The organism is Duganella sp. AC237 (assembly GCF_979254035.1).
Genome location: NZ_CEEDEW010000003.1, coordinates 284,768 through 342,438 on the forward strand (window position 1 = coordinate 284,768; position 57,671 = coordinate 342,438).

Genomic DNA, 57,671 nt, shown 5'->3' on the forward strand with positions numbered 1-57,671 from the left:
TTGGACAAGCCATGCCCCACAACGCCATGTCGCCTGCGAACGCAAACATTCTCACGGCAAGAGCTGCGCAGCAAAAAATGTTCGACTACAAAGGCAGGCTGCCCGAGTCGGAGCGCATTGTCCTCGCGCGAAATCTTAGTGGCCTGTTGCAAGAGGCAAAGGCGTTAGGGGTACATAAAGGATCTATCGTCTTGGACGCAGGCATAGCGTGCAGCTCGCCGGAGGCCGCATCTAACTCGTTGAGTAAATACTGCTTAAGGGCCGGACACCAGCGCACTAGCCCACTCAAGTTAAGTGCTGACCCCAAAAAATATTTGGCGTTGGCACTGTCCGCAGCAAAGTTGACAAAGAAGCCGTCTCATGATGCTATCTTAAGATTAGCCGAAGGGTCGAATGCGTTTGGCCGTCATGAAAAAATCGATGAAGACAAATTTTTACCGGCGGACACGGTATGGCAGTTGTTACGGCTTAAACTTGTGGAGATTATTCGGCGCCACAACTTGAAAGATTATTTTCGAGAAGTACATGAAGTGCGCGCTAGATACAAAGAAGATCTTTTCAGTGATGATGATTGGGAGCAAGATTCCTTTCACGGATACTCAGTCTCTGGTTGGCCTTTCGCTTTCCTCGGAATTATTGTTCGGAGCAGTGCGCCAGCGCGGCTTGAAGTTGAAGGGATCAACAGCGAAGTCGGTGGTATCGTTCAAGTGGTCGAAGGAGTAAGGCTTCTATTGGGCTGGGAGGACGGCCGTGTATTTGCCTACTTGGAATTCCATCCAGGGGTCGCGGTTCAGTCATTTGAATACGGTGACCACACTCCAGTGTTTGAATTTCCGTGGTTCGACTTCCACAGCGAGTTAGATGTTTATACCAAAGGCTGCTTAAAAAATATCAAGTTCCAACTAGAAGACGGTGCAAGTTTTCGCAGGCCTTTGGAAAGTAAGGACTGGCCTTACCGTTTGCGCTCCCATACCCGGTTTGAAGCTCTGGACCCGCAATTACTCGCTAGCACCTTCCTTGACTGCAATCTTGTAGATACATCAAAGCAAGTTCTGGATAAGTACATCGATACATCAGCAGTCGTATCACCGGCCAATTCGCCGTTGGCGCTGATCGAGGCGCAACTGTTGGACCGAAAATTCAGCTATGGTGCGCAATGCATCCCGTTTTTGGATAAATTGGAAGAAGACATTGTTATGATGACAAAAAGCTTTCGTGAATGGCGAAAAAAAAAGCGTGAAAAAGCTTTGAACGATCACCTTTCAGCCCTTGCTCAGATCGAACAAAAATTGAACAGCTTGAGCGTAAAACGCCCCGAACAGGAAGGCGTTAGATCAGACGAGACATAAGGCAGCACCTGTGTGTCGCCGGCAGGCTGTTGTCCTAATGACGGAATCGTCGAGTGCTGTCTGCACGCGGGCGAGTGCTATCCACAAATCGGCGTTCAGAGTGTTCGTTTGCGCGCCGAATTGACCCACTCCGTTTGACCCTCCCTCCATTGCCTGGCGAACGCCGCCCTCGGTCGTAAGACCCCTTGAACCCCAATTCCGATAGGTCCTCGTGAAGCTGTTTTAGGCTGCGCCGTTGCTTGCGTGATTTGGCCGCCTCGGTCTTGAGCCAGCCTGCGAGCTGCAAGGCGTATGAGTCGATGGCGCTGGCCGATTGACGCTCCGCTTAGGAGGGCTCGGTCGTTTCCGAGCGTAGGTAGCGCCGGACGGTGTTGCGCGAGATGCCGAGGAGCTTGGCGATTTCCCTCAATGAGACTTGGTCGCGAAGATGCCAGCGCCTAATAATTCCTAGTAATGCCCACGTCGGTCACTCCGATCCCGTACTCATTCAGATAAGTAGGATTGTGTGCTAAACGTGGGTCAATTTTCGATGCAAATTATGCGGCTAGGTGGGTCAGTTTTCGGTGCAAATCAACACTTTATATGAATTCCAATCTAGGGTCGAATTGGCTGAAATGCTCGCGAAACTTAGCGACAAGTCTGCCCGGACATCCATGAACCTTGATGGCGTTGACCGTCTTCGGGATTTTCCTGACCAGCTGAAGCAACAAGTACCAGTCAGACAGGCTAACCAGCGTATTCTCGGCATTCAACCAGACTGTCTCGCATCCTGATAGCTCGGAAAAGCTGGGCTCGAAACCGTATGCATATTCGCGGATTTCATCGACATTGAGGTAAAGCGAGCAGAAGAAATTCCTACGCAGATCGGAACCTGTGTAGAGAAATTTGAACATTACCCGATTTTTACCGCTTGAATGTTCCCATTCAATCTTAGCAATCGGATTGTCGCTAGTGTAGAGCTGATTGAACGAGTCAAACTCTCCCTTTCCTCCGCCGCCAACACGCATCTCCCTAAATTTTTCCACTATATCGAAGGGCTGGCCGTCATACTCGACGATCATCTGATCTGCACTGCCACGCAGATACACCGTAGTGGAACGCTCATGTTTCGTGGCGTTCTCCGCAATTTCCTTCACCAAGCCGACCAGATGATCCTGAAAGTCCCGGTTGTATGCTTGAGGCAGAGCAAGCATCGTCACAAATTTCCGAATGCTCGCCGGGTAATCCGAATTGGCGTGTATCCCGGTTTCATCGGGCATCACCAGACATTCCAGCGGTTCACCGGGTGAAGCCTCAAGGGCCGACACGATGCTCTCGGGGCAGCTCAGCTTTTTAAGCTTGGCGTAAGCACTTGCCATTTCGACCGTTGAAATTGCCGACATCTTTGCTGAGTAAGCTTGGCCATTGCCGGTACCGATGGTACCTCCCCCAAAGTCGCTCGGCGATTTCGCGATGAGCCAAGGGTAGCCTTGCGCCGAGCAGTGGGCGGCAAAAGGGTGCCCCTCCATGTCTCCGCCCAAGGAGCCAGGAAATTCCGCAAACAGAGAGGCTAGGAATTCTTCGTTTTCCGCCATTACCTCGCCGCTCAGCGCTGATCCAATGTGCAGCTTGGACTTCAGGCCGAGCTTGTTGAAGATGGTCGTCAGGTGTGCCAACATGTCAGCGATGAGCGTGTCTAGTTCCCCCTGTGCGATTGACGAGACAATTCGGGGAAAGCTTCGAAAATCGAGCCCTTGGGTACCTGCTTTGAAGTCGACAAGTGAGACAACTTCGCGTGAAATGGCCACATCGTGGAGCTGGATACTGTCGCGCCGGCCATAGGAAAATCCTGCTAAGAGCGCAAGCTTTGGCCGGAGATAAGGTAATACTTTAGGCAGCAGAACACCCACGGAATCATCTTTGAATGAGCCGCGGTCTGCGCAGAGCAATACGACAGGATAGCCATCTAGGACGCCCACCTTCAACCTGCTCGACAGGGACCGGTACATCTTTTTCAGGTTCACCCCTCGTTCTTTCAACCGCATCTCTAGTTCATTTTTTTCCGTCGAGTTGGAGGTGACGATGAGAATGTTATTGCCGACTATTTCATCCATGATTCCGCCATCCATAGCATTAGTTGATCTATCAACGACAGGGTACAGTTGCATGAAACCGTGCTTGTCGAGACTGTTGGTAAGGCAGTGCTATGCTGCCACCGTATTTTCATGAATGCAATAATATTGTTACTTTAATTGGCTAACTTGTTACCTCGAACTGGCTAGCGTACTTGGTAGAGCAGTCAGTGTCACACCAACGCCCAACTGCGACACCAGCTATGTTGTTTGTGCCACCGTTCCGAATCTGTTTCCGTAAGCACGTTGCGTGGCGGCATCTGAGCTGGGCGGCTCAGTTCCACCCACAGATCCAGAGCAAAACGTCTCCCGAAGAGGAAAACCAATCTATCTGGCACCGCTACCCACATTCTGAGGTCACCCATCGTGAGAAAAGATGAGTTATCTTCCACTTACACACAGCGACAACCAACAGTTTTTAGTAGGTATAACCCTCCTGATGCCCAACTCAGGCAACAAGTGTGCACGCCCTGCAAGTCTTTGATTTGCAGGGCATTTTTACATCTGTGCCGCCAGTGACAGCAAAAATAATCGGTCTATAATTCCTCTATAGTCTTCTATAAAGAGGGAGATGTCATCATGTCCCACGCACCAGAGTTGTTCCACCGGGCTGTGTTGGCGGAGAGGCTTGCCAAGCAAGTGTTGACTGTCGCAGTCGGTAGCGCCGCCAGCTCGGGCGTGTTTCTCGCGGCGCCGCGCCGCACCGGCAAGTCGACGTTCGTCCGTGAAGACCTGCGGCCGGCTTTCGAGCGTGCCGGTGCCCTCGTCGTCTACGCCGATTTGTGGGCGAATCCGACAACAGATCCCGGCGAGGTCATTGTCGCGGCCATTCGAGCTTCGCTTGCAACGAAAGCCGGTGTTGTCATGCGCTTGGCTAAGGCATCCGGGTTAAGTAAGATCGCTGTTGGCGGTGCTGTCAATTTTGACCTCGACCGCGTGGGGTTGGGGAAGGACGTATCTCTGACCCAAGCGCTTGTGGCGCTATCCGATGAAACCAGGCAGGCGATCGTCCTGATCATCGACGAGGCTCAACATGCAATCACGACCGACCCCGGTATTGCAGCCCTGTTTGCTTTGAAGGCGGCGCGCGATGAATTAAACAGTTCGCATCACCACGGCTTGCGGGTAGTCTGCACCGGCTCGAACCGTGACAAGCTGGCCATGCTTCGAAACAGTAAGGACCAAGCGTTTTACGGTGCGCCGATGGTTAATTTCCCCATGCTCGGGAAAGATTTCATCGAGTGGTTTTGTCAGAAAGCGGAACTTCCATTCCTACTGTCCCCGGAAAAGGTGTGGCCCCTTTTCGTGGAGGCCGGTTATCGCCCTGAATTGTTGGGTTCCGCAGCCGACACGCTGCGGTTCAATTTCGAAATCAGTGCGGATACCGGCCCGGACATGTTCGAAAACGAGGTCCGCCATCTGGCAAATGAAATTAATCAGGTACAACGCAAAGTGATCCGCAGTTTGACCCCTATCCAGCAAGTGGTCTTACGCGTGATGGCCGCGACCGGCAGCGACTACGCGCCCTTTGAGGCTTCGACCATGGAGCTATACCGGAGAGGTCTGCAACTGGCGGACGAAACCGAGGACGATGTGCGAATCGATGTGCCCGGCGTTCAACAAGCACTCCTGGCCCTTCAGGAGAAGAAATTGGTCTGGCGCGCCGCGCGTGGAGTGTATGCCATCGAAGAACAGACGGTGACGGACATTCTTGCGACGGATGGGCTGTTAAGAGGCTTGGACCCTCCAGCGGAGTAAGTGGCATAAGTAGTTGCCCTGCCGCTAGATCTTTTTTTATTCTAACCCGCCTGCTCTCCTGCCCCGTACTCCAGATCGGCGACACACGCCAATGCGCCGCCGGATGGCTCAAAAAGAGGTGTCCTCCCATTCCTGTTTGCTTGTAAAACGTGCGCGATTACTTAATCGCCGCGTTGAGCTTTTTGGCCATCTCGCCGTGATGCGCAACGGTCGGCTCAAGCTTCGTCGCCAATGCTTTGACGTCCGAGTCCTGCGCCTTGGCGATGTCCTGTTTCAGCGCCGCATGCACCTTCGCATGGTCGGCAACGCCGGCCTTGCTGACATATTCCTTGTCGAAGGCGGCGCCGGACAGGGTTTTGAGCTTCTCGGCCATCTTTTTATGCTCCGCATCGGGCTCCGTCGGCAAGGTCAGCTTCTTGGCGGTGGCCACTTTTTTGGTCTCCTCGAGGCCTTTGGTGTGGTCGTCGATCATCGACTGCGCGAATTGCTTGACGTCGGCGTTGCTGGACTTTTCCAGCGCGATCTTGCCGGTTTCGATTTCGGCGATGTTGGCTTGCGCGATGGCGTTCAGGCGGTCGGTGTCGGCTTTCGATACCGTCTGGGCGGAGGCGGAATGGGCGAAGGCGATGCCAAGGGTCAATGCGGTCAGAAATTGCGTCGTTTTCATGGTGTCTCCTTTGGTTGGGGGATGGTTACTTCGGTGGTTGTTGCGACTGAGCGTAGCGGCCGACCACTTCGCCCTTGGCCAGAACATGTCCCTGGATCGCTTGCAGCAGTTGGTCGCGATCCGCGCCGAACGGAAGCGTCAGTGTCGTATCGAGCGCGAATACCTGGAAGTGATAGTGGTGCGCCGGATCGCCGACCGGCGGACGCGGCCCGTAGTAGCCGAGCGAGCCGCGCGTATTCCTGCCCTGGAGCACGCCCTCCGGCTCGGTCAGGCGGGGCTGCTCCTGCAATCCCTCGGGCAAGGCGGTGACCGATGACGGAATATTCCACGCCAGCCAATGCACAAACGGTTTTTGCGGCGCGTCCGGGTCTTCCGCGATGACGACATAGGATTTGGCGCCATCGACGGCTGCCCACGTCAGCGGCGGCGACACACCGTCGGCATATTCGCTGTACTTGGCGGCCATCGTCGCGCCGCCGGCGAATGCCGGGCTGCGCACGGACAGCTTGGCGTCGCCCCTGGATGGCGCCCGTGTCAGCGCGAGGGGCACATTGTTTCCCTTCTGCGCCTGCTGTTGCATCGGACCGGCCGGTGGCGGCGGCAGCGGGGCCGATCCCTTATCCTGGCCCGAGTAGGCAATGCGATAAAGCACACCATTGCCATCGTCAGCCATCAGCAGGGAACCATCCTTGGCCATCGCCAGCCCGACCGGACGCGCGATGTGGGTCTTGCCGCCGTCCGTCAGGAAGCCGGTGACAAATGGTTCGATCGACTTGGCCTGGCCGTCGGCGAAGCGGATCCGCACCACTTCGTAGCCGGACGGGGCGCTGCGGTTCCACGAGCCGCGCATGGTGACAAAGGCGTCCCCCTGGTACTCGGACGGGAAATTGCTGCCGCGATAGAACAGCATTTGCATCGGCGCCGCATGGGCGGTGTAGCCGAGCACCATCGGCTCGCTGCGCGCCTTCCATTCTTGCTTGGTGATATCGCCAACAGGCGTGCTTTGGGGGTAGATCTTGCCGTCGCCGTAGACATGGGGCCAGCCGTACTGTTTGCCCAGTTCCAGCTTGTTCAGCTCTTCGGGCTGGTCGTCGTCGCCGAGGAAGTCGATGCCGTGGTCGGGCGCCCATAGTTCGCCGGTGCGCGGGTGCCAGTCGAAGCCGATGGTGTTGCGCAGCCCCGACGCGAAGATGGTGCGCTGCTTGCCGTCCGGCGTGGCACGCAGCAGGGTGGCGTTTTCCGGATTGCTCTCGTTGCAGACGTTGCAGGTCGATCCCGCGCTGATATACAACATGCCGTCCGGCCCGAAGGCCAGCGTGCGGTTGGGATGCTGACCCGAGTCCGGCAGATCGCCGATGATCAGCTTCAACGGAGAAAGCGTGCCGTCGCCGAGGATGTCGGCGACGAAGACCTCCTTCACCGTGGCCAGGTAGAGCTTGCCGTCGCGGATCGCCAGGCCGTGCGCGCCGGCGCGGTTGGCCACGGTGACTGGCGGCCCGTCGGCGCGGCCGTCGCCGTTGGCGTCCTTGAGCATCAGCACGTCGCCCTGGTCGCGCCGGCTGACGTAGATCGTGCCGTCGGGGGCGACGGCGACGATGCGGATATTTTTCAGCCCGGTGGCAAAGGCCGTTACCGTAAAGCCCGCAGGCGCCTTGATGGCGGCGATGCGCTCGGGCGTCGCCTCGACCTTGTCGGGCTTGACGATGGCGACGGCGATCGCCACGCGCGTGCCGTCGCCTTGTTGAGCATGCGAAAAGCCGGTGCAAGCCATTAGCACGGCGCCGAGGATGGCAGGTGTCGCGCCGGCAAATTTGTGTCGCATGTGTCGCCTCTTGTGGTGAGTTTGAGGTCGAGTGTGCAACGTCGCGACTAGCTGTTCTGTACGCTAAGTCACTGTTGTGCGCAGGCGCTCTGCGGTGGTGTTGTATGAAGGAATGCCATGTGGAATCAGGTCTGCTTTCCGCGCGACAAGGCCAGGGCCGCGCCCAAGGTGCAGATGGACAGCCAGGCGAACCAGTCGCCCCACTGCGCATACAAGGTGCGGTTATGATGCAACGCCACTTCGCTAATCAAGGTGGCATCGCCAAGCTCATCCGACGTTTCCGCCACGATGCGGCCGCGATTGTCCGACAAGGTTAGGTTGCCGCGTAGAGCGGCGCGCGCGACGGCGAATCCACTTTCGATGCCGCGCATGACGGCCATGCGGCTGTGCATCCGTCCGTCCGCCGCGAAGTCCCACGCGGGCACCAGCAACAGCCTGGCCGCCCGGTCGGAATAGGCGCTGCCGGTGTCGTGGAAATCCATGTCTTTGCATACCGCCAAGCCGGTGCGCGTGCCGGGAAGCATGGTGTAGTCCGCGCCCGGCTGGTACTGGTCCTCGAAGCCCGGAATCAGGTGGTGCTTGGCGTAGAAGACGGGCTCCGCCACGTCGGGTAGGAAGGCAAGTGCACTGTTGCGCTGCCCCCGCGTGGCGTCCGTGATGGCGGCGCCGGCGGTGATCGTCACTTTGTTGCGCGTCGCGCTGGCGACAAACTCGGGGATGGCCGCCTGATCGGTGCTGATCACGGTCTCCGGCAGCACAACCACCTGCGCACCGCGCTCGACAAGGGTATCGATGGCGGCGAGATAACGCTTGAGTAGGACTTGTCCGTCGCCCGACAACATTGCCGGACGTATCGGCCCGGGAATCGACACCAGTCCCACGCGAAGGCTGTCGTCTGCCTGCATGTCCAAGCGCTTGAAGCCGAAATGGAACACCAGCACGAGCAGCAAGCACGTCGCGCCGGTCACCCGCAGTTGCTGTTGCCGGTCCGGCCCGGGAAGCAGGCCTACCGCGATGGCAATTGGCGCGAGCAGCAGCACAAAGGTGACGCCCCAGATACCGGTCAGACTTGCAAACTGCACGAACGGCAAAAAGTCCAGCTGGCTATAGGCCAGGCTGCCGAAGGTGCCGTGCGGCGAACCACGAAACGACAAGTAATCCAGCGTGACCCACACCGACGGAAACGCCAGCGCGGCGGCCGCATACCGTCGCACCAGCCACAGCCGGCGAAACAATAGCAAGGCCAGCGCAAACGTTACGGCAGGCCCGAGTGCGGCGAGCACACCGACGGGCAGCGGCAACCCGATAATATCGATCAGGTAGTGCCACAGATTCAGCCCGGCACAAGCGCCCGCGACCAGTGCGGCCAGCGCGGCATATTGCCAGCGCAGTCGCGGTGCGAGCAGCAACAGCGGCAACGGCGCAAGCCAGGTCAGCCACGCTTGCGGATGCAGGCCGGTGCCGAACCACCAAGCGGCGCCGGACAGGATGGTCGCGGCGGCGCCCGCCCATACGAGAGAATGTTTAGCGGATGATGCCATCGAACACCACTCCAATGGATTGCAGGTAGAAGGCGCGGAACCGTTCCTCGTCATAGCTGAAGCGGCCGGCGCGGTACAGGGCGATCAGGCCGTGCGCCTGCGCCCACAAGGTCATGGCGATGTCCCACGGATCGCCCTCGCGCAGCAGGCCCTGCCGCATCGCTTCGGTCAGCATGTCCGCCACGACGTTGAGCGTGGGCGAACTGCGGGCGCGGAAGTCTTCCGGGAAGCGGCGCGCGTCGTCGCGCGCCACCGAAAAGTTGAAATCGAACATATGCGGGTGCCGCAGCGCATAGTCGAGGTAGTTTTCCATGGAGTGCCGCAACGCCTGCATCAAATCCGGGCGCCGGGCGCGCGTGGCCCATTCCTGCGCCACCTCCAGAAAGGCCGCGTCGGCGACGGCCTTCAGCAGCGCCTCGCGATTGGCGAAGTGGCGGTAGATCGCCATTGGCGTGATGCCGACGGCGTCGGCGACGCGGCGCATGCTCACCTCGTCGGCGCCTTCCCGTTCCAGCAGCGCGCGCGCGGCGGCCAGAATCTTGTTCGATGTGGTTTGCTCAGCCATGTATACAGCGTATACTTCGACGAATCGCTTGTCAATTGGCTACCTGAACAGGGGCTTCTTGCCTGATTGTCATGCGATGCTGGTAAGCTTGTCGCTATCAAACAACACACGGAGCATGCTTGCGTCACGAATCCATCCTGCGCCGGGTCGCATTGGTCAGCTACGGCACCCGATTCCTACGCAACGAGATTGAGCTGGAGGATTGGTATCGTCACGGCGTCTTTTTCGACGCGCGCCTGCAGTTTCGCGATCTGGACAACGCACTGCTCGCGGATGACTTCACGCTGTGGCTGGAAATACTCAAGGCATCCGGGGCGACGCGGCTATCGCTGCATCTGGCCGGGCAATTTGACATCGACCTGCCTCGCGCGTCGCCTGACGAAGGTCATGCCGTGGTCGCGCACTTTACTGATCGTTACGAGATTTGGAGCGTTGGCAGCGAACTGCCGGGGTGGTTGACACATCCGCTGTGGCCCACAGAGCGTTACATACCGGACTCGACATCGTGGGGCGGCGCTATCGACACTTGCTGGCGCGTAGCAGACCTGCTGGGGAAACTGGAGGTCGCCGACACCAACTGGCCGGAGCTGACGGCCGCCATCGCGCTGGATCTGGCGCTCGATATCCCATCGCTCCCGCACACGGGAGAGGCGGCGCCGTTTTGTGTCAACGTATCCGGCAATCCGCCATGGGCAAAGTTCCCGCTATTTCCCGTCACCAAAGTGTCTGCCCAAGCCCATTGGTTGCTGACGATCCTGGACTCGGAGGAGGCGACCTTCGCCAACGACACGCATCCAAAGAACGAGAACAGCGATTATCGTCAAATGAGCGACGCGGACGCGGCGCAAATGATGGCGCGGGGGATGCGCCTGCGCGCCTGGCTGACCGAAGTGCTGCTGCGTAGCGCCAACGAGTACCGCGCGTCGGCCCTGTTGCAGCAGGGCGCCCCGCTGGTGCGCCTTCAAAAGCCACCGCCAGGTTGTGAGCGTGGCCCCACGTCTTCTCCGCAGCCGGCAGACATCGATCCGGAACCACGGCAAGCAAAATGGATAAGCCGCATCGGAGCGGTCGTCCGATTTGCGGCGCTGTGCCTGTTGGTGCTGGCCATCGCCAACATCATCGCGCGCGTCCCGTGGCTGTCCGTGCTGATTGCCCTGCCGTGGGTACTCTATTTGAAATTCAGGAGAGATCCTTAGTGGCCAGCGAACCCGGCTGGGATACTGGTAAGCTCTCCCTCTACCTTTATTGAGGAGCAAGCTTGCGTCAAGAATCCATCCTGCGCCTGGTCGCATTGGTCAGCTACGGCACCAAGCATTTGCGCAAGGAGATCGCGCTGGAGGATTGGTACGAACACGCCATCTTCTGGAACGCCCGCCTGCAGTTCCGCCAGCCCGACCACGCCGTGCTGGCGAGTGATTTTACGCTCTGGCTCGCTGTTCTTGGGCGATCGGGCGCCACGCGCTTGTCGCTTCACATGTTTTCGCAGTTTGAAATCCCCGTCCCGGACGCGCTGGCGCGCGTCGACTATGCGGTGGTTGTTCATTACCCGGACCGCCACGAGATCTGGGCGGTGGGCCGGGAGCGCGCAGCATGGATAACGCATCCATTGCTTCCGACCGACCTTAGTGAGGCGCGCCGTGCTGCGCCCGACGCCGCCCGGTACGGTTGCGCCATCGATAGCTTCTTGCATGTCGAAACGCGGACAGGTGAATTGTCAGTGCCTGACACCAATTGGAAACAATTGGCGGCGGCCATCGCCCGCGATCTTGATACTAATGTTCCGTCCAGCGAAGTGCGCGCAGGACCATATTACGGTCCCGTGTCGGAGCAGCACCGGGCTAGAATGCCTCTGTTCCCGAAGTCCGCCGCCGCTTCGCAGGCGTACTGGATATTGTCGTCGCTCGATTGGCAGCAGTCGCGATTTGACAACGACATGAATCCGAAAAACGACAACGGCTCCTACGCTCGCGCGAACCAGGAGGAGCTCGACGCAGTGGAGGATTGGGGTGAGCGGCTGTACTGTTGGTTGGTCGAGGTGCTGATACGTTCGGCGAACGAGACGGGCGCGAACGAGAAGCTTACCGCAAGCCTGTTAAGCGGCGAAGCGCCGCTGGTGCGCGTCTACACCCCTGCCATGCGCGCCGCAAGCACGGCCGGAACGTCGCCTCGCGTTGAGCGGGAACTCCCCGATGCGTCGGCGGATCAAGCCCCGCCGTCGCAGGGGCAAACGGCACCGCAGACCGATCCAGCCGATGCGGGCGTGGACGCGCCGTCATTTTCATGGCGGCGCCTCATCGGCTGGGCGATCACGGCGGTGATGCTCGGCGTGATCGTCCTGGCAGGCGCCCGGATCGTCGCCGATCATCCATGGGCTGCGGCGGTGGTTGGAGCGTCATGGGCGCTGTACCTGAAATTCCGCAGAAAATAGCAGCCGGCCGCGACGCCGGGCGCAGTTCCCATTCCTGTTCACTACATCCGCTACACAAATAGCATAGCGCCTACCTGATCCGAAGGAGGGTGGAATCCGTGCGCACCATGCGTATAGTCGGTTGACAGCAGTCGCGCAGTCGCGCCACTTCCGATCCCGCACTTCGATCCACTTTTCTGGAGTCAGATATGAGCACGCATTCCATCCGCACCCGCATCGCCTCCTACGCCGTGGCCTTCTCGCTGGCGCTGCCGGCGCTGGCCATGGCCGCGCCGGACGTCGCCGTCGCGCCGCAGTACGAAACCACCCACGTGTACGTGCAAAACGCCGACATCGACGCCTTCGTCACCAGCTTCGTCAACACCTTCGGCGGCAAGGCCTCGCCGCGCGCGGTGTTCACCGTCACGCCGACGCCGAGCAAGACCGCGTCGCAGTACGTGCAAACGCCGGTGGGCATGCTGTCGGTGTTCGCGTTCCAGACGCCGATTCCGTACGGCTTTGGCACCGAGCGCACCGGCTACCTGGTCACCGACATCAACGATGCCACCAAGGCGGCGGTGGAGGCGGGCGCCGACGTCACCGTCGAACCGTTCGACGACCCGATCGGCAAGGATGTGCTGATCCAGTGGGCCGGCGGCGTCAATATGCAGTTGTACTGGCACACCAAGGCGCCGTCGTACGCGCCGCTGCACTCGGTGCCGGACAATCGCGTGTACGTCTCGCGCGTGTCGGCCGACAAATTCATCGGCCAGTTCAAGCAGTTCGCGCACGCCAAAGTGGCCAGCGACGAGCAGGTCGACGGCGGCGAGATCGGCCGCGCCGGCGAAAAGATTCGCCGCGTGCACCTGACGTCGAAGTTCGGCAAGATGACGGTGTTCGTCAGCGACGGCAAGCTGCCGTTCCCGTTCGGCCGCGAGACCACCGGCTATCAGGTCGACGACATGGCGGCCACCTTGGCCAAGGCGGCCGCCAATGGCGTGACTGTTTTGTCGCCGCCGTACAAGACCAGCAAGGGCAACGCCAGCGCGATGCTGCAATTCCCGGGCGGTTACATCAGCGAGATCCACGATGCCGCGCACTAGTCACGCGCTGCGCCGCTGCGGTGGCGTGCTGGCGCTGGTCGCCGGCGCCGCCGCCGGCGCGCAGACGCTGGCGGCGGCCCCTGTCGATGCCGCGCCGCCCTGCGACGTCAAACGCCCGTCGGTGAACTTCAACCGCTGGAACGAGAACTGGGGCGTGCTGGCCGATCCGTGCTTGCCGCGCCAGCCGCTCGACGGCCTGAAATACATCCCGCTGGGTGCGGACGGCTCGTCCTATCTGTCGCTCGGTGGCGGTTTGCGTGAACGCTATGAGCACATCGCCACGCCGCTGTTCGGCGCCGGCAGCGCCCCGGCGGACGGCTACGTGATCCAGCGCGCCAATGTGCACGCGGACCTGCGGCTTGGCAGCTACGTGCAGGTGTTCGGCCAGCTGGTTGACGCGCGCGCCTTTCAAAAACAGTCGATCGCCCCACCGGACAAGGACAAGCTTGATGTCGAGCAGCTGTTCGTGACTGTGGCCGTGCCCACCGCCGACGGCGCCGTCAAGGTGCGCGCGGGGCGGCAGGAAATGGCCTTCGACCTGCAGCGCTTCATCGCCGTGCGCGACGGCCCGAACGTGCGGCAGGCGTTCGATGGCGTCTGGGCCGACTGGGAGCACGGACCGTGGCGCGTAATCGGCTACGTCACGCAGCCGGTGCAAAACCGCAGCGTCGACAGCTTCGACGACTACTCCAACGGCCACCTGACGTTGAACGGCCTGCGCCTGGAGCGGCAGAGCCTCGGCCCGGGCGATTTGTCCGGCTACTACTCGCGCTACCGGCGCGACGGCGCGCGTTTCCTCGACGCGCAGGGCGACGAGCGCCGGGATGTCTACGACCTGCGCTACAACGGCAAGACCGGCAACGCCGACTGGGACGTGGAGGGCATGCTGCAGCATGGCCAGGTTGGCGCCAAGCGCGTGTCGTCCTGGGCGATCGGCTCGATCGCCGGCTACACCTTCGCCGCGACGCCCTGGACGCCGCGCTTGGGCGTGCAGTTCGACATGGCCTCCGGCGACAGGCACGCCGGCGACGGCAAGCTGGGGACCTTCAATCCGCTGTTCGCCAACGGCTACTACTTCTCGCTGGCCGGCCTCACCGGCTACAGCAACCTGATACACCTGAAACCGTCGCTGACGGTCAAGCCAGTGAAGGCGCTCAGCGTGACGACGGCGCTCGGGCTGCAATGGCGCCAGACCACCGGCGACGCAGTGTACGTGCAAAGCATGGCGGGCGTGCCGCGCACGGCGGGGCAGGGAAGCCGCTGGACCGGCGCCTACGCGCAGCTGCGCACCGACTGGATCGTCAGCCCTAACGTCACGGCGTCGCTGGAAGCGGTGCATTTCCAGGCCGGCGACAGCCTGCGCGCCGCCGGTGGCGGCAGCGCCAACTATCTGGGCATGGAGCTCAAGTTCGGCTGGTAACCGTGATGACTCTGGGACTCACGTAGGGCGGATTAGCCGAAGGCGTAATCCGCCATGTATGAGCCGCCAACGGAGCTTGGCGGATTACGCTGCGCTCTTAAGTCCTCCGGCAGGAGGACGCTCCTTCGATGGGCCCCCGGCGGATTGGCGGGCCTCGCCCGCTAATCCGCCCTACGTGTTTTAGATGTGCGCGTCGTCTGGCGTGCAATAACCCTGTCATATTTGGTGGCTATTATCTTGCGATCGGCACGTCCTTGTCGTGCACCAGAAAGCCTCCGATGTCCATCAGCCGCCGCAAATTCCTCCGCCTCGCCGCCGCCGGCGCCGGCGTGACCGCCACTTCCACGTTTCCCGAGCTGATTCGCCAAGCGCTGGCGGTCCCCGCCAACAACGCCACCGGCACCTTGGCGGACGTCGAGCACGTGGTCATCTTCATGCAAGAGAACCGCTCCTTCGACCATTACTTCGGCACCTTGTCGGGCGTGCGCGGGTTTAACGATCCGCGTGCCATCGCGCTGCCCGACGGCCGCCCGGTGTGGTATCAGCCCGACGGCAAGGGCGGCCACGTGCTGCCCTTCCACTTCGACGCCAACAACACCAGCGCGCTGTCGCTCGGCACCGATCATTCGTGGAAAGGGTCGCAAAGCACCTGGCAGGGCTGGGACGCGTGGGTCCAGAAAAAGACGCCGCAGGCGATGGGCTACTTCGATCGCGGCGACCTGCCGTTCTACTACGCGCTGGCCGACGCCTTCACCATCTGCGACGCCTATCACTGCTCGGTGTTCGGCGCCACCGATCCGAACCGCCTGTATTCGCTCACCGGCAGCAACCAGGGCTGGATCGACAATATGGGCAAGCTGTATAACGTCGACAAGTCGGAGCGCTTCAACGGCGATCCGGCGTTGGACGATATCTCCCCCGGCGTCATCGCCGGCGCGCCCAACTGGCGCACCTACGCCGAGGTGCTGGAGGCGAACCAGGTCAGTTGGAAGGTCTACCAGGAGTGGGACAACTACGGCGACAACTACCTGGCCTACTTCAGGAACTTCCGCGTCAACGCCGGCGGCAGCCGCCTCGATGCCGACTCGCCACTTTACCGCAAGGGCCGCGCGCTGGCGCCCGGCTCCACCGCGGCCAACGCCGCCGGTACGACCGGCGACTGGCTGGTCAACGCCTTCGCCGACGACGTGCGCAACAACCGCCTGCCGCAGGTGTCGTGGATCTGCTCCCCCAACGACTACACCGAGCATTCGCCCAACTCGCCCAACGCCGGCGAGAACATCACCGCGCGCCTGCTGGCCGCGCTGGTGGCCAATCCGGAGATCTGGTCCAAGACCGTGTTCCTGCTGATGTACGACGAAAACGACGGCTTCTTCGACCACGTGCCCTCCGACCTGGCGCCGATCAACGCCGCCATGGGCAAGACCACCTTGCCCGCCATCGGCATCCACGAGACCTATCGCGGCGAGCCGGTGGGACTGGGCCCGCGCGTGCCGATGCTGGTGATTTCGCCCTGGAGCAAAGGCGGGCGCGTATGCTCGCAGCTGTTCGACCACACCTCCAAGCTGCGCTTCCTGGAGGAGTGGCTGGTGGCGCGCGGCGAGGCACGCGACAAGGTCCGGTGCGACCTGATCTCGCCGTGGCGACGCACGGTCTGCGGCGACCTCACGTCGGCCTTCGATTTCCGCACGCCGAACAGCGTCTGGCCTGCCAGCGTGCCGAAGACGGCGGCCGACCGGCGCGTCGCCGGCAAGCCGTATCCGGTGCCGCCGGCCGAGCAAACCTTGCCCCGGCAGGAGTCGGGCGGGACGGCCGGCGGACCGCGCACCGCCTGCGCGCTGCCGTATGAATTATCGGTGCAGGGACGCCTGGCCGGCGCGGGCCAGTTCGAGCTAAGCTTCGCCAACAGCGGCCAGGCCGGCGCGGCCTTCATCGTGTATTCCGGCGTGCGCAAGGACGGGCCCTGGTACTACACGGTCGAAGCGGGCAAGGAAATCGACCGTGAAATGTGGAACTGGACCGGCACCGGCTATGACCTCAGCGCGCACGGCGCCAATGGCTATATGCGCCAGTTCAAGGGCCGCTTCGCCATCGCCGGCGGCGCGCGTCCGGAACTGTTGACGCGCTACGACCGGATCAATGGCGACATCAGCCTGGTGCTGTCGAATCTGGAAGGACGCAAGGCCTGCCGCTTCACCATCACCGACAATGCCTATGGCGCGCCGGCCGCCAGCCACCGCGTGGTGGCCGGCCAGACCTTGCTGGTGCCGTGCGGGCTGGCGGGCAGCTTCGGCTGGTACGACTTCAGCGTCACCTGCGACGCCGATCCGACATGGCTGCGCCGCGTCGCCGGTCACGTGGAAACGGGGCGGGACAGCCGCACCGATCCGATGATCGGCTGAAACAGGTCCTCAATACTCCTGTTTGATAATCTCGGTGATCTGTTTGAGTTCCTGGATCACCAGCGGGACGAAGGTCAACAGGCCGTTTTCTTCCGTCCATCTCCTGGCCTCGGCGCTGTCAGGCGCGATCGTGCCGCGTGCGCGCAGGGTTTCTGCCTGGCGGATCGCCGCGAGCGTGCGAATTTGTATGGCGATGCTGAGGTCCGAGTATTCCATGTGCTGTCCTTGATTGGTGCGGGGCATAGCATCGTAGCGAACCGGGCCTTTACAGGTGGGCACAATTCTCATTGGAAAGAAAAGTGTCAGATGCGGACAACGCTTGCTCGGCACGGTGTCCAGCCGCACAGACGCGCGGCCCGCATGACGCTAACGGCGCGCGACCAGCTGGGCGTGCAGCAGTTCGCGCTCTGCGGGGTCGGGCGTTTGCAGGTAGCGGAATTTGCCGGCGACGATGGCGGCCACCGGCAGGCCGTCGCGGAACAGCACGCGGTTGCCGGCCAGCGCCGGCACCTTGTCGCCCGGCAGAAGGGTGCCGCACAGGTTGAGCGGGTCGACACCGGAGATGCCGACGAAGCCGCCGTCATGCGGCCGGCGGCGCATCTCGCGCAGCAGCGGAATCGCTTCGGGCAGCGCGAACTGCTCGCCCGACAGGCCGGCGACGAATCGGCCGCCGCGAATCTCGCCGCGCGCCTCCAGCCGGTGGTACACCGGCAGCAGTTCGCGCCATGCCGGCAGCCACGCGGCCTCGCGCTCGAGCAGGCGCCAGAACATCACGCCGTAGCGGCGCAGCAGTGTCATGGCGATGTGCTCCAGCGTTTGCGGATCGGTGCGCGGCCTGCGCGCAACCGGTGTAGTCGCTGGCTTGCGCGCCTGCGCCGCCGGCGGGGGCGTGGCCGCCGCATCGCTTTCGTCGGCGCCGCCGTCGCCGCCGTCCACGGTCAACCCGGTGAAGCGCTCGGTGATGGTGACGCCGTCGGCGCGCCGCACCAGCGCCCAGCGGCCCGCTTCCTCCATCGTCGGGCCGGCGCCACGGCGGCGGCGCTTGTCCATGGTGGCGCGCTTGGCCGCCGGCAGCAGCATGGCGCGCAGGCCGGCGTAGCTGTCGGCGTTGACCAGCCCCGTCGCCACCAGCTCGCCCAGCGTGGTTTCCAGTTCGACCGGCAGCAACCGGGCGTCGCGCGACAGCTCGTCGAAGAACATGGCGCCCTCGCGCCGCAGCGCCTCGAGCACACGTGCCGCGCGCGGCGACACCTCCACCTCGGCGGCGACGGCCGGCAGCGCGTGCCACAGGCCGAGCTGGCGGCGCGGCAGCAGCACCAGCGGCGTGGCGCGCACCGGGCCGCCGGCGGCGCTGGCCGGCGCGCCGACCCGCGTCCAGACCACTTTGCCGGCGCGGCACAAGTCATCGAGCCACAGCATCGAGTAGTCCTCCATGCGCAGCGCCAGCAGCTCGCTTTCCCAGGCGCCGGCGGCCGCCTCGTAGCCCTCCAGTTGCGCCAGTATCGTCGGCAGCGACTCGCTGCCGCGCAGCCGCGCATCCTCGGCCAGGTGCTGCCACTCGAACAGGAAGCGCATGAAATCCTGGCGTTCGACTGGTTCGATCTCGCGCCGCAGGCTTTTGATGGTGTAGCGGTGGATGCGCGCCAGCAGATGCCGTTCGCACCATTCCTCGCCAGTGGCGCCGGGGGTGAAGCGCCCGCGCATCACATAGCCTTCGCTTTCGAGCCGGGCCAGCGCGATGGCGGTGTCGCCCTCCGGCAGGCCGAGCGGGCCGGCGATGGCGGCCAGCGGTTGCGGGCCGAAGCCGCTCAGGCGCGCGCGCAGGATCTCGACCAGCGCGTCGTCGCGTGTCCACGGCTCGTCGCCGTCGTTGGCCGCGAGGCGCTCAGGTATCGCCAGCGCCGGCGTGGCGACGGCGTCCGGGTAGGCCGCCCGCAGGCACGCCAGGCGCTCCAGCGCCACCCACAGGTCGACGCCGCCGCCTTGCAAACGAGTGCCCCGGCCGCCGGCGGCCAGTGCCGCCAGCAGCACGCGCCAGCCGTCGCCGGCCGCCGCCTCGTCTTCGGTGATGCAGGCCAGCGACATCAGCGCCTCGTGCATCTCGTCGCCGTTGCGCGGGCCGGGCCAGGCTTCGGCGGCCACCGCTTCGATGGCGCCGGCGTCGAGCGCGCCCAGGTCGTCGCCGGAGGCCGGATCGGTCCAGCGGCGGTTGACCACGGCCTGCGTGCGGCGTTCCTCCAGCGGGGCGTCGTCGAGGAAGGCGTAGGGCCGGGCGTTGAGGATTTCCATCGCCAGCGGCGATGGCGCCGGCAGGTCGCGCGACAGCAGCCGCACCTCGCCCGCCTCCATGCGGCGCAGCAGGGCCAGCCAGCCCTCGCTGTCCATCGCCTCGTGCAGGCAGTCGTCGAGCGTCTGGTCGACCAACGGATGGCTGGGCAGCTCGCGCTCGCCGACGATATTCTCCAGGCACGCCGCCTGGTCGGGGAAGACGGCGGCCAGCAGGTCGTCGCTCTTCATGCGTTGCAGCTGCGGCGCGACCTTGCGGCCGCCCGCGTAGCGTGGCAGTGCCAGCGCGGTCGTGGCGTTCCAGCGCCACCGCACGTTGAACAGCGGCGCGTCGAGCAGCGCCTGGATCAGCACATGCTCGGCGCTGCCCGAGCGCAGGTAGCGCCACACCTCGTCGAGCGGAAAGCTGTGGGTGTCCGACAGCGACAGCACGATCGCGTCCTCGGTGGCGGCGGCCTGCAGCTCGAAGTTGAAGGTGCGGCAGAAGCGCTTGCGCAACGCCAGTCCCCATGCGCGGTTGATGCGGCTGCCGTACGGCGAATGCAGCACCAGCTGCATGCCGCCCGAGGCGTCGAAGAAGCGCTCCATCACCAGGGTGTCGCGGGTCGGCAGCGCGCCGAGCGCGGAGCGCGCGCGGGCCAAGTAGTCGACGATCTGGCCCGCGGCGTCGTCGTTCAGGCCAAGATGCTCGAACAGCCAGTCGGTGGCATGGTCGATGGCGGCGCCGCCTTCCTTCTCGCCGAGAAGGCGGTCGATCTCGCCGCGCAGGCGCGCCACGCCGGCCGACAGTTCGTCGCTGCGGCCCGGCGCCTCGCCCAGCCAGAACGGGATGTTGGGGGCGGCGCCGTGGGCGTCCTCGACCCGCACCTTGCCCGCCTCCACGCGCTGGATGCGGTAGGAGGTATTCCCGAGCTGGAAAACGTCGCCGGCCAGGCTCTCGACGGCGAAGTCCTCGTGCACGGTGCCGATGTTGTGGCCCTGCGGCTCGAGCACCACGGTGAAGTCGGCGTTGTCGGGGATGGTGCCGCCGGAGGTGACGGCGGTCAGCTTGCCGCCGCGCCGCGCGCGGACGGTGCCGCTGACGGCGTCGCGGTGCAGGTAGGCGCCGCGCACGCCCTGGCGGCCGGTGTAGCCTTCGGTGAGCATGCGCAGCACGGCGTCGAAGCGTGTCCGTTCCAGTGCCGCGTACGGCGCGGCGCTGCGCACCAGGTCGAACAGCTCGTCCTCGCGCCATTCGCGTCCGCCCACTTCGGCGACGATCTGCTGCGCCAGCACGTCGAGCGGCGCGACCGGGATGCGCAGCGCGTCGAGTTCATCGCGGCGCACGCAGTCGAGCAGCGCCGCGCATTCGACCAGGTCGTCGCGCGAGGTGGGGAACAGGCGGCCCTTGGGCAGGCCGCCGACGTGGTGGCCGGAGCGGCCGACGCGCTGCAAAAACGAGGCGATGCCGCGTGGGGAGCCGATCTGGCACACCAGATCGACGTCGCCGATGTCGATGCCCAGCTCCAGCGAGGCGGTGGCGATCAGCACGCGCAGATCGCCGTGCTTGAGGCGTTGCTCGGCGTCGAGCCGGTATTCCTTGGCAAGGCTGCCGTGGTGCGCGGCCACGTGTTCGGCGCCGAGGCGCTCGCCCAGGTGGCGCGCCATGCGTTCGGCCATGCGCCGGGTGTTGACGAACACCAGCGTGGTGCGGTGCAGGACGGTCAATTCGGCCAGCCGGTCGTAGACGCGTTCCCACACCTCGTTGGGCATGACCGCCTCCAGCGGCACCGGCGGCAGTTCCAGCCCGAGGTCGCGCGCGCGCACGTGGCCGACGTCGACCACCGCGCAATCGCGGCCGGAGTCGTTATCACCTCCGGCCAGGAAGCGCGCCACCGCCGACAACGGCTTTTGGGTGGCCGACAGGCCGACGCGCACCGGCGTGCGCTGCCCGCCCGCCTTGCACAGCGCGTCGAGCCGTTCGAGGCTGAGCGACAGATGACTCCCGCGCTTGCCGCCGGCGACGGCGTGGATCTCGTCGACGATCACGGTGCGCACGCCGGCCAGCATGGCGCGTCCGCTGTCGGAGCCGAGCAGCACGTACAGCGACTCCGGCGTCGAGACCAGGATGTGCGGCGGCCGGCGGCGCATGGCGTTGCGCTCGGCCTGGGTGGTGTCGCCGGTGCGCACGGCGGCGCGGATGCCGTGCGGCGGCAGCGCCATCGCGGCCAGCTCGCGGTCGATGCCTTCCAATGGCGCCAGCAGGTTGACGCGGATATCGTTCGACAGCGCCTTGAGCGGCGACACGTACAGCACCCGCGTCTGGTCCGGCAGGGGCGTGTCGCCGCTCTCGCGCACCAGCGCGTCGATGGCGGCCAGGAAGGCGGTCAGGGTCTTGCCGGAGCCGGTCGGCGCGGCGATCAGCGTCGGCGAGCCGCCCTGGATCAGCGGCCACGCGCGCCGCTGCGCCTCGGTGGCGGCGGGAAAGCTGGCGCGGAACCACGCCGCCACGGCGGGATGGAAGTCGTGCCAGATATCAATATTTTCACGCGGTTTCATTAAGGATGATGACGCAAGGAAAGGTCGGGCGGGGAGCGCCGGTTTTTCATTCTACCCGGCATGGCGGGCGGGGTATCGCGCGGGAGAAGTTGATTGGCGACTATTGTGTCCAAGCGAACATACAGCAGAGCTGTGCCGCAGCATGATGAGATCGCTTCCCACAACATTTCGAATGGATCGTCATGCCGTCCCAGTTATCGATCATCGCGGCATCGCCGTCCGTCCCGCCGCCGCCCCGCCTACCCGCAGCGGGCAGCGACATGCCGGCCGCGCTGCGCCGGTTGCTGCTGCCCGAGCGCGGCGGCGCGGCTGGCGCCGGACAGCTGCTGCGGCGCATGGTGGACGGGCGGCTTGACCGCCTGCCGCCGCCGGGAGGCGGCGCCACGGCGCAGCGCTGGCGCGCTCTGGCGGAGGTGGCGGGCCACGATCTAAGCCTGCTCAAGCTCTACGAAGGCCACACCGACGCCCTCGCCATCCTGGCCGAGCTGGGGGCGCCGGCCGCGCCGGGAACGTTGTGGGGTGTCTGGTGCGCCGAACCGCCCGACGGCAGGGTCACGGTGCATCGATCCGAAAGTGGCGCGGTGCGCCTGTCGGGCCGCAAGCTGTGGTGTTCGGGCGCCGCGACGCTGGACCATGCGTTGGTCAGTTGCTGGGACGAGGAAGGCCTGCCCTGGTTGGTCGCCGTCGCCCTCGACCAGCCCGGCGTGACGGTGACGGTCGGCGGCTGGCACGCGGTCGGCATGGCCGGCAGCGCCAGCGTCGACGTGGCGTTCGACAATGCCGAGGCGCAGCTGGTGGGCGTCTCCGGAGCGTATGTGCGGCGTCCGGGATTCTGGCACGGCGGCGCCGGCATCGCAGCCTGCTGGTACGGGGCGGCGCGAGCCATAGCCGATTCCCTGCTCACGGCGGTGCGCGCCGGCGCCGCGCGCCAGGCGGCCGATCCGCACCGCCTCGCACAACTGGGCATGGCGGACATCGCGCTGGCCGGCGCGGCGGCGGTGCTGCGCGAATCGGCCGCCGCCATCGACGCCGATCCGGATGCCGACGCCGGCGTGCTGGCGCTGCGCGCGCGCCTGGCCGTCGAAGCGGCGGCCACGCTGGTGCTGCAGCACGCCACGCGCGCGCTGGGCGCCACGCCGCTGTGCCGCGACCCGCACTTCGCCCGGCTTGCGGCCGACCTGCCGGTGTTTCTGCGCCAGAGCCATGCCGAGCGCGATCTGGCGGCGCTGGGACGCATGTTGTCCGAGTCGGAGGAGTCGCCATGGGCGCTATGATCAACCACGCCGCCGAACGCCACATCGCTGGGGAAGGCACGCCCGACGCCAGCTGGCAGGCCTGGGGCGGGTTACAGGATTTGCCGCCGGTGTCCGCCGCCGCCCTGGTGCCGCCGGGACGCCGCGCCGTCATCGTCGCCCCGCATCCGGATGACGAGGTGCTGGCCTGCGGCGGGCTGCTGCAACTGCTGGCCGCGCAAGGCAGTCCCACGGTGCTGGTGGCGGTGACCGACGGCACCGGCAGCCATCCGGGTTCGACGACGATCACGCCGGAACAGCTGGCGCGCCTGCGCCCGCGCGAAACCGACGCCGCCCTGGGCGCGTTGGGATTGAACGCGTCGGCCGGCAAACCGGCGCCGCAGGTCCTGCGCGCCCGGCTGCCCGACGGCGCGGTCGCCGCATCGCTCGACCAGCTGCACACGCTGCTGCGGCAGATGCTGCGGCCGGACGACGTGGTCTTCGTCACCTGGCGCCAGGACGGCCATCCGGACCACGAGGCGTGCGGACTGGCCGCCGCGATGGCCGCCGGCGCCTGCCGCGCGACGTTGATCGAGATGCCGGTGTGGAGCTGGCACTGGGCGGCGCCGGGCGATGCACGCCTGCCGTGGCGCCGCGCGCGCCGCCTGGCGCTGGGCGAGGATGAACTGCGGCGCAAGCGCGCGGCGGTCGATTGCTTCACCAGCCAGCTGCACGACGATCCGTCCACCGGCCAGCCGGCCATCCTGCCGCCGCATGTGCTGGCGCGCTTGCTGCACCCCTGCGAAATCTATTTCACATGACGACCTCACTGCCCTCCGACTTCGATCTGCTGGCGCACTTCCAGCAGCTGTACCAGCAGGACGCCGATCCATGGAAAGTGCGCTTGCGCTGGTACGAGCAGCGCAAGCGCGACATCCTGCTGGCGTCCCTGCCGCGCCAGCGCTACCGCAGCGCGTTCGAACCGGCCTGCGGCAACGGCGAGCTGACGGCGGCGCTGGCGCACCGCGCCGAGCGCTTGCTGGCGAGCGACCTGTCGGCCGAGGCGGTGGTGCTGACGCGCCGGCGCATGCTGCGCGAGGACCCAAGCGACGCCGCCCGCGTGACGATCCGCCAGCAGCATATTCCGCAGGACTGGCCGGCCGACGCCTCGTTCGACCTGATCGTCATCAGCGAGATGGCCTACTATCTCGACGAACCGGCCTTGCTGCGGCTGCGCCAGTGCTGCGTCGATGGGCTGGCCGACGGCGGCACCCTGGTCATGTGCCACTGGCGCCGGCCGTTCGCCGACCGCCGCCTGAACACCGACAGCGTGCACACCGTGTTCGACGCCACGCAGGGCCTGCATCGCCTGCTGCGCCACAGCGAGGACGACTTCCTGCTCGACGTCTGGTCCGGCAGCGCCGACTCGGTGGCGCAGCAAGAGGGCCTGGCCTGATGATCGGCGTGATCATCCCGGCCCACAACGAGGAGCGCGAACTGGAACAGTGCCTGGCGGCGATCCGCGTTGCCGCCGGCGATGGCGCGCTGGGCGGCGAGCCGGTGCATGTCATGGTGGTGCTCGACAGCTGCAGCGACGGCTCGCGCGCGATCGTCGAGCGCCATGCGCGCCATCGCGTGCAGGATTGTTGCGTGGTCGGCGGCCTCGTGGTCGCATTCCGCAACGTCGGCGCGGCCCGGGCGGCCGGCGCCGCGTGTTTGCTGGCGCTCGGCGCCCGCTGGCTCGCCTTCACCGACGCCGACACGCGCGTGTCGCCGGCGTGGCTGGCGGTGCAACTGGGCCTGGACGTCGATGTCGTCTGCGGCACCATCGCGGTCGACGACTGGTCGCCGCACCTGGACGACGCCGAGGCGCTGCGCCGCCACTTCCACCTTGGCTACACCGACGCCGACGGCCACCGCCACATCCACGGCGCCAACCTGGGCGTGTCGGCGGCGGCCTATCTGCGGGCCGGCGGCTTCGAGGCGCTGGCCTGCGGCGAGGATGTGGCGCTGGTGGCGGCGCTGGAGCGCTGCGGTGCGCGTTTCGCCTGGAGCTCGGCGCCGCGCGTGGTGACCAGCGCCCGCCGCGACCCCAAGGCCAGCGGCGGCTTCGGCGACACCTTGCTGCGCTATGCCGCCAGCGCGCGCGCCGCCCTGCCGGCGGATTTGCCGGTTTTGTTGAGTAGCTCACATAACCCGGCGTGATCGAGGCGTAGCATGGACCGCATGAGAAGATCGCGCCCCCTGACCATTGTTTACTATTTCCTCGCCGCACTGCTGGTGCTGCTGGTGGCACTCGTCATCTTCGTGCTGACGTTCGACTGGAACCGCGCCCGTCCCTACATCAACGACAAGGTGTCGCAGACCATCGGGCGCGAGTTCGCCATCAAGGGCGACCTGGATGTGCGCTTCCGCCAGGGCGACCCGGCCGAGCCCGGATGGCGCCGTTATGTGCCGCGCCCCGAAATCAGCGCCAAGGATGTGTATGTCGTCAATCCGTCGTGGACCACCACCGGTCCGCGCCTGGCCAGCGTGGGCAATATCGTCCTGGCGATGCACACGCTGCCGCTGCTGCACAAGGAAGTGGTGATCACCAACCTGGAACTGGACAAGCTGGAGGTGGCGGCCCAGCGCCGCGCCGACGGCAGCAATACCTGGACCTTCAAGGACAACGGCCCGTCGGAGTGGGACGTCGACATCCGCCGCCTGGCGTTCCGCGAGGGCAGCCTGCGCTACCTCGACGACGGAATCAAGCTGGACCTGCGCGCGAAGGCCACCACGATCAATCCGAACGACGCCGACGCCACGGCCGACGACAAAGCCGATGAGAAGCCGGCCGACCGGCCCGCTGGCAAGACCACCGCCCAGGCCGGCGACAACCGCACTGGCAGCCCCTACGGCATGCGTTTCGAACTGGGCGGCACGTATCGCGGCGCGCCGGTCACCGGCGGCGGCAAAACCGGGGCGGTGCTGTCGCTGCAGGACGAACACAACACCTTCCCGATTCAGGCCAACGCCATGGCGGGCAAGAACAAGATCGCCATAGAGGGCACCTTGACCGATCCGCGCTCGCTGTCCGGCATCGACCTGAAACTGTCGCTGGCCGGCGCCAGCATGGCGGACCTGTATCCGCTGACCGGCGTGCTGCTGCCGGAGACGCCCGCCTACGCCACCACCGGCCGCCTGGGCGGCAAGAAGGAGGGCGCGGTGTGGAACTGGACCTACCGCAACTTCACCGGCACCGTCGGTGGCAGCGACCTGCACGGCACCTTGAGCTACAGTCCGCGCAAGCCTCGTCCACTGCTGACCGGCACGCTGACCTCCAACCAGCTGCGGCTGGCCGACCTGGGGCCGAGCATTGGCGCCGAGAGCAACGCCGACAAGGCCGCGCGCGACAAGAAACCGAACCAGCCGGCGGGCAAGGCGCTGCCGGTCGAACAATTCAATACCGCCAAGTGGGACGCGCTCGACGCCGACGTCAAATTCTCCGGCAAGAAGCTGGTGCGCACGCACGATATTCCACTGGAGAATATCGAAACCCAGATCCGCATGAAGAACAAGGTATTGACGCTGACGCCGCTGAACTTCGGCATGGCCGGCGGCAACGTCACCTCCAATATCACGCTCGACGGCGGCAAGAATCCGATCCAGGCGCAGATCAAGCTGGCCGCGCGCCACCTGAAGATCCGCCAGCTGTTCCCGAAACTGCAGGCGATGCAGGCCAGCGTGGGCGAGGTCAACGGCGACGCCGCGCTGGCTGGCACCGGCAACTCGGTGTCGACGATGCTGGCGACCGCCAGCGGCGAACTGGGCGCGACCGTCAGCGAGGGCTCGGTCAGCAAGTTCGTGCTCGAGGCGGCCGGCCTGAACATCGCCAACGCCGTTTTCGTCAAAATGTTCGGCGACAAGCAGGTGCAGCTGAACTGCGTGGCCAGCGATTTCGTCGTCGAAAAGGGCCAAGCGCAAACGCGGCGCTTCGTCGTCGACACCGACGAGGCCGTCGTCGACGTCACCGGCAGCATCGACCTCGCCAACGAGCGCCTGAACCTCGACGTCAAGCCGAAGACCAAGGGCGTGCGCATCATTTCGCTGCGCACGCCGCTGTACGCCCGGGGCACGTTCTCCAATCCGGACGTGGGCGTGGCCAAGGGACCGCTAGCGCTCAAGGCCGGCGCCGCCGTGGCGCTGGGCATCATCAACCCGCTGGCGGCGGTGGTGCCGCTGATTAATCCCGGTAACGTGGAAGCGGTCGATTGCGCCGCCGCGCTCAAGCAGGCGACGCAGGTGCGGTTCGGTTCGAAGCCCGAGCCGGCCAAGAAGTAATCAGCAAGATGTTTGCGCTGGCGCATGACGCAGCCGGGGAAACTTGAGCTATAGCCGTTAAAGTCCAGCCAGTTTCACTGGCCGGGGTTGTCGCTTGGTATGATAGGGAAAACCAAGGGCTCCCCGATGCTGCTTCTCGCAAAAAAACTTCCAACTGCGCTGCGCTACGCCGTGGGTGCCGGCCTGTCACTATTTGCTTTCACATTGCAGATCGGCGTGTCTTTTATCGTCGGCAACCGGATTCCCTTTTTGCTGTTCGTGCCGCTGGTGGCGCTGGCGGCTGCGGTGTTGGGCAGCGGTCCTGCCGCAATCGTGTTGCTCGCCGGTTTTCTTTACGGTTGTTCGATCTTTCTGCCGCTGGGCAGCCTGTATGTCGGTTCCGTGCGCGACCAGGTTTCACTGGCGCTGTTTGTTGTAGTCGGCATATTCTTTCTCTACGTCGGCAAGAAGGTGCGAGAGCTGGTCGACCGCGCGGTGGACGCCGAGCTCGCGCTGCTCAATGAAAAACTCGTGCGCGGACGTGCCGACGACGAGCGCTTGCGCGAACTCTATCGGCAGGTGCAACGCAGCGAGGAGCGCTACCGCAACCTGTTCGATTCGATGGACCAGGGCTTTTGCGTGATTGACATGATCTTCGACGAGGCCGGCGAGGCGGTCGATTACCGGGTACTGGAGATGAATCCGGCGGGGATCGCCATCTACGGCCTGGGCGATGTCGTCGGCAAGACCATCAAGGAGGTGGTTCCGCATATCGGATCATACTGGATCGACACCTATGCGCAAGTGGCGGTGACCGGACAGCCGGTGCGCTTCGAGAACCAGGCGCAGTCCAGCGGTCGCTGGTTCGAAGGCTACGCCAGCCGCGTCGGCGACGCCGACAGCCGCAAGGTGGCGCTGCTGTTCACCGACGTCAGTGTGCGCAAGGAGAACGAGGCGCGCCTGCGCAGGCTGGCGGCCGACCTGTCCGAAGTGGACCGCCGCAAGACCGAGTTCCTGGCGGTGCTTGCGCACGAGTTGCGCAATCCGCTGGCGCCGATCCGCAGCGGCCTCGATATCCTCAAGCTCAGCGGCGCCAATTCGCAGATGGTCGAGCGCATGCGCGACATGATGGACCGGCAGGTCACGCACATGGTGCGGCTGGTCGACGACCTGCTCGATATCGCCCGCATCAACGGCGGCAAGATCGATTTGAAGAAGGAGCGCGTCTCCCTGCAAAGCATCGTCTCGGCGGCGGTGGAGGCCAACGCGCCGATGATCGAGAAGGCCCGCCATCGCCTGTATGTCGTCATGCCCGACGAGGAGATCGAGCTGCTGGTCGACCCCACCCGCATGGTGCAGGTGCTGGGCAACCTGCTCAACAACGCGGCCAAGTACACGCCGCCCGGCGGCCGGATCGATCTGAGCGCGGTGCAGGAGGGCGGGCAGATCGTCATCGCGGTCGAGGACAACGGCGTCGGTATTCCGGAGGCGTCGCAGCCGTTCATCTTCGACATGTTCAACCAGGTCGGCAGGAATATGGATCTGTCGCACGGCGGCCTGGGAATCGGCCTGTCGCTGGTCAAGCGGCTGCTGGAGATGCATGACGGTAGCATCAGCGTCGCCAGCGGCGGGACCCATAGCGGCGGCACCACGTTCACCATTCGTTTGCCATTGAGCGTGACGGTGGAGGCCGGGCATGCGGCGGGCGATCAGCTGGCGGCGCCGCTGCGCACCGACATGTTGAGGATACTGGTGGTGGACGACAACGCCGACGCGGCGCAGACGCTGGCGAGTTTGCTGGAGTTCAAAGGGCACAGCATCCGCGTCGCCAACGACGGCATCGAGGCGCTGGAGGTGGTGGAGGATTGGATACCGGAGGTCGGGTTGATCGATATCGGCATGCCCAACCTGAACGGCTACGAGCTGGCGCAGGCGCTGCGTAAAAAACCGGCGCTCGACGGCATGGCGCTGATCGCGTTGACCGGGTGGGGCGCGGAGAACGACCGCACCTTGTCCAAAGAGGCCGGCTTTGTCGAACATTTGACCAAGCCGGTGGATTTCGATGCGATCGAGGCGGTGTTGGGCAGGGTACGTAGGGCGGATTAGGCGGAACGCCGTAATCCGCCATCTGCGAGCCGCTGCCGACGCCTGCTTACACCACGCTGTCCCATGGCGCGGACAAGCGCATCGCGCAATTGATCAACCCCACCATCGAATACGTCTGCGGGAAATTTCCCCACATTTCGCCGGTGTCCGGATGCGTGTCCTCGGACAGCAAGCCCAGATGGTTGCGCGCCTTGAGCATGGTCTCGAAGATCTCGCGCGCCTCTTCCTTGCGGCCGATCCGCGCCAGCGCGTCGATGCGCCAGAAGGTGCAGATGTTGAACGCTGTCTCCGGCTTGCCGAAATCGTCCGGCGCTTCGTAGCGGCGCATGTACGGGCCGTCGCACAGCGACTTCTCCAGCGCCTCCACGGTCTTGACGAAGCGCGGGTCCTTCGGATCGATGAAGTTCACCTCGGCCATCAGCAGCACGCTGGCGTCCAGATCCTCGCCGCCCAGGCTTTCGCAGAAGGCCTGGCGTTTCTCGCTCCACGAATCGCGCAGCAGCGGTTCGCGGATTTGCTCGGCGCGCGCCTGCCAGTGCGCCGCGCGTTCCGGCAACTCAAGCACATTGGCGATCTTGGCCAGGCGGTCGCACGCCGCCCAGCTCATCAGCATCGACGAGGTGTGCACGCGCGCGCGCGTGCGCAACTCCCACATGCCGGCGTCCGGCTGGTCGTGGACGCGGAAGGCTTGCTCGCCGACCGCCTCCAGATGCGCGAACTCGGCCACGCCGGCGCGGTTCAGCAAACGGTGGTCGAGGAAGGCCTGCGCCGCCCCCAGCACCACATTGCCGTAGACGTCATGCTGGAAGTGCTCCTGCGCCTGGTTGCCGACCCGTACCGGCTGGTGGCCGCGATAGCCGGGCAAATGATCCAACGTCGATTCGGGCAGGGATTCCTCCAGGCCGATGCCGTACAGCGGCTGGATATGCCCGCCCTTGGAGCTGGCGACGATGTTGCTCAGCCAGCGCAGGTACTCCTCCATCGTGCCCACCTCGGAAATGCTGTTGAGTGCGCGCACCACGAAGAAGGCGTCGCGCAGCCAGCAGAAGCGGTAGTCCCAGTTGCGCGCGCTGCCGGGCGCTTCCGGGATGCTGGTGGTCATGGCGGCGATGATGGCGCCGGTGTCCTCGTACAGCGACATTTTGAGCGTGATGGCCGCGCGGATCACCACGTCCTGCCACTCGTACGGCAGCGCCAGGCGGCGGCTCCAGTTGCGCCAGTAGTTGATGGTTTCCTTCTCGAAGCGGCGGCACACGTCCTCGATGCCATCGTTCAGGGTTTCATCCGGTCCCAGCATGAAGTTCAGCGAGCTGTTGGCGAGGAACCAGGTCTCCGACAGCAGGTGGCTGAGCGATGCATCCGTGTTCAGGCGCAGGGTCTGGTCCGAGCCGACATAGCGGATGTGGTGGCTGCCGCGCGTGATCTCCGGCGCCTCGCGGCCCCAGTCGAAACGCGGACGCAGCCGCACGCGGATGCGCACCGCGCTGTTGAGGATGCGGATGCGGCGTATCAGCATCAGCGGCCGGAACATGCGGTCGCGGCTGGTGAAGCGCGGCGCGAAGTCGGTGATCTCGATACCGTGGTTGTCGGCGTCCATCAGGCGGGTGCGCAGCACGGCCGTGTTGGGATCGTAGAACTGCTCGGTCTTGACGCAGTTTTCGAGCTCGATGCTCCAGACGCTGCCGTTTTCGGAATTGTCCAGCAGGGCGTTGAATACCGGATCGCCGTCGAAGCGCGGCAGGCAGCACCAGACGATGTTGCCGCTACGGTCAACCAGCGCGTTGTAGGAACAGTTGCCGATGACGCCACAGTTCAGCGACGCCTCGGGCGTCACCGGCTTGCCGGGCGCGGCCTCGTTCGGATTGGTGTGTGCGGCGGAATTGGTGTCGGTTGCTGTGCTGGTCATTGCGTGTCTCCATGAGGCAGGGTAGTGGCCGCTTGCACCAGCTGCGCGCGCAGTTCCTGCGGCGAGGCGAGGCGGCGCAGCGCGGCGCTCGGACCGGGGCCGATCTTCACGCCCATGCCGCCCGTTTGCTGGGCGTAGGCGATGCCGGCTTCGTCGGTGGTATCGTCGCCGGCAAACACCGGCTTGTGGCCCTTGAAGGGCGCTTCCTGCATGAAGGCGGCCAGGGCGCTGCCCTTGGTGCTCGATCCCGGCTTGAGCTCCAGCACCATTTTGCCATGTAACAGGACCATGCCGGGGCTGGCGTCGAGCGCTTCCTGCATGACTTGCTCGCACAGTTCCTTCAGTCCCGGCGCCAGGCGGTAGTGCAGGGCCAGCGCGCCGCGCTTTTCCTCCAGCAGCAGGTCGGGATATTGCGCCACCAGCGGTTGCAGGCGCGACTTGGCGTTATCGAGCGGCAGCACCGTGATGTAGTGCAGCTCGCCGTCGGCGGCGCGCCGTTCGGCGCCGTGCACGCCGGCCGCCGGCAGCTTGAGCGGCGCCAGCATGGCGTCGATCTGCTCGATCGGGCGGCCGCTGACGATGGCCAAGCGTCCGCCCAGCTTGTCGCGCAGCTTGGCCAGCGCCTCGATCAGGCCGGGCACGACCACGACGGTGTCGGGCGTTTCGGCCAAGTCGACCAGGGTGCCGTCGAAGTCCAGGAACAGGCTGCAATCGGGCCAGTCGGTCAGCAGGAAGGCTTGGTTGTCGGCGGACGCGCTGGTGTTCGTCGCGTCCGCCGGGTTCGATTCGAGTGTCATCATCGTTGTCTTTGTTTAACTGACCCGGCGCAGGTTGCCGCGGCTGTGGGAACGGATCTTCTGCATCACTTTTTCGCGTTTGCGCAGACGGGCGGCGTCGAGCAGCATGTGGCCGGCCCAACGGTAGACGTTGAAGCGGCGCACGCGGTCGCGCATGCTGCGCATCCGTTCGCGCTGCTCGACCGGCGGCATGGTCAGGCCGCGGTACAGCGCCTCGGCGCCTTGCTCGATATGGTACGGGTTGATGATCAAGGCCTCGTGCAGTTCGCGGGCGGCGCCGGTGAACTGGCTCAGCACCAGCGCGCCGCGTTCGTCGTCGCGGGCGGCGATGAATTCCTTGGCCACCAGGTTCATACCGTCGTGCAGGCTGGTCACCATGCAGACCTCGCTGGCGCGGAAGTAGCGCTGCAGCTCGGCTTGCTCGTGGTGCTCGATCTTCAAGATGATCGGCAGGTAGCCGTCGCTGCCGAAGCGGTCGTTGACCCGCGCGGCCAGTTTGCGCACGCGCTGCTCGAAGTTCATGTATTCCTCCAGGTCCGAACGGCTTGGCGCGGCGATCTGCACGAAGCTGAACTTGCCGATCATGGTCGGATGGCGCTCCAGCATGCTCTCGACCGCCTGGAAGCGCTCCAGGATGCCCTTGGTGTAGTCGAGGCGGTCGACGCCGAAGGCCAGCAGGTGGTCTTCCGGCACGCCCAGGATCTGGCGGATCTCGGTGCGGCACTGTTCCACCGGCTGCGTGTCCGGATAGTCGGGCCAGGCGATCGAGATCGGATAGTCCTCGACCTGGGTCAGCTCGTTGCCGTACGAAATGGTCGATGCTTCCGGCTCGATGCGGGTTTCCAGGTAACGGTCGACCGTGTCGAGGAAGTTCTTGCGGTGGAACGGCGTGTGGAAGCCCAGGATCGTGCTGCCGAGCATGCCTTCAAGAATTTCTTCGCGCCATGGGCAAATGCCGAACGACTCCGAGTTAGGCCAAGGGATATGCCAGAACGTGATAATGGTGGCTTTCGGCAGCGCCTCGCGCACCATGCGCGGCAGCAGGGCGAAGTGGTAATCCTGCACCAGCACCACCGGGTTGTCGGTGCGCGCTTCCTTGATGACGGCGTCGGCGAAGCGACGGTTGACTTTGACGTACTCTTCCCAGTCGGACGAGCGGAACACCGGACGCACGTGGGCGATATGGCACAGCGGCCACAGGCCTTCGTTGGCGAAGCCGTAGTAGTAGCCTTTTTCCTCTTCTTCCGTCAGCCAGACGCGGCGCAAGGTGTAGCTCGGATTCTTCGGTGGCACCGGCACGTGGTCGTTGCGGTCGACCGTCTCGCGGTCGGCGCTGCCGGCGCCATGGGCGATCCAGGTACCGGAGCAGGCGCGCATCACCGCCTCGACGGCCGTCACCAGGCCGCTGGCCGGACGGCGCACGCGGATCGTGCCGTCCTTGTTTTTCTCGTGGATGTAGGGCTCGCGGTTGGACACCACCAGCACCTGATCGCCGGCCAGATCCTGTTGCAGCAGGGCCTTGAGTTTTTCCGGCGCCCATTCGGCGCTGTTGTTGCTGCTGCTGCTCTGGCGTTCCTCGTGGTATTCCTCGAGCAGGCTGCGCAGTTCGCCGATCAGCGGTTCCATCTCGGGCGGTGGCGGCGGCGGCGTCGCGCCGGGCGCGGTCGATTTGACGTCGCGCGGCAGCAGTTGGCCGCGCAGCACGTCGTTCAGGCTGGCCAGCCAGCCACGCCAGCTCAGGTGCGACACCAGCAGCGTCAGGAAGGCGATCGCCACGCCCAGCAGCGCGAAGAAGATCAGCACATACTTGGTGGTCTCGGCGCTGCGGCGCTCGATGAAGCTCATATCGTGCACCAAGATCAGACGGCCCAGGCCGGTGCCGTTGTCTTCGATCGGCGTATCGGCCACGTGGACCGGGCCGCGTGGCAGTTGCACCAGCGACTTTTGCTTGCTGCCGTCGGTCGGCTTTTCCCAGCAGCCCAGCGATTGCGGGTAGGTGGAGGTTTTGTACAGCAGCTTGCCCGAAGGATCGCAGAAGCCCAGCGCGAACAGGCGCTCGTCTTCGATGGCGCCGTCGAACAGCTTCTTGATGTGGGCCTTGTCGTTGAGCAGCACATCCTCGCGCAGCGGCACCTGCAAGGTGGCGGCCAACAGTTGCGAGCGGTTATCCAGATCGCGCACCGACCAGCGTAGGGTCAGGTTGTCCATCAGCGGGACGACGATGTAGGCGAACAGACCCAGCAGAATCGCCAGGGGGAGCATGAAACGTAATGATAGTTTTACAGAGCGTGAAAGCATTGGAGGAGTCCTCAGGTGTGATTGCAGGATAGAAAAACAACCGCTGCATCAATTTTTCGGGATGCGTGGCAATCGACCTCAGCTCCTCTATTGTTTCATTCATGAGGGAAAAACCTTTGTTCGCTAGCGCACGCATGCGGGCAAATGGCGCGCCGCAACATTGCGGAGTCCCCTAGAATCAGGCCCATGGAACTCGACTATTTTTCTGATATGCATGAAGGGCCGTGGCGCGCCGCCGCAGTGGTGGGCGTCAGCGCCGTGGTGTTTGTTGCCGTGGCTCTACTGTTGCATCGGGCGGGCATTATGCTGCTCCGCCGCATAGCGCGAAACCGGCCTTACACCACCAACGCCATCAAGTACGGTTGGCGTCCGAGCCAGCTGTGCATGGCGCTGTTCGCGCTGCGCATCGTGCTGACCGGTGCGCCGGAAAACATGCCGTTGCTGGTGCCTATCTCGCGCATCAACAATGTACTGCTGATCATCGGCCTCACATGGCTGGCCATCGCCTGCGTCAATTCCATCAAGCGCACGATCACCGACGTCAATCCGGTCGACGCGGCAGACAACCTGCGCGCGCGCCGGCTGCTGACACAAACGGCGGTGCTCACCCGCAGCGCCAACTTCATCATCGGGCTGATTGGGCTGGGTTTTGTGCTGCTGACGTTGCCGGGAGCGCGGCAGGTCGGCGCCAGTTTGCTGGCTTCGGCGGGCGTGGCGGGCCTGGTGGCCGGTATCGCCGCGCGGCCTGTGCTGGGCAACTTTATTGCTGGGTTGCAGATCGCTTTCTCGCAACCGATCCGGCTGGACGACGTGCTGATCGTCAAGGGCGAATGGGGGCGCGTGGAGCGTATCACCGGCACCTATGTCGTGGTGCGGATTTGGGACGAGCGGCGCTTGATCGTGCCGCTCCAATGGTTTATCGAAAATCCGTTCGAGAACTGGACGCATACCTCGTCGTCGATACTCGGCACGGTGTTTTTGTGGCTGGACTTCAGCGTGCCGGTGCCGGCGATACGGGCCGAGTTCGAGCGCATCACGCATGCGTCGTCGCGTTGGGACCAGCGGGTGTGCGTGCTGCACGTGACCGACGCCGACGACCGCGGCATGCAGTTGCGGCTGCTGATCAGCGCGCAGGATTCCGGTACCGCCTTCGACCTGCGTTGTGAGATCCGCGAAGCGATCATCGCCTTCGTGGCGGCCAACTATCCGGATTCGCTGCCGCGCCTGCGTCCGGTGCTTGACGCGCCGGGGCCGCAAGAGCAAAGCCTGGGCAAACGCGCCGTGCACGTGGCCGACAGCCCGGCGCCATAATGAAGACTGATCACTGCCAAGCGTGGGAATGATCTTGAACGATGTGACTGCTCAGGTGCTGGGGCTGTCTAAGGCTTGCCGGTTGCGACAGGCACGGCCGGCGGTTGGGCGTATATGACGATGGGCGCGGGACTTTTCGTGGAATTGCTCATCATGAAAAACAATCCACCAAAACCGAAGAAGAGGCCGATGGCCGTTGCGCTCATCCAGCGCAAAATATCAGTGCTGGATTTTTGCATATCGGCGCGTATGTCCGCGATGTCCGCCTTGGTTGCCGTTTGCTCGAGGCGCAACTCGATCTTCGCGAGCCGTTCTCGCGTTTCGATGGCGAATTCTTCAAGCTTGATCAGGCGCGCTTCCATACTCCCATCATAGGCAGCAGCGCCAGTCCGGTCAAATATCCCACCGGTATCTAACGCTATTTGGATTTCGGTTTGCGGGCGATGATCTCGTTGATCAGCTTGCGTTCCTTGTCGGTCGCCTTGCGCATCAGGGCTTCGTGCTTGTCGCCCAGCGCGATGGACTCGGCGATTTCAGGGGTAATGGCCGATGACTTGGCGATGCGTTGCGTAATCCACGCGGTGAGCAGGCACATCACCAAGGTGCAGGCGATGTAAAAGGCAATCCACAAGCCCGTCTGCCCACGGGCGCGGTTGATCGCCTGGACGACTTGCTCGGCCTCCTTGGTCACCGCCGCCATCTTGCCCATCATGTCGGCCACGGCGATGCTGGCCGATTCGGCCGCCACCCGTCCCGCCTCCCTGGCGGTGGCGTCGACGATGGCGGCCGCCTTGGCCTCGATCTTGGCCGCCTCGGCGATGCGCGCGTCGATCTGGTTCAGGCTGATATTCGCCATGCGCACCAGTTTGTCGCAGCCGGCGATCTGCTTGGAGAAATTCTGCAGGTCGTTGTGAAAGCGGTCGGCGTTGAAAAAATCGCCCTGGGGGTGCGATGTCGGGTCGTTGTCGTTCATCGGGGATCCGCGCCATTCAATAACAGTGGAACTGCGATTGTAGATTCAAGACGATGAACTGTGGCAATCCAAGCAGCTTTTACTGGACAAAGGTGAACGCCAATCGTAACATTAGTGCAACTTTATTTTTGGAAACGATATGTCATCGATCAGCTCATGCATCAAACTGGCTTTCGCTTCGGCGATCCTGGCTGCCGCCACCGCGTCCGCCGCCACCATCAACATCGACTTCGAGACCATGCCGGGGGCCGATGGAAAGTTCGGCACGGCCGACGATGTGGCAATGGAGTCCACCTTTGTCACCCAGATACGCGATCAACTGGCGCCGGCCGGCCTCACGTTCACCCAAGGATCGATCATGCAATGGTCATTTTTCAATGGTGATGAGAAGAATCATTTTCTGTCGTCGACCAGCCCAATCGGGACGTTCAGCATTCCCGTATACGGCATCAGCATTGAAAGCAAATCCTATTGGAAGGCGACGTTGACCGCCTATGGCGCTTCTGGCAACGTATTGGCCGTGAACACCCTGCCATCGACGAATGGCGCGCTGGGGCTGTTGTCTGTGACGACCACCGAAGCCATCGCCAGCTTCTCCATCTTGCCGGACAGTCCCAACTTGATCCTGAATCTCGACAACATGGTGCTGACGGTATCGTCCGTGCCTGAACCGTCGACCTGGGGCATGTTCGGCGCCGGCCTGGCGCTGCTCGGATGGCAGCGCCGCCGGACGTCGCGCGGCTAAGGTCCGCATCGATAAGAAAGCCCCGGACGGCTCGATCAGGCGTCCGGGGCTTTTTTTTAGTTTGCTACCGTCAGCGTCAGCGTCGTATTGCTGTAGACCGGATCGACCTTGGCGAAGCCTTCCACCGCGATGCTGGTGAAGCGGCCCTTCAGATTCCCGGCGCTCAGCACGATGATGCTCTCGCCCGCCTTCGGCTTGTAGCTGCCCGGGAACTTGACGCGCAAGGCGCCGCCGACGATGGTGGCGGTGCCGGCCACCGTCATGGTGCCCTTGGCGCCGCCCAGCGCGTTCAGCTCCAGGGTGGTGGTGCCGGCCAGTTGCGTGTACGCGCGGGCCAGTTTCAGCTGGGAAGTGGTGTTGGCCACCAGGGTGCCGCCGCTGACGTAGACGTCGCCATTGCCGAACGCGGTCGGCGACACGCCTTCGAGCACGCCGGCGGTCAGCTCGGTGCCGCCGGTCCAGGTGTTGTTGCCGGCCAGCTTCAGCGCGCCGCTGCCTTGCTTGACCAGCTTGCCGGTGCCGCCGATGTCGTTGCGCCAGCGGTCGGCCGCGTTGAAGCCGCCCTTGGAAGAGTCCATGACCAGCACGACGTTGCCGGTGAAGGCGCCGTAGCCGTCGGCCGCCGCGAACAAGTTCAGTCGGCCCCAGCCTTCAGGATCGTCCATGACCGGATAGCCGGAGGCGACGGCCGTGGTTTTCAGCACCACGCGGCGCTGGGCGTCGCTCAGGTAGGGCAATCGGGTTTCCAGCAGCACTTCGGCGCCCTTCGGCACCGAGGCCGGCGCGTTGGTCGGCGCGATCGGCGCGAAGCCGTAGGTCATGCGGCGCAGGTAGTTGGCCTTGTTGGTGGCGTAGTCCGAGAAGCGGTCGCTGCCCGATTGCGCGAACGCGGTAAACGTGGTCGGCGTGGTCGAGGTCGCGGCCATCAGGGCGCTGTGGGCCTGGGCGTAGCCGGCCGTCTTCTTGGCCGCGTTGGCCGGGTCGACCATGGCGGCGGCGACCACCGCCTGCGCGTGGATACGGCCGCTCAGCACGTCCAGCGGCGAATGCATGCCGGCCAGGATGCGCGACTCGCCCAATTCCAGGCCGCGGCTGATGATTTCCTGATAGCGCTCCGGCACCGCGTAGGCCATTGCCAGCGCGTTACGCACCGATTCGGCCGAGTGGCCGCTGGTGAAGCCGCCGTCGGTGGTCGGGGTCGGGCTCTTGGCCGGGATCAGCGCCGGCAGCACCTGCACCGCGCTGCTCCAGCGGTAAGGGCGGGCGTATTTATAGAAGCGCTTGGCCGGCTCGGTCGAGCCATTGGCGCCGACCATGTTGACCAGGTCGACCACCGCGCCGAAGGTCGGGTTGGCGCTGCCGCCGACGCCGTTGTTGTTGCCGCCGTCGTTGTACAGCACGGTGGTGGCGTCGGGCGCGATGGCGGTGATGGTGGTGGTCTGTTGGGCGGCGGTGCGCCAGGCGTTGGTCAGCGGGCCCATGCCGTCGCTGACGCTGTAGCCCTTGTTGCGGCGGTCGTCCAGATAGGCGGCCAGCGCCTGCTCCGGCGTGCGGTTGGCGGTGGCTTTGACGACATAGTCGATATTGGCGTTGTGGACGGCCTGGTTGAGGATGGTGCCGCCGTTGGTGCCGTCGTTCGGCACGCCGGTCCAGGCGGACGCCGTCACGGCCGGGAAGTTGCCCACGGCCGGCGCGGTCTGGCCGGCGTCGACGATTTCGGTCAGCGGCTTCCAGATCTGCAGCATCCCGGCCAGCACGCGCACGCCGGCGTTGGTGTCGAGGGTCGCATAGCGGGCGTCGCCGCGCTGGTTGCTGAAGGCGGTATCGACGAAGGCGGTGACAGTCGGCACCGGGGCCACGTCGGCCGCGCCCTGGTCGGCCGGCGCCGCTGGTGCGGACACGACCTGATCGTCATTGCTGGAACCGCCGCAGGCGCTCAGGGCGACGGCGATGCTGATGGCGAGGATGAGGGGGCGCGACGGAACGAGATGCATGTGGGAGTCCAATGTCAGAAGTAAAAAGGCCATAGAGTAATGACGTCATATGACATGGCTGTTACGCAACGGCGGTGGAACCGCTCCCACCCGAAAATAATCTGGGCGCAACTTTTTGATGTATCACCTTTGGGTAGTATTGTTGGAAGGACATATCTGTCTATAGTGTGGCTTTATCCTTTGTCCGTTTAGGAGCCGCACATGATCAAGTTGGAAATCAATGGCAAGAGCCGGGAGTTCGATGTCGCCGGCGATATGCCGCTGTTGTGGGTGCTGCGCGACGAGGCGCATATGATGGGCACCAAATTCGGCTGCGGCATGGCGCTGTGCGGCGCCTGTACCGTGCATGTCGACGGCGAGGCCACGCGTTCTTGCGTGCTGCCCGTGTCGGCGGTCGCCGGCAAGAAGATCACCACCATCGAGGGCGTGGCCGCGACGCCGGCCGGCAAGGCGGCGCAGCAGGCGTGGATCGCCGCCGAGGTGGTGCAGTGCGGTTACTGTCAATCGGGACAGATCATGTCCGCCGCCGCGCTGCTGGCCAAGAACCAGCAGCCCACCGACGCCGATATCGACGATGCCATGTCCGGTAATATCTGCCGTTGCGGCACCTATACCCGCATCCGCGCGGCGATCAAGGATGCCGCCAAGTCGCCACTGCTGAAGGGGGCCTGAGATGAACGCTCCCTTTAACCCCGGGTCCATCGAGCAATCGCGCCGTGGCTTCCTGAAGATCGCAGCGGCCGCCGGCGGTGGCTTGATGGTCGGCTTTTGGAGCTTGCCGGGCGAGGCCTCCGCCGCCGCTACCGCTGCCGCCGCATCCGACCTGAACGCTTTTATCGCCATCGGCGCCGACGACACCATCACCCTCACCATGCCCAAGGTGGAGATGGGGCAGGGTACCTATACCTCCATCCCGATGCTGATCGCCGAGGAGCTGGAAGTCGATATGGACAAGATCGCGCTGCGCCACGCGCCGCCCAATGCGAAGGTCTACGGGGCGCCCTTCGGCGACCAGTTCACCGGCGGCTCGACCTCCATCCGCCTGATGTGGGAGCCGATGCGTCAGACCGGCGCGGCCGCCCGCATGGTGCTGATCCAGGCCGCCGCCGAGCAGTGGAAGGTGGCGCCGGAGAGCTGCCGCGCCGAACACGGTGAGGTGGTGCACGCGGCCAGCGGCCGCCGCGTCAAGTACGGCCGATTGGTGCAGGCGGCCGCAAGGCTGCCGGTACCGGAGAAAATCGCGCTGAAAGATCCGAAAGACTTCACATTGATCGGCAAACCGCTCAAGCGCCTCGACGCCAAGGGCAAAACCGACGGCACGGCGTTGTTCGGCATCGATACCGTGGTGCCGGGCATGAAGGTGGCGGTGGTGGCGGCCAGCCCGGTCGTCGGCGGCAAGCTCAAATTCGTCAAGGACGCCAAGGCGCGCAAGCTGCGCGGCGTGCATAGCGTCGTCAGGCTCGATAACGCGGTGGCCGTGGTGGCCGATAATTATTGGTACGCCAAACAGGGACTGGCGGCGCTGGACGTCACCTGGGACGAGGGCAAGTACGCGAAGCTGTCGACCGACGATGTCCGCACCATCATGCTCGATGCGCTGAAAAAGCCCGGCAAGGTGGCGCGCAACGACGGCGACGCGCTCAAGGCCCTCGCCGCCGACACCAAGCGCGTCGATGCGGTGTACGTCAACCCGATGCTGGCCCACGCGACCATGGAGCCGATGAACTGCACCGTCCATTACGACGCCAAGGCCGGCAGCGCCGAGATCTGGGTCGGCTCGCAGGTGCCGGCCCGCGCGCGCGACGACGCCGCCAAGGTTCTGGGGCTGGCGCCGGAGAAGGTCACGCTGCACAACCACCTGATTGGCGGCGGCTTCGGACGCCGCCTGTACACCGACTACGTGGTGCAGGCGGCCGCGCTGGCGAAACAGGTCAAGGCGCCGCTGAAGGTGGTGTGGAGCCGCGAGGAAGATATCCAGCACGATCTGGTGCGCGGCCTGTACGCGCATTCGGTCTCCGCCTCGCTCGACGCCAAGGGCATGCCGGTGGCGTTCTCGCACAAAATCGCCGGACCGTCCAACCTGGCCACGTTCGCGCCGTCGTTCCTGCAAAATGGCCTGGACACCGACAACGTCGAGGGCTCGGACACCTTCTCCTACGATATCCCGAACATGCGCGTCGAGTACACGCGCGAGGACGGCCCGGTGCCGAGCGGCTTCTGGCGCGGGGTCGGCCCGACCCGCAACATGGCGGTGCTGGAGAGTTTTATCGACGAACTGGCGGCAAAAACCGGCCGGGACCCGCTGGCCTACCGCCTGGCGATGCTCGACAAGCAGCCGCGCGCGGCACACGTGCTGAAGCTGGCCGCGCAGCGCGCCGGCTGGGGAGCAAAGCTGCCGGCGCGCTCCGGCCGTGGCATCGCGCTGATGCGGGCCTGGGGCACTTATCTGGCGCAGGTGGTCGACGTCAGCGTCAACGACGATGGCGAGGTGGCGGTCAAGCGCGTGGTCTGTGTGGTCGATTGCGGCCATGTCGTCAATCCGGACACCGTGGTGGCGCAGATCCAGAGCGGCATCAACTACGGCCTGACGGCGGGGCTGTTCGGCGCCATCACCTTCAAGGACGGGCGCATCGAGCAGAGTAACTTCCACGACTACCGCATCCTGCGCCTGAGCGAGGCGCCGCTGATCGAAGTGGAAATCGTCCAGAGCACCGAGGCGCCGGGCGGCATCGGCGAGCCGGGGACCGCCGGCGTGGGCGCTGCGCTGACCAACGCGGTGTTTGCGGCGACCGGCCAGCGGATACGCGAGATGCCGTTGCGTCCTGAGTTGCTAAAAAAGGCTTGATGGGGCACGGCCGGCGGCGGGCTGCTACAATGGCCTGGTGAAAAAGCTATTGCTCATCCTGCTGCTGACCATACTGCCGATCCAGTACGCCTGGTCGATGGCGGCCGTCTATTGCCAGCACGAGCCGGCCAAGGTGAGCCACTTCGGCCACCATGGCCATGCGCACCAGGCCCAGTCCGACGAAGATCCGGACCACGGCAAGCCGGTCAAAGTCCATAACGATTGCGAAGTTTGCCACCACGCGGTGCAGGCCTCGGTGCTCGAGGAGAGCGGCGCCGCCGTCCAGCCGGCGACGCAATCGCATGCGGAGCCGCCGCTGGCGAATTATCATTCTCACATCTCCGATGGGCCCCGGCGACCCAATTGGCTGCTCGTCGCCTAGCGCGACGAGACTCCCCTCCTCATTTTCTGTCGGAAGACGGTGACGTCTCGTCGAATTCTTTTCCATTTATTCGGAGAATTCGATGTTCAAGTATGTTTTGTCGCTTTATATGGCGGCATGGCCGGCGTTCGCGCTGGCCGGTGGTCTTGCCTCCGCGCCCGCGTCCGAACCGACCGGGCCACTGACCCTGGAGACGGCGCTGGCACTGGCCGCCGGCGCCAATGCCGACCTGTCGGCCGCGCGCCACGAGCTGCTGGCCGTGGACGGCGCGGTCCAGCAGGCCGGTTTGCTGCCCAATCCCTCGCTGTCGGTCGAACGGGTGGACACACGCCGCAGCAATAGCAGTGACGCCCGTGAAACCACCTTTCTATTGAGTCAGCCGCTGGAGCTGGGCGGCAAACGGCAGGCGCGCATGCAGGCCGCGCAGCGCGAACGCGATAGCGCCTCGGCGCAGCTGGGCGCGCGGCAGGCCGAACTCCGCGCCGATGTCATCGACGGCTGGTTCGCCGTGCTGGCCGCGCAGGAGCAACTGCGGCTGGCGCAGGAGGCGTCCGAGCTGGCGCAGCGCGCGGCAGCCGCCACCGGCCGGCGCGTTGTCGCCGGCAAGGTGTCGCCGGTGGAGGAGACGCGCGCGCGGGTCGCCGCGTCAACCGTGCAACTGGATCTGCTGCGCGCGCGCAGCACCCTGGCGATCGCGCGCAAGCGGCTGGCGGCGATGTGGGGCAATCCGGCGCCGCGCTTCGAGAAGGCCGCCGGCGATCTCGATAATCTCGATACGTTGCCGTCGCTGCCCGACCAGGCCTTGCTGCACCACCGGCTGGCGCAGGCGCCGGGCATGGCGCTGGCGCGCTCGGAACTGGACAAGCGCCAGGCGCTGGCCAAGGTCGAGCTGACCCGCCGCGTGCCCGATGTCACGCTCAACGTCGGCAGCAAGCGCTCGGAGGAGCTGGGGCGGTCGCAGGCGGTGTTCGGCATTTCCGTGCCGCTGCCTTTGTTCGACCGCAACCAGGGCAATGTGCTGGAGACGGCGCGCCGCGTCGACAAGGCGCGCGACGAGTTGCGCTCCACCGCGCTGCGGCTGGACGCCGAACTGGCGCAGGCGCGCGAGGATTTCGACGTCGCCCGCCAACAGGCGCTGGCGCTGCGCAGCGAAATCGTGCCCGGCGCGCAAAGCGCGTACGAGGCGGCCAGCACCGGCTTCGATTACGGCAAATTCGGCTTTCTCGACGTGCTCGACGCCCAGCGCACCTTGCTGCAGGCGAAATCCCAATACCTGAACGCCCTGGCGGAGGCGCATCGCGCCAAGTCCGCCATCGGCCGCATCCTCGGAGAGGAACAATAAGATGACTAGCATGACCAGGAAACAGAAAATCACGATCGCCGTCATGGTGGTCATCGGACTGCTGCTGGCGGCATGGATGCTGATGCCGAAGCGCGGCGAAGATACACGCGAAAATCACGATGACCATGGTGCGGAAGCGGTGGCGCCGCGCAAGGACGACCACGACGCGCAAGAAAAGCCGGAAAAAATCGCGCTCGACGACGCGCAGGTCAAGGCCGCCGGCATCACCGTCGCCGCCGCCGCGCCGGCCGACATCAGCACCGCCATCACCTTGCCCGGCGAAATCCGCTTCAACGAGGACCGCACCGCGCACGTGGTGCCCAAGCTCTCCGGCGTGGTCACCGCCGTGATGGCCGACCTGGGCCAGATCGTCAGGCAGGGGCAGGTGCTGGCGGTGGTCGCCAGCAGCGGCTTGTCCGAGCAGCGCAGCGAGCTGCTGTCGGCGCAGCGGCGGCTGGCGCTGGCCAGCACCACGCTCGATCGCGAGCGCCGCCTGTGGCAGGACAAGATCTCGGCCGAGCAGGATTATCTGCAGGCCAAACAGGCGATGAGCGAAGCGGAGATCGCGGTGCAGAACGCGCGCCAGAAGTTGAACGCCTTCGGCACCGGGGCCGCCTCCGGCTCGGACCTGAACCGGCTGGAGCTGCGCGCGCCGTTCGACGGCATCGTCATGGAAAAGCACCTGGCGCTGGGCGAGGCGGTCAAGGAGGACGCCAACGTCTTCACCATCTCCGACCTGTCGACCGTGTGGGCCGAAATCGCCGTGCCGCCGAAGGACCTGAACCTGGTGCGCGTGGGCGAGACGGTGACCGTCAAGGCTTCCGCGTTCGACGCCCAAGCCACCGGCAAGATCACCTACGTCGGCTCGCTGCTCGGCGAGCAGACCCGCACCGCCAAGGCGCGCGTGGCGCTGGCCAATCCCGACCGCGCCTGGCGTCCGGGCCTGTTCGTCAACGTCGATGTGCTGTCCGGCCAGACCGGCGCCGCCGCCGTCGCCGTCAACACCGAGGCGATCCAGACCCTGGAGGACAAGCCGGTGGTGTTCGTCAAGGTGGCCGGCGGCTTCCGGCCGCAGCCCGTGGTGACGGGCCGCAGCGACGGCAAGACCACCGAAATCCTGCAAGGCCTGACGGCGGGTACGCAGTACGCGGCCGCCGGCAGTTTCGTCCTCAAGGCGGAACTGGGCAAGGGCAGCGCCGAGCACGCGCACTGAGGCGGGGGACGACATCATGTTCGAACGCATCATACGATTTGCCATCGTCCAGCGCTGGCTGGTCATGCTGGCGGTGGCGGGGATGGCCGGTTTCGGCATCTACAGCTATCAAAAGCTGCCCATCGACGCGGTACCCGACATCACCAACGTGCAGGTGCAGATTAATACCGCCGCGCCGGGCTACTCGCCGCTGGAGACCGAGCAGCGCGTGACGTTCCCGATCGAGACCGTCATGGCCGGCCTGCCGAACCTGGAGCAGACACGCTCGTTGTCGCGCTATGGGCTGTCGCAGATCACCGTCATCTTCAAGGACGGCACCGACATCTTCTTCGCGCGCCAAATGGTCAACGAGCGGATACAGGAGGCGAGGGCGCAGCTGCCGGCCGGGATCGCGCCGGCCATGGGGCCGATATCCACCGGCCTGGGGGAGATTTACCTGTGGACGGTGGAGGCCAAGCCGGGCGCGAAGAAGGCCGACGGCACGCCGTACACGCCGACCGACCTGCGCGAGATCCAGGACTGGATCATCAAGCCGCAGCTGCGCAACGTCGCCGGTGTCACCGAGATCAATTCGATCGGCGGCTACGCCAAGGAATACCAGGTGGCGCCCAATCCGCAGCGCCTCGCGTCCTACGGACTGACCTTGCAGGACGTGGTGACGGCGCTGGACCGCAACAACGCCAACGCCAGCGCCGGCTACATCGAAAAACGCGGCGAACAGCTGCTGGTGCGCGCGCCGGGACAGGTGCGGTCGCTGGAGGATATCCGCAACATCATCCTCAGTAACACCGACAGCGTGCCGGTGCGGGTGCGCGACGTGGCCGAGGTGCAGATTGGCCGCGAACTGCGCACCGGCGCCGCCACCGACAACGGCCGCGAGGTGGTGCTGGGCACCGTCTTCATGCTGATCGGCCAAAACAGCCGCGCCGTCTCGCAGGCGGTCGACAAGAAGATGGTCGACATCAACCGCAGCCTGCCGGCCGGCGTGGAGGCCATCACCGTCTACGACCGCACGGTATTGGTCGACAAAGCCATCGCCACGGTGAAGAAAAACCTGCTCGAAGGCGCGGTGCTGGTGATCGCGGTGCTGTTCCTGTTCCTCGGGAACATCCGCGCGGCGCTGATCACGGCGATGGTGATCCCGTTGTCGATGCTGTTCACCTTTACCGGCATGGTCACGTACAAGGTGAGCGCCAACCTGCTCAGCCTGGGCGCGCTGGACTTCGGCATCATCGTCGACGGCGCGGTGGTCATCGTCGAGAATTGCGTGCGCAGGCTGGCGCACGCGCAGGCCACGCTGGGCCGCAAGCTGACCCGCGCCGAGCGCTTCGACGAGGTCCACGCGGCGGCCAGGGAGTCGCGCCGCCCGCTGCTGTTTGGCCAGTTGATCATCATGGTGGTCTACCTGCCGATCTTCGCGCTGACCGGCGTCGAGGGCCGCATGTTTCATCCGATGGCGCTGACGGTGGTTATCGCGCTGCTTGGCGCGATGCTGTTGTCGATCACTTTCATCCCGGCCGCCGTGGCGCTGTTCATCGGCGATAACGTGGTCGAGAAGGAGCACCGCAAGATCACGGCGTGGTACAGCGGAATGCTGGAACGGGTACTGTCCAATACACCGGTCGTGCTGACGTTCGCCGGGATTTCGGTGGTGCTGTCGCTGCTGCTGGCGACGCGCCTGGGCAGCGAGTTCGTGCCGAACCTGAACGAGGGCGATTTCGCCATCCAGGCCTTGCGCATTCCCGGCACCAGCCTGACGCAGTCGGTGGAGATGCAAAAGCAGATCGAGCTGACCTTGAAGCAGAAATTCCCCGAGATCGAAAGGATCTTCGCGCGCACCGGCACTGCGGAAATCGCCTCCGATCCGATGCCGCCGAATATCTCGGACGGCTACATCATGCTCAAGCCGGAAGCCGACTGGCCCAAGCCGCGCAAGTCGCGCGAAGAACTGCTGGCAGCGATACGGGAGACGGTCGAAAAGCTGCCCGGGAACGCGTTCGAGTTCTCGCAGCCGATCCAGCTGCGCTTCAACGAGCTGATATCGGGCGTGCGTAGCGACGTCGCCGTCAAGCTGTTCGGCGACGACACGGCGGTCCTCAACGACACCGCCGCGAAGATCGCCGCCGCGCTGGGCAAGGTGCAAGGTGCGACCGAGGTCAAGATCGAACAGACCACCGGCCTGCCGATGCTGACGGTGGAAATCGACCGCGGCAAGACCGCGCGCTACGGCCTTAATGTGGGCGAGGTGCAGGAGACCGTTGCCACCGCCATCGGCGGCAAGGAGGCCGGCACCATGTTCGAGGGCGACCGCCGCTTCGACATCGTGGTGCGGCTGCCGGACGCACTGCGCGACGACCTCGATGTGATGCGGCGTCTGCCGGTGCCTTTGCCGCGTGGTGCAGGGGGCAGCGGTGGCGCCAACTTCATCCCGCTGGGCGAGGTGGCCAGCTTCAGCGTGGCGCCCGGCCCGAACCAGATCAGCCGCGAGGACGGCAAGCGCCGCGTCGTCATCAGCGCCAATGTGCGCGGGCGCGATATCGGCTCCTTTGTCGCCGAGGCGGAGCAGGCCTTGCAAAGCCAGGTCAAGGTGCCGGCCGGGTACTGGACCGCGTGGGGCGGGCAGTTCGAGCAGCTGCAGTCGGCCACGCGCCGCCTGCAGATCGTGGTGCCGCTTGCGCTGCTGCTGGTGATGGTGCTGCTGCTGGCGATGTTCGGCAACCTGCGCGACGGGCTGCTGGTGTTCAGTGGGATTCCGTTCGCGCTGACAGGCGGCATCGCGGCGCTGGCGCTGCGCGGCATACCGCTGTCGATATCGGCGGCCGTGGGCTTCATCGCGTTGTCCGGCGTGGCGGTGCTCAATGGGCTGGTGCTGATCTCCTACATCCGCTCCTTGCGCGGGCAGGGGCGCACGGTGGAACAGGCGATCCGCGAGGGCGCGCTGGGCCGATTGCGTCCGGTGCTGATGACGGCGCTGGTGGCGTCGCTGGGCTTCATTCCGATGGCGATCGCCACCGGCACCGGCGCCGAGGTGCAACGTCCGCTGGCGACGGTGGTCATCGGCGGGATATTATCGTCCACGGCGCTGACGTTGCTGGTGCTGCCGCTGCTATATAGATTGGCCCACCGCGACCGAAAAGCGCCCACGCCGGATTAAACGCTGCCGGCCCGTTCGACGACCAGGATGCGCGCCTGCCCCACCGGGTGGGCGCAATGGGCGTCGCCCTCGGCGGCGTAGAAGATGTCGCCGGCGCGCAGGTGCGCCACCAGTTCGCGGCCGTTCTCGCGGTAGTGCATCGCCACCTCGCCATCGAGCACGGCGAACACCTCGTCGCCGTCGTTGACGTGCCAGCGGTACGGCTGGTCGGTCCAGTGCAGCCGCACGGTGGCGTTGTCGATCGCGGCGATCGATAGCGCCTCCCAGGCGCGCGCGCCGGTGTACTCGCTTGCGCGGACGATTTTCATGCCCGCCCCCTATCCCTGGTTCCAGTCGTATTCCATCTGGCGCGCCGTGCGCAGCGCGAGCTCGCGGCCGGCCAGCCGCTCGACCAGATGCAGCGACATGTCGATGCCGGCCGAGATGCCGCCGGAGGTGACGGTGGCGCCATTGTCGATCCAGCGCCGGTTTTCCTCCACCTGCAAGGCCGGGAAGGCGGCGCGCAGGCCGGCCACGTCGTCCCGATGCGTGGTCACCCGCTGGCCGTCGAGCAGCCCGGCCTTGGCCAGCAGGAAGGCGCCGGTGCATACCGACGCCACCAGTTCGCAGGCGCCCGCCCTGGTGGCGATCCAGTCGATGACCTCCGGCCTGGCCAGTTCGGCATCGACCACGCCGCCGGGGACGATCAGCACGTCGACCAGATCGCCGCCGGCGAAATCGGTCTCCGGCAGCACGCTCAAGCCGGCGCGCGCGCGCAGCATGGCCAGGGTGGCGCCGACGGTGCGGACCTGGAACGGCGGCGGCGTGCCCGGATCGAGCTTGCCGGCCACGCGCGTGGCGCAAGTGAACACCTCGTACGGTCCGGCGAAGTCGAGGACCTCGACGTTGTTGAAAACATAAATGCCGATGGTGCGTGTCATGCAGCCTCCTGGGTTGGAATGGAAACATCATCCCATTTTGTCGATTGACACAAATGACACTCATGGCGGAATATCTGCCAATATGAGACCAGATCCGACGCCCGCTTCCAAGAATGCCGCCGCAGCCACCGACATCTGGCTGCTGGTGTTCCCCGGCTTCGTGCTGCTTGACGCCACCGGCCCGGCCCAGGTGTTCGCGACCGCCAACGACGAGGCGCGGGACGCCGGCCTGCCGGAACCCTACCGTATACATATGGTGTCGGCGGACGGCGGCGCCATCGCCTCGACCGCCGGCGTGACGGTGTTGACCGCGCCGCTGCCGACGGCGGGACTGGCCGGCTCGACCTTGGTGGTGTCCGGCGGCAGGGGGCTGGAAACGGGCGACAGCGTCGCGCTGGCGCCGGCGACGGTGCGCTGGGTGGCCGCGGCCGCTGTCGGCGCGCGGGCGGTGGCGCGCTGCTGCGCGGTGTGCAGCGGCGCCTTCGTGCTGGCGCGCGCGGGCTTGCTGGACGGCCGGCGCGCCGTCACGCACTGGCAGGACGCGGCGCTGTTGCAGACGCAGTACCCCGCCATCACGGTGCAGGAGGATGCCATCCATATCAAGGACGGCACCATCTATACATCGGCCGGGATCGCCGCCGGCATTGATCTGGCGCTCAGCCTGGTCGGCGAGGACCTGGGCCGCGACTTCGCGCTGGGCGTGGCCAAGCGCCTGGTGGTGTTCTTCAAGCGCCCCGGCGGCCAGCGCCAGTTCAGCGCCGAACTGTTGGCCCAGGCCGGTGCGCAAGGCTTGCACGGCCAGCTGACGGCGTGGCTGCGCGCGCGCCTGAAGCAGCCGGTCGACGTCGAGCAGATGGCGGCGGCGTTCGCGCTGTCGGTGCGTTCGCTGCACCGCAAGCTGCAACAGGAGGCGGGCGTGTCGCCGGCCCAGCTGTTGCTGCGGCTGCGCATGGAATGCGCCTGCGCCTTGCTCGAGCAGCCCGGCATGACGGTCAAGCGCGCCGCCGCCCAAAGCGGCTTCGGTAGCGGGTACAATCTGCGCCGCGCCTTTGCCGCGCAGCTGGGCGTGGTGCCCAGCGACTATCAGGCGCGTTTCGGCTAAGCTCGGCCAACGGCGCCACACACAGGAAACCGCATGCGGGAATTTGAAACATGGATGGCGCGCGTACTGTTGCTCAACAGCGCGCTGACCCTGGGCGTGAGCCTGGGCCTCCTCGGCGCGCCGCAGGAGGCGGATGCGCTGCCGCTGTTGTTCGGTGTCGGGCTGTTCGGCTTTCTGGCCGCCGTGCTGTCGCTCAAACGCTGGAAGAGCGGCCTGTTGGGCGGCATGCTGTACTACGCGGTGCAGCTGATCGGCTATTTCCCGCACGACGGCGGATGGCAATATAGCGTCAAGGCCGGGGTCAGCATCGGCCTGGCGATGCAGTTTGCGAGCGTGACGGTGGTGCTCAACATGGTCGCGCTGGCCTTGCTGGCCGCCACCTCGGCCGTGCTCGCCTGGCGCATGCGGGCCGCCGACAGCCGCTGAACGCGGCGCCACTTCCCTTCCTTTCCGGCGGGCGTGTCGCGTCCCGCCACGCCATTGACGACCGCTTGCTGGACGTCATGGGCCCGTCATGAAGTCACAGTAACATCCTTAACAAAATTTCCTTCACGAATTAATATCGCACGCGATTTTCCTGCGTAGCGCCGCTGTGAGGGATATCTTCTCAGCAATACAACATGATCTAAAGAACATGATTGGTGCCGCTGGAATATTGCTTTTATGCAGGTTGCGGACAAGATACATTCGCGGAAATAAATTCTTGTTGGAAATTAAGTCGGCTATACTTGCTCTCAATACGCTCGGTTCAGGTGCCCCCCAAGCCCTGGTGCGGGTAGAAAAAAGTCAATGATTTCAAATGCTTGGGGCATTTGGGATACATGACGGAGAATGTCGAGATTTTTTATTCCCCGCAGCAACAAGTTTGTTTAGTGAAAGATTCGCTCCGGTCGCCTTGTACTCGAGTGGGTCAAAATCGTCGTCCGCCAAGTCCACCTCACCGTGTCGCGGACGATGCACAACACAAATTTAAAGAAATTTAAGTTGAAATGCAGCAAATCGCCGCCGTTTGCTAAAGTTGACACTTTTGTTGACGTTAAGAATGTGTGTGCGGGATTTTTTGCGCCTGTAGTAACGAATTATCAGCAAATACATAGTTATAAAACGGCAAATGTGCCACTGACGGAAGCCAGGAGACGACGGTAGGACCGCCGCTCCCGCTTTTTCGGACAGATCGAATGAGCGCCCTTTAGGAGAAATGCAATGAGCGTCGTAACCAGTTTCACCACGGAACAGATCGCAAGTCTGACTACCCAGCAGATCGCCACGATCACCACAGCTGAATTTGCTTCGCTCAACTCCGACCAGATCGGCGCGCTGACGACGCTGCAGGCTTCCGTCATGACCGCTACCCAAGTGGGCGCGATCACCACCAGCAGCGTCACCTCGCTGACCACGCAAGACATCGCCGCGTTGGGCACCAGCGCCGTGACCGGCCTGACCAGCGCGCAAATGAAAGCGCTGGCGACCGACCAGATCGTCGCGTTGACCACCAACCAGGCCGCCGCCCTGCTGACCCAGCAAGTGGCCGCGCTGTCGACCGACGGCATCGTCGCCCTGGAAACGGCCGACTTCGCCGCGCTCAAGACCGCCGCCGTCAGCAGCCTGACCAGCGTCCAGATCAAGGCCCTGACCACCGACCAGATCGTCGCGCTGACGACCGCCGGCGCCAACGCGCTGACCACCGCGCAAGTATCCAATTTCAGCACCGACGCCATCGCCACGCTGCAAACGGCCGACATCGCCGCATTGAAAACCAGCGTGATCGCTTCGCTGTCGTCGGTCCAGGTCGGCGCGCTGACCACCGACCAGGTCAAAGCCCTGACCACCGCCACCCTGGTGGCACTGAGCACCTCGAATATCGCCAACGGCCTGACCACCGACCAGATCGTCGCCTTGTCGTCGACCCAGTTCGCCAGCCTGAGCACCGCCCAGATCGCCGCACTGTCGAGCAACAGCATCGCCGCCATTGAAACGGCCGACATCGTCGGTATCAGCACCGCCGGCATCGCCGCGCTGAAATCGAACCAGATCGCCGGCCTGAGCACCGACCAGCTCGCGAACTTGTCGAGCAACCAGATCGTCGCCCTGAGCACGGCCACCATCAAGGCCTTGAGCACCGACCAGATCGTCGCGCTGACCACCGCCCAAGCGGCCGCGCTGACCACCCAGCAAGTGGCCGCGCTGGGCACCGACGCCACCGCCGCGCTGGAAACGGCCGATTTCGCCGCACTGAAGACCGCCGCCATCGCCGCCCTGTCGAGCAGCCAGATCCGCGCGCTGACGACCGACCAGGTCGTCGCGCTGACCACCGCCGAAGCCAACGCCCTGACCAGCCAGCAGGTGGCCGCGCTGACCACCGACGCCGTCGCCGCCCTGCAAACGGCCGACCTGGCCGCGCTGAAAACCGCCTCGTTCGCCGCCATGGGTTCGAGCCAGGTTGCCGCGCTGACGACCGACCAGGTCAACGGCCTGGCCACCGCCCAGTTCGCCGCGATGAGCACCGCCAACTTCGCCAACGGCCTGACGACCGACCAGATCGTCGCCATGCGCTCGGCCCAGTTCGCCAGCCTGAGCACCGCCCAGATCGGCGCTTTGTCGAGCAACAGCATCGCCGCGATTGAAACGGCCGACATCGTCGGTATCAGCACCGCCGGCATCGCCGCGCTGAAATCGTCGCAGATCGCCGCGCTGGTCACCGACCAGATCGCCAACCTGTCGACCAACCAGATCGTCGCGCTGACCACCGCCGGCGTCGCGTGGCCTGACCACCGACCAGGTCGTCGCGCTGACCACGGCCCAAGCCGCCGCGCTGAGCACCCAGCAGGTCGCCGCCCTGAGCACCGACGCCATCGCCGCGATGGAAACGTCGGACTTCGCCGCACTCAAAACCGCCGCCATCGCCGGCCTGACCACCAACCAGATCCGTGCCCTGACGACCGACCAGGTGGTGGCGCTGACCACCGCCGAAGCCAACGCCCTGAGCAGCGCCCAAGTCGCCGCCCTGAGCACCGACGCCGTCGCCGCGCTGCAAACGGCCGACCTGGCCGCGCTGAAAACCGCTTCGTTCGCCGGTTTGAATTCGAGCCAGGTCGCCGCGCTGACGACCGACCAGGTCAACGGCCTGGCCACCGCCCAGCTCGACCGCGCTGACCACCGCCAACATCGCCAACGGCCTGACCACCGACCAGATCGTCGCCATGACGTCGGCCCAGTTCGCCAGCCTGACCACCGTCCAGATCGGCGCGTTGTCGACCAACAGCATCGCCGCCATCCAGACCGCCGACATCGTCGGTATCAGCACCGCCGGCATCGCCGCGCTCGAAATCGCAGCAGATCGCCGCCCTGGTCACCGACCAGATCGCGACCTTGTCGAGCAACCAGATCGTCGCCCTGACCACCGCCGCCGTGCGCGGCCTGACCACCGACCAGGTGGTGGCCCTGACCACGGCCCAGGCCTCGGCGCTGAGCACCCAGCAAGTGGCCGCCCTGAGCACCGACGCCATCGCCGCGATGGAAACCGTCCGACTTCGCCGCGCTGAAAACCGCCGCCGTCGCCGGCCTGACCACCAGCCAGATCCGCGCCCTGACGACCGACCAGGTGGTCGCGCTGACCACCGCCGAAGCCAACGCCCTGAGCAGCGCGCAAGTGGCCGCCCTGAGCACCGACGCCGTCGCCGCCCTGCAGACGGCCGACCTGGCCGCGCTGAAGACCGCCTCGTTCGCCGGCATGAACTCGACCCAGGTTGCCGCGCTGACGACCGACCAGATCGCACGGCCTGGCCACGGCGCAGTTCGCCGCGATGAGCACCGCCAACGTCGCCAACGGCCTGACGACCGACCAGATCGTCGCCATGACGTCGGCCCAGTTCGCCAGCCTGAGCACCGCCCAGGTCAGCGCGCTGTCGACCAACAGCGTCGCCGCGATCCAGACGGCCGACATCGTCGGTATCAGCACGGCCGGTATCGCCGCGTTGAAATCGTCGCAGATCGCCGCCCTGGTCACCGACCAGATCGCGACCTTGTCGACCAACCAGGTCGGCGCGCTGACCACCGCCGGCGTGCGTGGCCTGACCACCGACCAGGTGGTGGCCCTGACCACCAACCAGGCAGCGGCGCTGAGCACGCAGCAAGTGGGCGCCTTCAGCACCGACGCGATCGCCGCGCTGGAAACGGCCGACTTCGCCGCGCTGAAAACCGCCGCCGTCGCCGGCCTGTCGACCAACCAGATCCGCGCCCTGACGACCGACCAGGTCGTCGCGCTGACCACCGCCGAAGCCGGCGCGCTGACCAGCCAGCAAGTCGCTGCCTTCAGCACCGACGCCGTGGCGGCCCTGCAGACGGTCGACCTGGCCGCGCTGAAAACCGCTTCGTTCGCCGGCCTGACGTCGAACCAGGTCGCCGCGCTGACGACCGAGCAGGTCAACGGCCTGGCAACGGCCCAGTTCAACGCGATGAGCACGGCCAACTTCGCCAGCGGCCTGACGACCGACCAGATCGTCGCGATGACGTCCGCCCAGTTCGCCAGCCTGCGCACCGCCCAGGTCGCCGCGCTGACGAGCACCAGCATCGCCGCGATTGAAACGGCCGACATCGCCGGCATCAGCACCGCCAGCATCGCCAGCCTGCGTTCGGCCCAGATCGCCGGGCTGACCACCGAGCAGGTGGCCACGTTGACGACCGCCCAGATCGTCGCGCTGAGCACTTCGTCGTTCCGCGCCCTCGGTTCCGACCAGGTCGCCGCGCTGACCACGGCCCAAGCCGCGTCGCTGAACACCCAGCAAGTGGCCGCCCTGACCGTCGACGCGGTCGCCGCGATCGAAACGGCCGACCTGGCCGCGCTCAAGTCGAGCGCCATCGCCGGCCTGTCGAGCGCCCAGATCCGCGCCCTGACGACCGACCAGGTGACCAGCCTGTCGACCGCCAGCATCACCGCGCTGACCACGTCGCAAATCGCCAACGCGCTGACCACCGACCAGGTGGTGGCGTTGACCTCCAACCAAGTCGGCGCGCTGAACTCGGCGCAAGTGTCGGCCCTGAGCAGCAGCAGCCTGGCCGCGCTTGAAACGCAGGACATCGTCGGCCTGAAGTCGTCGTCGATGGCCGCGCTGCGCACCGTGCAGGTGGCCGCGTTGACCACCGACCAGATCACCGCGCTGAGCACCGCGCAAGTGTCGGCCCTGAGCACGGCGGCCCTGGCGGCCGGCCTGACCACCGACCAGGCCGTGGCGCTGTCGAGCGACCAGCTCAACGCGCTGACCACCTCGCAGATCCGGGCACTGTCGACCAACAGCGTCCAGGCGCTGGAGACGGCCGATATCGCCGCGCTCAAGACCTCCGCCTTCGTGGCCCTGAGCACGACGCAGCTGGTGCGCCTGACCACCGACCAGGTGGTGGCGCTGAGCACCGGCCAGCTCAAGTCGCTGAGCTCGTCGCAAGCGAACGTGATGACCACGGCGCAGATCGCGGCCATGAGCACCAGCCAGGCGCTGGCCCTGTTCAACGCGTCGAAAGGGCTGTCGCCACTGGTCCTGGACCTGAACGGTAACGGCATCGAGACCCTGAGCGCCTCGGCCGGCGTCAGCTTCGACCTGACCGCCTCGGGCACCAAAGTCAACGCCGGCTGGGTTGGCGGCGGCGACGGTCTGCTGGTGCGCGATGTCAACGGCGACGGCACCATCAACGATGGTAGCGAGCTGTTCGGCGTAGGCACCACGCTGGCCGACGGTTCCAAGGCCACCAACGGCTACGATGCGCTGGCGCAGTTGGACAGCAACGGCGACGGCACCATCGACGCCAAGGACGGCGCCTTCTCCAGCCTGCAGGTGTGGGTGGACGGCAACGCCGACGGCATCAGCCAGGCCGACGAGCTCAAATCGCTGGCGTCGCTCAACATCACCAAGCTGAACCTGGACGTCAAGACCAGCGGCGCGCGTGACAACGGCAACACCATCGGCCTGACCTCGACCTTCGAGACCGCCGACGGGGCCACCCACGCCGCGGCCGACGTCTGGTTCGCTGCCGGTAACGCCAGCACCAACCTGACCAGCTCGGTCAGCGGCCTGGCGTCGGCGATGTCGAGCTTTGGCGCGGCAAGCGCGGCCACCACCGTGACCAAGCTGGAGATGCCTTCCAGCACCAACACGGCAGTGGCGGCGATGGCCAGCGCGATCAGCAACTACGACACCAAGCTGACCGCCGTGAGCAACTCGGTCTCGACCGAAGAGACGCTGCGACTGAAGGCTCTGCAAGGCGCCCATCACCAGGGTATCCTGGCTGCCAAGTAAGCTTGGTTAGCCTCGGTTAGCCTCAGTTAGCCTCGTCACAAAGACGGCAAGACCTCCGGGTCTTGCCGTTTTTTTTTGAACGGTCGAATAGCGGGGTAAACCTGCTTGTGCTTCTAAACAACAAAAGCCGTTTGCGGGCTCTGCGCTGGGTTAGAATCCGAAGGCTGGAACGATAGTGCGCGAAGGCAAGCTTCGCCCGCCCACCCGGCCCAGTTCATCCATACACCAGGCCTATGCACGATAAATTTCCCCATACCGCGATCCAGTGTCTGACCGCCATCGCGCAGCATCATGGTCTGCAAATCAATCCCGAGCGGCTGATCGACGACTACGCGCTGCGCGCGGAGGAACCGGGCGACGGCGCGCTGCTGCGCATCGCCTCGGATATCGGTTTGAAAGCCAAGGCGGACCGGCTCAACTGGTCGCGCCTGATGGCGCAGGGCGGCGTGTTCCCGCTGATGGCGCGCCTGGTCGACGGCAATATGATCATCGTGGTCGGCGTCAAGCCGGCCGACGTGGTCGGCCACCCGGGCGCCGAGGACCAGGTCGCCGTGCTCAACCCGGCCAACGCCAACGCCGCCGTGGTCATGGTCGCGCGCGGCGAGTTCGAGAAGCGCTGGGGCGGCGAGGTGCTGTTCATCAAACGCCAGCACAAGCTGACCGACCCCAACCAGCCGTTCGGGCTGCGCTGGTTCATTCCCGAGATCCTCAAGCAGAAGGCCGCCTTCCGCGACATCTTCATCGCCGCCATCGCCATGCAGCTGCTGGCGCTGGCCTCGCCGATCTTCTTCCA

General features: G+C 65.1%; 40 protein-coding genes and 5 pseudogenes (1 of these 45 cut by a window edge). 29 read left to right on the forward strand and 16 right to left on the reverse strand.

Features of this window, described 5'->3' with window-relative positions; all coding sequences use genetic code 11:
• The first annotated feature begins 11 nt into the window (after positions 1-11).
• Positions 12-1,349, forward strand: a complete 1,338-nt coding sequence (locus AC0IYS_RS01620) for a hypothetical protein (protein ID WP_471703539.1) — start codon at positions 12-14, stop codon at positions 1,347-1,349.
• 101 nt (positions 1,350-1,450) lie between these two features.
• Here AC0IYS_RS01620 and AC0IYS_RS01625 read toward each other — a convergent pair.
• Positions 1,451-1,794: pseudogene (locus AC0IYS_RS01625) on the reverse strand (helix-turn-helix domain-containing protein); the annotation flags it as partial.
• Positions 1,795-1,927: 133 nt separating this feature from the next.
• The gene (locus AC0IYS_RS01630; protein ID WP_471703540.1) at positions 1,928-3,442 is read right to left on the reverse strand and encodes a phosphorylase family protein; all 1,515 of its coding nucleotides are present in this window, start codon (positions 3,440-3,442) and stop codon (positions 1,928-1,930) included.
• Positions 3,443-4,039: 597 nt separating this feature from the next.
• Between AC0IYS_RS01630 and AC0IYS_RS01635 the strand changes: the two genes are divergently transcribed.
• Entirely contained in the window at positions 4,040-5,218 is a 1,179-nt protein-coding gene (locus tag AC0IYS_RS01635; RefSeq protein WP_471703541.1) for an ATP-binding protein, read from the forward strand.
• A 157-nt stretch (positions 5,219-5,375) separates the two neighbouring features.
• On the opposite strand, the gene AC0IYS_RS01640 is transcribed toward AC0IYS_RS01635, so the two are convergent.
• The 4 genes from AC0IYS_RS01640 to AC0IYS_RS01655 form a co-directional block, all read right to left on the reverse strand.
• Complete coding sequence (locus AC0IYS_RS01640; protein WP_471703542.1) at positions 5,376-5,885, reverse strand: DUF4142 domain-containing protein; 510 nt, start codon at positions 5,883-5,885, stop codon at positions 5,376-5,378.
• 25 nt (positions 5,886-5,910) lie between these two features.
• Positions 5,911-7,707: a YbhB/YbcL family Raf kinase inhibitor-like protein gene (locus tag AC0IYS_RS01645; RefSeq protein WP_471703543.1), complete on the reverse strand. Its 1,797-nt coding sequence runs from the start codon at positions 7,705-7,707 to the stop codon at positions 5,911-5,913.
• A gap of 125 nt (positions 7,708-7,832) precedes the next feature.
• The gene (locus tag AC0IYS_RS01650) at positions 7,833-9,248 is read right to left on the reverse strand and encodes a nitrilase-related carbon-nitrogen hydrolase (protein WP_471703544.1); all 1,416 of its coding nucleotides are present in this window, start codon (positions 9,246-9,248) and stop codon (positions 7,833-7,835) included.
• Positions 9,232-9,813, reverse strand: a complete 582-nt coding sequence (locus tag AC0IYS_RS01655; RefSeq protein ID WP_471703545.1) for a TetR/AcrR family transcriptional regulator — start codon at positions 9,811-9,813, stop codon at positions 9,232-9,234. Before AC0IYS_RS01655 ends, AC0IYS_RS01650 begins: the two co-directional genes overlap by 17 nt.
• Before the next feature lie 119 nt (positions 9,814-9,932).
• Between AC0IYS_RS01655 and AC0IYS_RS01660 the strand changes: the two genes are divergently transcribed.
• The 5 genes from AC0IYS_RS01660 (at position 9,933) to AC0IYS_RS01680 (ending at position 17,145) form a co-directional block, all read left to right on the forward strand.
• The gene (locus AC0IYS_RS01660) at positions 9,933-11,009 is read left to right on the forward strand and encodes a hypothetical protein (protein ID WP_471703546.1); all 1,077 of its coding nucleotides are present in this window, start codon (positions 9,933-9,935) and stop codon (positions 11,007-11,009) included.
• A 62-nt stretch (positions 11,010-11,071) separates the two neighbouring features.
• On the forward strand, positions 11,072-12,241 hold the full coding sequence (locus tag AC0IYS_RS01665) for a hypothetical protein (protein WP_471703547.1): 1,170 nt from the start codon (positions 11,072-11,074) through the stop codon (positions 12,239-12,241).
• Positions 12,242-12,429: 188 nt separating this feature from the next.
• Positions 12,430-13,323 carry a glyoxalase gene (locus tag AC0IYS_RS01670; RefSeq protein ID WP_471703548.1) on the forward strand — a complete coding sequence of 298 codons (894 nt, stop codon included), beginning with the start codon at positions 12,430-12,432 and terminating at the stop codon, positions 13,321-13,323.
• The gene (locus tag AC0IYS_RS01675; protein ID WP_471703549.1) at positions 13,310-14,743 is read left to right on the forward strand and encodes an alginate export family protein; all 1,434 of its coding nucleotides are present in this window, start codon (positions 13,310-13,312) and stop codon (positions 14,741-14,743) included. The genes AC0IYS_RS01670 and AC0IYS_RS01675 overlap by 14 nt, the downstream gene beginning before the upstream one ends.
• Positions 14,744-15,021: 278 nt before the next feature.
• Positions 15,022-17,145 carry a phosphocholine-specific phospholipase C gene (locus tag AC0IYS_RS01680; protein WP_471703550.1) on the forward strand — a complete coding sequence of 708 codons (2,124 nt, stop codon included), beginning with the start codon at positions 15,022-15,024 and terminating at the stop codon, positions 17,143-17,145.
• A 9-nt stretch (positions 17,146-17,154) separates the two neighbouring features.
• Here the strand turns inward: AC0IYS_RS01680 and AC0IYS_RS01685 are convergent, their stop codons facing one another.
• On the reverse strand, positions 17,155-17,361 hold the full coding sequence (locus AC0IYS_RS01685; RefSeq protein ID WP_471703551.1) for a hypothetical protein: 207 nt from the start codon (positions 17,359-17,361) through the stop codon (positions 17,155-17,157).
• Between the two features lie 150 nt (positions 17,362-17,511).
• Complete coding sequence (locus AC0IYS_RS01690; RefSeq protein ID WP_471703552.1) at positions 17,512-21,969, reverse strand: Lhr family helicase; 4,458 nt, start codon at positions 21,967-21,969, stop codon at positions 17,512-17,514.
• Between the two features lie 260 nt (positions 21,970-22,229).
• Between AC0IYS_RS01690 and AC0IYS_RS01695 the strand changes: the two genes are divergently transcribed.
• From AC0IYS_RS01695 to AC0IYS_RS01720, 6 genes are all read left to right on the forward strand, one after another.
• The gene (locus AC0IYS_RS01695) at positions 22,230-23,243 is read left to right on the forward strand and encodes an acyl-CoA dehydrogenase family protein (RefSeq protein ID WP_471708778.1); all 1,014 of its coding nucleotides are present in this window, start codon (positions 22,230-22,232) and stop codon (positions 23,241-23,243) included.
• Positions 23,231-24,022 carry a PIG-L deacetylase family protein gene (locus AC0IYS_RS01700; protein WP_471703553.1) on the forward strand — a complete coding sequence of 264 codons (792 nt, stop codon included), beginning with the start codon at positions 23,231-23,233 and terminating at the stop codon, positions 24,020-24,022. Before AC0IYS_RS01695 ends, AC0IYS_RS01700 begins: the two co-directional genes overlap by 13 nt.
• Positions 24,019-24,657 (forward strand): class I SAM-dependent methyltransferase, encoded by a 639-nt coding sequence (locus AC0IYS_RS01705; RefSeq protein ID WP_471703554.1) that lies wholly within the window; start codon positions 24,019-24,021, stop codon positions 24,655-24,657. Before AC0IYS_RS01700 ends, AC0IYS_RS01705 begins: the two co-directional genes overlap by 4 nt.
• Positions 24,657-25,406, forward strand: coding sequence for a glycosyltransferase family 2 protein (locus AC0IYS_RS01710; RefSeq protein WP_471703555.1), 750 nt, complete (start codon positions 24,657-24,659; stop codon positions 25,404-25,406). The genes AC0IYS_RS01705 and AC0IYS_RS01710 overlap by 1 nt, the downstream gene beginning before the upstream one ends.
• Before the next feature lie 21 nt (positions 25,407-25,427).
• Positions 25,428-27,524 carry an AsmA family protein gene (locus AC0IYS_RS01715; protein ID WP_471703556.1) on the forward strand — a complete coding sequence of 699 codons (2,097 nt, stop codon included), beginning with the start codon at positions 25,428-25,430 and terminating at the stop codon, positions 27,522-27,524.
• A gap of 216 nt (positions 27,525-27,740) precedes the next feature.
• Positions 27,741-29,609, forward strand: coding sequence for an ATP-binding protein (locus AC0IYS_RS01720; protein ID WP_471703557.1), 1,869 nt, complete (start codon positions 27,741-27,743; stop codon positions 29,607-29,609).
• Between the two features lie 46 nt (positions 29,610-29,655).
• Here the strand turns inward: AC0IYS_RS01720 and AC0IYS_RS01725 are convergent, their stop codons facing one another.
• The 3 genes from AC0IYS_RS01725 to AC0IYS_RS01735 are packed head-to-tail and all read right to left on the reverse strand — an operon-like array spanning position 29,656 to position 34,610.
• Positions 29,656-31,515 carry a glycoside hydrolase family 15 protein gene (locus AC0IYS_RS01725; protein ID WP_471703558.1) on the reverse strand — a complete coding sequence of 620 codons (1,860 nt, stop codon included), beginning with the start codon at positions 31,513-31,515 and terminating at the stop codon, positions 29,656-29,658.
• The gene (gene otsB / locus AC0IYS_RS01730; protein ID WP_471703559.1) at positions 31,512-32,315 is read right to left on the reverse strand and encodes a trehalose-phosphatase; all 804 of its coding nucleotides are present in this window, start codon (positions 32,313-32,315) and stop codon (positions 31,512-31,514) included. The genes AC0IYS_RS01725 and otsB overlap by 4 nt, the downstream gene beginning before the upstream one ends.
• A gap of 12 nt (positions 32,316-32,327) precedes the next feature.
• Positions 32,328-34,610, reverse strand: a complete 2,283-nt coding sequence (locus tag AC0IYS_RS01735) for an alpha,alpha-trehalose-phosphate synthase (UDP-forming) (protein WP_471703560.1) — start codon at positions 34,608-34,610, stop codon at positions 32,328-32,330.
• 186 nt (positions 34,611-34,796) lie between these two features.
• Here AC0IYS_RS01735 and AC0IYS_RS01740 point away from each other — a divergent pair, with 186 nt between their 5' ends.
• Complete coding sequence (locus tag AC0IYS_RS01740; protein ID WP_471703561.1) at positions 34,797-35,921, forward strand: mechanosensitive ion channel family protein; 1,125 nt, start codon at positions 34,797-34,799, stop codon at positions 35,919-35,921.
• Positions 35,922-35,989: 68 nt separating this feature from the next.
• Here the strand turns inward: AC0IYS_RS01740 and AC0IYS_RS01745 are convergent, their stop codons facing one another.
• Together AC0IYS_RS01745 and AC0IYS_RS01750 are read right to left on the reverse strand one after the other, a co-directional pair.
• Positions 35,990-36,283, reverse strand: a complete 294-nt coding sequence (locus AC0IYS_RS01745; protein WP_471703562.1) for a hypothetical protein — start codon at positions 36,281-36,283, stop codon at positions 35,990-35,992.
• 56 nt (positions 36,284-36,339) lie between these two features.
• Positions 36,340-36,894 (reverse strand): hypothetical protein, encoded by a 555-nt coding sequence (locus AC0IYS_RS01750; protein ID WP_471703563.1) that lies wholly within the window; start codon positions 36,892-36,894, stop codon positions 36,340-36,342.
• A 139-nt stretch (positions 36,895-37,033) separates the two neighbouring features.
• On the opposite strand from AC0IYS_RS01750, the gene AC0IYS_RS01755 reads away from it, so the two are divergent.
• Positions 37,034-37,639, forward strand: coding sequence for a PEP-CTERM sorting domain-containing protein (locus AC0IYS_RS01755; RefSeq protein WP_471703564.1), 606 nt, complete (start codon positions 37,034-37,036; stop codon positions 37,637-37,639).
• A 56-nt stretch (positions 37,640-37,695) separates the two neighbouring features.
• On the opposite strand, the gene AC0IYS_RS01760 is transcribed toward AC0IYS_RS01755, so the two are convergent.
• A complete protein-coding gene (locus tag AC0IYS_RS01760) occupies positions 37,696-39,633 on the reverse strand; it encodes a phosphatase PAP2 family protein (RefSeq protein WP_471703565.1) in 1,938 nt (645 codons plus the stop codon).
• Positions 39,634-39,834: 201 nt separating this feature from the next.
• Here AC0IYS_RS01760 and AC0IYS_RS01765 point away from each other — a divergent pair, with 201 nt between their 5' ends.
• The 6 genes from AC0IYS_RS01765 to AC0IYS_RS01790 all read left to right on the forward strand — a co-directional run bounded on the left by AC0IYS_RS01765 (position 39,835) and on the right by AC0IYS_RS01790 (position 48,569).
• Positions 39,835-40,305, forward strand: a complete 471-nt coding sequence (locus AC0IYS_RS01765; protein WP_471703566.1) for a (2Fe-2S)-binding protein — start codon at positions 39,835-39,837, stop codon at positions 40,303-40,305.
• A 1-nt stretch (position 40,306) separates the two neighbouring features.
• The gene (locus tag AC0IYS_RS01770; RefSeq protein WP_471703567.1) at positions 40,307-42,478 is read left to right on the forward strand and encodes a xanthine dehydrogenase family protein molybdopterin-binding subunit; all 2,172 of its coding nucleotides are present in this window, start codon (positions 40,307-40,309) and stop codon (positions 42,476-42,478) included.
• Between the two features lie 37 nt (positions 42,479-42,515).
• Positions 42,516-42,860, forward strand: a complete 345-nt coding sequence (locus AC0IYS_RS01775) for a hypothetical protein (protein ID WP_471703568.1) — start codon at positions 42,516-42,518, stop codon at positions 42,858-42,860.
• Positions 42,861-42,942: 82 nt separating this feature from the next.
• Positions 42,943-44,202 carry a TolC family protein gene (locus AC0IYS_RS01780; protein WP_471703569.1) on the forward strand — a complete coding sequence of 420 codons (1,260 nt, stop codon included), beginning with the start codon at positions 42,943-42,945 and terminating at the stop codon, positions 44,200-44,202.
• A gap of 10 nt (positions 44,203-44,212) precedes the next feature.
• Positions 44,213-45,415: an efflux RND transporter periplasmic adaptor subunit gene (locus AC0IYS_RS01785; protein ID WP_471708779.1), complete on the forward strand. Its 1,203-nt coding sequence runs from the start codon at positions 44,213-44,215 to the stop codon at positions 45,413-45,415.
• A 16-nt stretch (positions 45,416-45,431) separates the two neighbouring features.
• On the forward strand, positions 45,432-48,569 hold the full coding sequence (locus tag AC0IYS_RS01790; RefSeq protein ID WP_471703570.1) for an efflux RND transporter permease subunit: 3,138 nt from the start codon (positions 45,432-45,434) through the stop codon (positions 48,567-48,569).
• On the opposite strand, the gene AC0IYS_RS01795 is transcribed toward AC0IYS_RS01790, so the two are convergent.
• Positions 48,566-48,877 carry a cupin domain-containing protein gene (locus AC0IYS_RS01795; RefSeq protein ID WP_471703571.1) on the reverse strand — a complete coding sequence of 104 codons (312 nt, stop codon included), beginning with the start codon at positions 48,875-48,877 and terminating at the stop codon, positions 48,566-48,568. The two genes, AC0IYS_RS01790 and AC0IYS_RS01795, sit on opposite strands and share 4 nt — an antisense overlap.
• Positions 48,878-48,886: 9 nt before the next feature.
• Positions 48,887-49,489 (reverse strand): DJ-1/PfpI family protein, encoded by a 603-nt coding sequence (locus AC0IYS_RS01800; RefSeq protein ID WP_471703572.1) that lies wholly within the window; start codon positions 49,487-49,489, stop codon positions 48,887-48,889.
• 82 nt (positions 49,490-49,571) lie between these two features.
• On the opposite strand from AC0IYS_RS01800, the gene AC0IYS_RS01805 reads away from it, so the two are divergent.
• The 8 genes and pseudogenes from AC0IYS_RS01805 to AC0IYS_RS01840 all read left to right on the forward strand — a co-directional run.
• Complete coding sequence (locus AC0IYS_RS01805; protein WP_471703573.1) at positions 49,572-50,591, forward strand: GlxA family transcriptional regulator; 1,020 nt, start codon at positions 49,572-49,574, stop codon at positions 50,589-50,591.
• 33 nt (positions 50,592-50,624) lie between these two features.
• A complete protein-coding gene (locus tag AC0IYS_RS01810) occupies positions 50,625-51,017 on the forward strand; it encodes a hypothetical protein (protein WP_471703574.1) in 393 nt (130 codons plus the stop codon).
• A 777-nt stretch (positions 51,018-51,794) separates the two neighbouring features.
• Positions 51,795-53,261 (forward strand): annotated as a pseudogene (locus AC0IYS_RS01815) (heme utilization protein); the annotation flags it as partial.
• Positions 53,262-53,379: 118 nt separating this feature from the next.
• A pseudogene (locus AC0IYS_RS01820) lies at positions 53,380-53,628 on the forward strand (hypothetical protein); the annotation flags it as partial.
• Positions 53,629-53,767: 139 nt separating this feature from the next.
• Positions 53,768-53,812: pseudogene (locus AC0IYS_RS01825) on the forward strand (hypothetical protein); the annotation flags it as partial.
• 341 nt (positions 53,813-54,153) lie between these two features.
• Positions 54,154-54,318 (forward strand): annotated as a pseudogene (locus tag AC0IYS_RS01830) (hypothetical protein); the annotation flags it as partial.
• 76 nt (positions 54,319-54,394) lie between these two features.
• Positions 54,395-56,878, forward strand: a complete 2,484-nt coding sequence (locus AC0IYS_RS01835) for a beta strand repeat-containing protein (RefSeq protein WP_471703575.1) — start codon at positions 54,395-54,397, stop codon at positions 56,876-56,878.
• Between the two features lie 233 nt (positions 56,879-57,111).
• A protein-coding gene (locus AC0IYS_RS01840; RefSeq protein WP_471703576.1) for a peptidase domain-containing ABC transporter crosses the window boundary here: on the forward strand, positions 57,112-57,671 show its 5' end (the start). 1,603 nt of this gene lie beyond the right edge of the window; only the first 560 of its 2,163 coding nucleotides appear in the window; it begins with the start codon at positions 57,112-57,114; its stop codon lies off the right edge, out of view.

What these genes read in the sequence shown, in the direction of transcription:
- AC0IYS_RS01745 (WP_471703562.1), bottom strand. Translation starts at nt 36,283, where the DNA reads ATGGAAGCGCGCCTGATCAAGCTTGAAGAATTCGCCATCGAAACGCGA.
- AC0IYS_RS01810 (WP_471703574.1), top strand. Translation starts at nt 50,625, where the DNA reads ATGCGGGAATTTGAAACATGGATGGCGCGCGTACTGTTGCTCAACAGC.
- AC0IYS_RS01705 (WP_471703554.1), top strand. Translation starts at nt 24,019, where the DNA reads ATGACGACCTCACTGCCCTCCGACTTCGATCTGCTGGCGCACTTCCAG.
- otsB (WP_471703559.1), bottom strand. Translation starts at nt 32,315, where the DNA reads ATGATGACACTCGAATCGAACCCGGCGGACGCGACGAACACCAGCGCG.
- AC0IYS_RS01780 (WP_471703569.1), top strand. Translation starts at nt 42,943, where the DNA reads ATGTTCAAGTATGTTTTGTCGCTTTATATGGCGGCATGGCCGGCGTTC.
- AC0IYS_RS01795 (WP_471703571.1), bottom strand. Translation starts at nt 48,877, where the DNA reads ATGAAAATCGTCCGCGCAAGCGAGTACACCGGCGCGCGCGCCTGGGAG.
- AC0IYS_RS01735 (WP_471703560.1), bottom strand. Translation starts at nt 34,610, where the DNA reads ATGCTTTCACGCTCTGTAAAACTATCATTACGTTTCATGCTCCCCCTG.
- AC0IYS_RS01790 (WP_471703570.1), top strand. Translation starts at nt 45,432, where the DNA reads ATGTTCGAACGCATCATACGATTTGCCATCGTCCAGCGCTGGCTGGTC.
- AC0IYS_RS01785 (WP_471708779.1), top strand. Translation starts at nt 44,213, where the DNA reads ATGACCAGGAAACAGAAAATCACGATCGCCGTCATGGTGGTCATCGGA.
- AC0IYS_RS01715 (WP_471703556.1), top strand. Translation starts at nt 25,428, where the DNA reads ATGAGAAGATCGCGCCCCCTGACCATTGTTTACTATTTCCTCGCCGCA.
- AC0IYS_RS01800 (WP_471703572.1), bottom strand. Translation starts at nt 49,489, where the DNA reads ATGACACGCACCATCGGCATTTATGTTTTCAACAACGTCGAGGTCCTC.
- AC0IYS_RS01685 (WP_471703551.1), bottom strand. Translation starts at nt 17,361, where the DNA reads ATGGAATACTCGGACCTCAGCATCGCCATACAAATTCGCACGCTCGCG.
- AC0IYS_RS01700 (WP_471703553.1), top strand. Translation starts at nt 23,231, where the DNA reads ATGGGCGCTATGATCAACCACGCCGCCGAACGCCACATCGCTGGGGAA.
- AC0IYS_RS01675 (WP_471703549.1), top strand. Translation starts at nt 13,310, where the DNA reads ATGCCGCGCACTAGTCACGCGCTGCGCCGCTGCGGTGGCGTGCTGGCG.
- AC0IYS_RS01680 (WP_471703550.1), top strand. Translation starts at nt 15,022, where the DNA reads ATGTCCATCAGCCGCCGCAAATTCCTCCGCCTCGCCGCCGCCGGCGCC.
- AC0IYS_RS01755 (WP_471703564.1), top strand. Translation starts at nt 37,034, where the DNA reads ATGTCATCGATCAGCTCATGCATCAAACTGGCTTTCGCTTCGGCGATC.
- AC0IYS_RS01760 (WP_471703565.1), bottom strand. Translation starts at nt 39,633, where the DNA reads ATGCATCTCGTTCCGTCGCGCCCCCTCATCCTCGCCATCAGCATCGCC.
- AC0IYS_RS01805 (WP_471703573.1), top strand. Translation starts at nt 49,572, where the DNA reads ATGAGACCAGATCCGACGCCCGCTTCCAAGAATGCCGCCGCAGCCACC.
- AC0IYS_RS01710 (WP_471703555.1), top strand. Translation starts at nt 24,657, where the DNA reads ATGATCGGCGTGATCATCCCGGCCCACAACGAGGAGCGCGAACTGGAA.
- AC0IYS_RS01640 (WP_471703542.1), bottom strand. Translation starts at nt 5,885, where the DNA reads ATGAAAACGACGCAATTTCTGACCGCATTGACCCTTGGCATCGCCTTC.
- AC0IYS_RS01630 (WP_471703540.1), bottom strand. Translation starts at nt 3,442, where the DNA reads ATGGATGAAATAGTCGGCAATAACATTCTCATCGTCACCTCCAACTCG.
- AC0IYS_RS01670 (WP_471703548.1), top strand. Translation starts at nt 12,430, where the DNA reads ATGAGCACGCATTCCATCCGCACCCGCATCGCCTCCTACGCCGTGGCC.
- AC0IYS_RS01770 (WP_471703567.1), top strand. Translation starts at nt 40,307, where the DNA reads ATGAACGCTCCCTTTAACCCCGGGTCCATCGAGCAATCGCGCCGTGGC.
- AC0IYS_RS01765 (WP_471703566.1), top strand. Translation starts at nt 39,835, where the DNA reads ATGATCAAGTTGGAAATCAATGGCAAGAGCCGGGAGTTCGATGTCGCC.
- AC0IYS_RS01725 (WP_471703558.1), bottom strand. Translation starts at nt 31,515, where the DNA reads ATGACCAGCACAGCAACCGACACCAATTCCGCCGCACACACCAATCCG.
- AC0IYS_RS01645 (WP_471703543.1), bottom strand. Translation starts at nt 7,707, where the DNA reads ATGCGACACAAATTTGCCGGCGCGACACCTGCCATCCTCGGCGCCGTG.
- AC0IYS_RS01620 (WP_471703539.1), top strand. Translation starts at nt 12, where the DNA reads ATGCCCCACAACGCCATGTCGCCTGCGAACGCAAACATTCTCACGGCA.
- AC0IYS_RS01655 (WP_471703545.1), bottom strand. Translation starts at nt 9,813, where the DNA reads ATGGCTGAGCAAACCACATCGAACAAGATTCTGGCCGCCGCGCGCGCG.
- AC0IYS_RS01750 (WP_471703563.1), bottom strand. Translation starts at nt 36,894, where the DNA reads ATGAACGACAACGACCCGACATCGCACCCCCAGGGCGATTTTTTCAAC.
- AC0IYS_RS01635 (WP_471703541.1), top strand. Translation starts at nt 4,040, where the DNA reads ATGTCCCACGCACCAGAGTTGTTCCACCGGGCTGTGTTGGCGGAGAGG.
- AC0IYS_RS01740 (WP_471703561.1), top strand. Translation starts at nt 34,797, where the DNA reads ATGGAACTCGACTATTTTTCTGATATGCATGAAGGGCCGTGGCGCGCC.
- AC0IYS_RS01650 (WP_471703544.1), bottom strand. Translation starts at nt 9,248, where the DNA reads ATGGCATCATCCGCTAAACATTCTCTCGTATGGGCGGGCGCCGCCGCG.
- AC0IYS_RS01690 (WP_471703552.1), bottom strand. Translation starts at nt 21,969, where the DNA reads ATGAAACCGCGTGAAAATATTGATATCTGGCACGACTTCCATCCCGCC.
- AC0IYS_RS01835 (WP_471703575.1), top strand. Translation starts at nt 54,395, where the DNA reads ATGAGCACCGCCAACGTCGCCAACGGCCTGACGACCGACCAGATCGTC.
- AC0IYS_RS01695 (WP_471708778.1), top strand. Translation starts at nt 22,230, where the DNA reads ATGCCGGCCGCGCTGCGCCGGTTGCTGCTGCCCGAGCGCGGCGGCGCG.